This window comes from Pirellulales bacterium (assembly GCA_036490175.1).
Classification (GTDB): domain Bacteria; phylum Planctomycetota; class Planctomycetia; order Pirellulales; family JACPPG01; genus JACPPG01.
The window spans coordinates 1-57,671 of sequence record DASXEJ010000127.1 but is presented as its reverse complement, the minus strand read 5'-3'; the positions used below and the strand labels follow the sequence as shown (position 1 = coordinate 57,671).

Annotated in this window: 43 protein-coding genes and 1 tRNA gene (1 of these 44 running past the window's edge); 18 read left to right on the top strand and 26 right to left on the bottom strand. The window is 60.5% G+C overall.

All coding sequences use genetic code 11. The features are described 5' to 3' along the window. Positions 1-189, bottom strand: part of the annotated coding region (locus VGG64_09710; GenBank protein ID HEY1599866.1) for a hypothetical protein (this coding region is incomplete at its 3' end). Its footprint begins 521 nt before the window's first position; 189 of its 710 annotated nt are in view. 965 nt (positions 190-1,154) lie between these two features. On the opposite strand from VGG64_09710, the gene VGG64_09705 reads away from it, so the two are divergent. The 3 genes from VGG64_09705 to VGG64_09695 all read left to right on the top strand — a co-directional run bounded on the left by VGG64_09705 (position 1,155) and on the right by VGG64_09695 (position 5,048). Next, positions 1,155-2,291, top strand: a complete 1,137-nt coding sequence (locus tag VGG64_09705; protein HEY1599865.1) for a dockerin type I domain-containing protein — start codon at positions 1,155-1,157, stop codon at positions 2,289-2,291. A gap of 122 nt (positions 2,292-2,413) precedes the next feature. Next, on the top strand, positions 2,414-2,602 hold the full coding sequence (locus VGG64_09700; protein HEY1599864.1) for a hypothetical protein: 189 nt from the start codon (positions 2,414-2,416) through the stop codon (positions 2,600-2,602). After that, entirely contained in the window at positions 2,592-5,048 is a 2,457-nt protein-coding gene (locus VGG64_09695; protein HEY1599863.1) for a VCBS repeat-containing protein, read from the top strand. The genes VGG64_09700 and VGG64_09695 overlap by 11 nt, the downstream gene beginning before the upstream one ends. A gap of 255 nt (positions 5,049-5,303) precedes the next feature. Here the strand turns inward: VGG64_09695 and VGG64_09690 are convergent, their stop codons facing one another. From VGG64_09690 to VGG64_09675, 4 genes are all read right to left on the bottom strand, one after another. Further along, positions 5,304-5,720, bottom strand: coding sequence for a hypothetical protein (locus VGG64_09690; GenBank protein ID HEY1599862.1), 417 nt, complete (start codon positions 5,718-5,720; stop codon positions 5,304-5,306). Between the two features lie 501 nt (positions 5,721-6,221). Then, complete coding sequence (locus tag VGG64_09685) at positions 6,222-7,133, bottom strand: PEP-CTERM sorting domain-containing protein (GenBank protein ID HEY1599861.1); 912 nt, start codon at positions 7,131-7,133, stop codon at positions 6,222-6,224. 452 nt (positions 7,134-7,585) lie between these two features. After that, a complete protein-coding gene (locus tag VGG64_09680) occupies positions 7,586-9,967 on the bottom strand; it encodes a carboxypeptidase-like regulatory domain-containing protein (GenBank protein HEY1599860.1) in 2,382 nt (793 codons plus the stop codon). Between the two features lie 50 nt (positions 9,968-10,017). Further along, positions 10,018-11,316: a carboxypeptidase-like regulatory domain-containing protein gene (locus tag VGG64_09675; protein ID HEY1599859.1), complete on the bottom strand. Its 1,299-nt coding sequence runs from the start codon at positions 11,314-11,316 to the stop codon at positions 10,018-10,020. A gap of 561 nt (positions 11,317-11,877) precedes the next feature. Between VGG64_09675 and VGG64_09670 the strand changes: the two genes are divergently transcribed. The 4 genes from VGG64_09670 to VGG64_09655 all read left to right on the top strand — a co-directional run bounded on the left by VGG64_09670 (position 11,878) and on the right by VGG64_09655 (position 14,170). Then, the gene (locus VGG64_09670) at positions 11,878-12,015 is read left to right on the top strand and encodes a hypothetical protein (GenBank protein HEY1599858.1); all 138 of its coding nucleotides are present in this window, start codon (positions 11,878-11,880) and stop codon (positions 12,013-12,015) included. Between the two features lie 771 nt (positions 12,016-12,786). Continuing rightward, a complete protein-coding gene (locus VGG64_09665; GenBank protein ID HEY1599857.1) occupies positions 12,787-13,074 on the top strand; it encodes a Flp family type IVb pilin in 288 nt (95 codons plus the stop codon). Between the two features lie 223 nt (positions 13,075-13,297). Continuing rightward, positions 13,298-13,361: transfer RNA gene (locus tag VGG64_09660), tRNA-OTHER, on the top strand. Between the two features lie 422 nt (positions 13,362-13,783). Continuing rightward, entirely contained in the window at positions 13,784-14,170 is a 387-nt protein-coding gene (locus VGG64_09655; GenBank protein ID HEY1599856.1) for a response regulator, read from the top strand. A 303-nt stretch (positions 14,171-14,473) separates the two neighbouring features. Here the strand turns inward: VGG64_09655 and VGG64_09650 are convergent, their stop codons facing one another. Together VGG64_09650 and rho are read right to left on the bottom strand one after the other, a co-directional pair. After that, on the bottom strand, positions 14,474-15,718 hold the full coding sequence (locus VGG64_09650; GenBank protein ID HEY1599855.1) for a hypothetical protein: 1,245 nt from the start codon (positions 15,716-15,718) through the stop codon (positions 14,474-14,476). A 318-nt stretch (positions 15,719-16,036) separates the two neighbouring features. After that, entirely contained in the window at positions 16,037-17,350 is a 1,314-nt protein-coding gene (gene rho, locus VGG64_09645) for a transcription termination factor Rho (protein ID HEY1599854.1), read from the bottom strand. 745 nt (positions 17,351-18,095) lie between these two features. Here rho and VGG64_09640 point away from each other — a divergent pair. Further along, positions 18,096-19,133: a thioredoxin family protein gene (locus VGG64_09640; protein HEY1599853.1), complete on the top strand. Its 1,038-nt coding sequence runs from the start codon at positions 18,096-18,098 to the stop codon at positions 19,131-19,133. A 47-nt stretch (positions 19,134-19,180) separates the two neighbouring features. On the opposite strand, the gene glpK is transcribed toward VGG64_09640, so the two are convergent. From glpK to VGG64_09620, 4 genes are all read right to left on the bottom strand, one after another. Next, positions 19,181-20,674 (bottom strand): glycerol kinase GlpK, encoded by a 1,494-nt coding sequence (glpK, locus tag VGG64_09635; protein ID HEY1599852.1) that lies wholly within the window; start codon positions 20,672-20,674, stop codon positions 19,181-19,183. A 67-nt stretch (positions 20,675-20,741) separates the two neighbouring features. Next, positions 20,742-21,512 (bottom strand): MIP family channel protein, encoded by a 771-nt coding sequence (locus VGG64_09630; protein ID HEY1599851.1) that lies wholly within the window; start codon positions 21,510-21,512, stop codon positions 20,742-20,744. Between the two features lie 24 nt (positions 21,513-21,536). Next, positions 21,537-23,351, bottom strand: coding sequence for a glycerol-3-phosphate dehydrogenase/oxidase (locus VGG64_09625; protein ID HEY1599850.1), 1,815 nt, complete (start codon positions 23,349-23,351; stop codon positions 21,537-21,539). A gap of 25 nt (positions 23,352-23,376) precedes the next feature. Next, positions 23,377-24,039 carry a tetratricopeptide repeat protein gene (locus VGG64_09620; protein ID HEY1599849.1) on the bottom strand — a complete coding sequence of 221 codons (663 nt, stop codon included), beginning with the start codon at positions 24,037-24,039 and terminating at the stop codon, positions 23,377-23,379. Positions 24,040-24,300: 261 nt separating this feature from the next. On the opposite strand from VGG64_09620, the gene VGG64_09615 reads away from it, so the two are divergent. Next, positions 24,301-25,779, top strand: coding sequence for a hypothetical protein (locus tag VGG64_09615; protein ID HEY1599848.1), 1,479 nt, complete (start codon positions 24,301-24,303; stop codon positions 25,777-25,779). Between the two features lie 100 nt (positions 25,780-25,879). Here the strand turns inward: VGG64_09615 and VGG64_09610 are convergent, their stop codons facing one another. The 4 genes from VGG64_09610 to VGG64_09595 form a co-directional block, all read right to left on the bottom strand. Beyond that, entirely contained in the window at positions 25,880-26,182 is a 303-nt protein-coding gene (locus VGG64_09610) for a polyhydroxyalkanoic acid system family protein (protein HEY1599847.1), read from the bottom strand. A gap of 101 nt (positions 26,183-26,283) precedes the next feature. Beyond that, the gene (locus VGG64_09605; GenBank protein HEY1599846.1) at positions 26,284-27,132 is read right to left on the bottom strand and encodes a sugar phosphate isomerase/epimerase family protein; all 849 of its coding nucleotides are present in this window, start codon (positions 27,130-27,132) and stop codon (positions 26,284-26,286) included. A gap of 73 nt (positions 27,133-27,205) precedes the next feature. Next, positions 27,206-28,873, bottom strand: coding sequence for a Gfo/Idh/MocA family oxidoreductase (locus VGG64_09600; GenBank protein ID HEY1599845.1), 1,668 nt, complete (start codon positions 28,871-28,873; stop codon positions 27,206-27,208). After that, positions 28,870-29,949, bottom strand: coding sequence for a hypothetical protein (locus tag VGG64_09595; GenBank protein ID HEY1599844.1), 1,080 nt, complete (start codon positions 29,947-29,949; stop codon positions 28,870-28,872). The genes VGG64_09600 and VGG64_09595 overlap by 4 nt, the downstream gene beginning before the upstream one ends. A gap of 279 nt (positions 29,950-30,228) precedes the next feature. On the opposite strand from VGG64_09595, the gene VGG64_09590 reads away from it, so the two are divergent. Beyond that, entirely contained in the window at positions 30,229-30,624 is a 396-nt protein-coding gene (locus VGG64_09590) for a c-type cytochrome (protein HEY1599843.1), read from the top strand. Between the two features lie 77 nt (positions 30,625-30,701). Here VGG64_09590 and VGG64_09585 read toward each other — a convergent pair whose 3' ends face one another. Next, positions 30,702-32,144 carry an MATE family efflux transporter gene (locus VGG64_09585; protein ID HEY1599842.1) on the bottom strand — a complete coding sequence of 481 codons (1,443 nt, stop codon included), beginning with the start codon at positions 32,142-32,144 and terminating at the stop codon, positions 30,702-30,704. Between the two features lie 349 nt (positions 32,145-32,493). Here VGG64_09585 and VGG64_09580 point away from each other — a divergent pair, with 349 nt between their 5' ends. Then, positions 32,494-33,459, top strand: a complete 966-nt coding sequence (locus VGG64_09580) for a D-2-hydroxyacid dehydrogenase (GenBank protein HEY1599841.1) — start codon at positions 32,494-32,496, stop codon at positions 33,457-33,459. Between the two features lie 168 nt (positions 33,460-33,627). Then, positions 33,628-34,731 carry a serine/threonine-protein kinase gene (locus tag VGG64_09575; protein HEY1599840.1) on the top strand — a complete coding sequence of 368 codons (1,104 nt, stop codon included), beginning with the start codon at positions 33,628-33,630 and terminating at the stop codon, positions 34,729-34,731. 18 nt (positions 34,732-34,749) lie between these two features. On the opposite strand, the gene VGG64_09570 is transcribed toward VGG64_09575, so the two are convergent. Beyond that, positions 34,750-35,259 carry a MogA/MoaB family molybdenum cofactor biosynthesis protein gene (locus VGG64_09570; GenBank protein HEY1599839.1) on the bottom strand — a complete coding sequence of 170 codons (510 nt, stop codon included), beginning with the start codon at positions 35,257-35,259 and terminating at the stop codon, positions 34,750-34,752. Between the two features lie 165 nt (positions 35,260-35,424). On the opposite strand from VGG64_09570, the gene VGG64_09565 reads away from it, so the two are divergent. Together VGG64_09565 and VGG64_09560 are read left to right on the top strand one after the other, a co-directional pair. After that, positions 35,425-36,627: a HEAT repeat domain-containing protein gene (locus VGG64_09565; protein ID HEY1599838.1), complete on the top strand. Its 1,203-nt coding sequence runs from the start codon at positions 35,425-35,427 to the stop codon at positions 36,625-36,627. A 149-nt stretch (positions 36,628-36,776) separates the two neighbouring features. Further along, a complete protein-coding gene (locus tag VGG64_09560; protein ID HEY1599837.1) occupies positions 36,777-37,160 on the top strand; it encodes a CoA-binding protein in 384 nt (127 codons plus the stop codon). A 32-nt stretch (positions 37,161-37,192) separates the two neighbouring features. On the opposite strand, the gene VGG64_09555 is transcribed toward VGG64_09560, so the two are convergent. Together VGG64_09555 and VGG64_09550 are read right to left on the bottom strand one after the other, a co-directional pair. Then, a complete protein-coding gene (locus VGG64_09555; protein ID HEY1599836.1) occupies positions 37,193-38,533 on the bottom strand; it encodes a hypothetical protein in 1,341 nt (446 codons plus the stop codon). 288 nt (positions 38,534-38,821) lie between these two features. Continuing rightward, a complete protein-coding gene (locus tag VGG64_09550; protein ID HEY1599835.1) occupies positions 38,822-40,009 on the bottom strand; it encodes a tetratricopeptide repeat protein in 1,188 nt (395 codons plus the stop codon). Between the two features lie 281 nt (positions 40,010-40,290). On the opposite strand from VGG64_09550, the gene VGG64_09545 reads away from it, so the two are divergent. From VGG64_09545 to VGG64_09535, 3 genes are all read left to right on the top strand, one after another. Beyond that, positions 40,291-40,689: a BlaI/MecI/CopY family transcriptional regulator gene (locus VGG64_09545; GenBank protein ID HEY1599834.1), complete on the top strand. Its 399-nt coding sequence runs from the start codon at positions 40,291-40,293 to the stop codon at positions 40,687-40,689. Continuing rightward, positions 40,686-44,279, top strand: a complete 3,594-nt coding sequence (locus VGG64_09540; protein HEY1599833.1) for a carboxypeptidase regulatory-like domain-containing protein — start codon at positions 40,686-40,688, stop codon at positions 44,277-44,279. The genes VGG64_09545 and VGG64_09540 overlap by 4 nt, the downstream gene beginning before the upstream one ends. Positions 44,280-44,444: 165 nt before the next feature. Then, positions 44,445-46,211 carry a redoxin domain-containing protein gene (locus VGG64_09535; protein ID HEY1599832.1) on the top strand — a complete coding sequence of 589 codons (1,767 nt, stop codon included), beginning with the start codon at positions 44,445-44,447 and terminating at the stop codon, positions 46,209-46,211. Positions 46,212-46,300: 89 nt separating this feature from the next. Here the strand turns inward: VGG64_09535 and VGG64_09530 are convergent, their stop codons facing one another. The 7 genes from VGG64_09530 to VGG64_09500 all read right to left on the bottom strand — a co-directional run bounded on the left by VGG64_09530 (position 46,301) and on the right by VGG64_09500 (position 57,151). After that, entirely contained in the window at positions 46,301-46,939 is a 639-nt protein-coding gene (locus VGG64_09530) for a hypothetical protein (GenBank protein HEY1599831.1), read from the bottom strand. Positions 46,940-47,066: 127 nt separating this feature from the next. Beyond that, a complete protein-coding gene (locus VGG64_09525; GenBank protein HEY1599830.1) occupies positions 47,067-48,146 on the bottom strand; it encodes a nitronate monooxygenase in 1,080 nt (359 codons plus the stop codon). A 63-nt stretch (positions 48,147-48,209) separates the two neighbouring features. Next, complete coding sequence (locus VGG64_09520; protein HEY1599829.1) at positions 48,210-51,341, bottom strand: PVC-type heme-binding CxxCH protein; 3,132 nt, start codon at positions 51,339-51,341, stop codon at positions 48,210-48,212. Positions 51,342-51,472: 131 nt separating this feature from the next. Next, positions 51,473-53,281: a DNA helicase RecQ gene (recQ, locus tag VGG64_09515; protein ID HEY1599828.1), complete on the bottom strand. Its 1,809-nt coding sequence runs from the start codon at positions 53,279-53,281 to the stop codon at positions 51,473-51,475. Positions 53,282-53,518: 237 nt separating this feature from the next. After that, on the bottom strand, positions 53,519-55,003 hold the full coding sequence (locus VGG64_09510) for a hypothetical protein (protein ID HEY1599827.1): 1,485 nt from the start codon (positions 55,001-55,003) through the stop codon (positions 53,519-53,521). Positions 55,004-55,634: 631 nt separating this feature from the next. Next, on the bottom strand, positions 55,635-56,087 hold the full coding sequence (locus VGG64_09505) for a ferritin-like domain-containing protein (protein HEY1599826.1): 453 nt from the start codon (positions 56,085-56,087) through the stop codon (positions 55,635-55,637). A 50-nt stretch (positions 56,088-56,137) separates the two neighbouring features. After that, positions 56,138-57,151, bottom strand: a complete 1,014-nt coding sequence (locus VGG64_09500; protein HEY1599825.1) for a HEAT repeat domain-containing protein — start codon at positions 57,149-57,151, stop codon at positions 56,138-56,140. Positions 57,152-57,355: 204 nt separating this feature from the next. Between VGG64_09500 and VGG64_09495 the strand changes: the two genes are divergently transcribed. After that, the coding region (locus VGG64_09495) for a hypothetical protein (GenBank protein ID HEY1599824.1) at positions 57,356-57,671 on the top strand (316 nt) is incomplete at its 3' end.

The window sequence follows — 57,671 nt, the reverse complement described above, 5'->3', positions numbered from 1 at the left end:
GGAGGATTTGAGTGCCTCGTGCTCAATTGTGCTCAAGCGTTCGTATTCGGCGGCAAGTCTGCTCAGTTCCAATGCGTCGGAGCCGGCAGGCACCTTGAAGGGTTCCGGCTCATCGGCAAGGAGCGGCCGTTGCATGTTGACGACAAATAGACCGGTGAGGCTGATAAAGATAACAATTGTGCGGTGCATGAATACATTCTCCAAGACGCCGCGACCTAGCCGGCATTATAACACCAGCCATGCTAGCAGGATCCAGGTCGGTCACATCGAAAGGTTGCACGAACAACGCAGTTACAGTAGCCGCTTCGGCGCGCGTGGACGATGCCTTGATACTGGTCGCGAATAGCTACGCGGTCGTATCAATTCATAATGCCACGTGTTTCGCGAACATCTAGCAAGTCGTCGACCAAGGGCAGCTCGGCCTATACGGTGCGGCGGGCGTCGTGCTAATTCTGGTCGATGTTGCGGGATTCGGGAGACCAGGCGATGAAATGCCTCTGGCAAGACGATCGTGATCAACTGATTGATGGCCGCGCCGACGGGCCGGCCATACTCCAGTAGCCTGGGTCGTTCGGCCGGCGTAGTGTCGATCTTGTTCGGCAGTCCGCTAGCGTTGCACGTCGCCCATTACGGCAACCACCGCCGAAAACTGCTGAGTGAGCGATCGGAGAAGCAATTTGGGTTCGTCGGACTCATGACAGGTCCTAAAATCCGTTTTTTGGGCCGAACACTTCCCCTATAGGATGCGTTCCTATATGAAGGAATTAGAGTAGATATGGCGTTTGATGTTCGCACGCCGTTCTTAGCAAGCGCCTGGCTACATAGAGTCCACATCGAGCCGTCGCTCGATCTATGGCCAGGTCTTGAGCGCGTTGCGGCTGCGGCGGGGTAGTAAAACGTCCGAATCGCGTGAGCTGACAGGAATTCGTCAGCCGTTTTGCGCGTGACGCCTACCGGCGCCTTGAATGGCAATCTGTCGCGGCCCATTGGCCGGGCGGCCTGCCGCGACCGGGTGGTCGGCTGTCGTTGCCGAGAATCGTGGTTCCTTGTTTCCTCCTAATCGATGTCCTGCCTGCCTGCCTATAGCGATTTCGCAGCGGATGCCTAATCGCTCTCGTGGTATGTACCCCCTTCTCTCAGGGAAGTCACTGCGCATGCGATATCTAGCCGCCTGTTGTGGATTGCTGCTCGCGATGACCGACATTGCCAGTGCAGTGATTATTTCTACAGGGGACGGTACCGGGAACACGACCGCGCCGGTGAATGACCCGGGCTTCGCTAATGTTGGAATCCGTGGCAGCGGTACTGCCGTTTACCTGGGCGACGGCTGGGTGTTGACCGCAGCGCACGTTGGCGATGGATCGACGATGTTCAACAACGTCTGGTACAACGAGGTCGCCGGTTCGGCGGTGCAACTCGCAAATCCGCCCGGCGCCGGTTTCACCACTGATAGCGACCTGCTGCTCTACCAGATCGCGAACCCCCCGGACCTGCCGTCCGTGAATATTTCCTCGTCAGCGGCGACTGTAGGGTGGCAGGTGACAATGATCGGGGCTGGTCGGGACCGCAGCAACTCCCAGTTAGCCTACTGGGACTCAAGCTGGGAACCCTCGTCGACGCCATCGACGTACGCCGGCGAGATCTGGGCTGCCACGAGCGAAATCCGTTGGGGTACCAATATCATTAGCTCGGCGGGTTTTTTAGAGGGAGTCAACGCCAATTCCGAGAAGTCGTTTGCTACGACCTTCGCCCAGAATGGCACGGCCTTCGAGGCGCAGGGGGCCCCGGGAGATTCCGGCGGTGCCGTATTTCACCAAGAGGCATCCGGCGTTTGGGATCTGGCAGGCGTCATGTTCTCCATCAGCACGGCGACGGGCCAGCCGTGGGGTACGTCAGTGTTTGGCAACGTCACGTATTCCGCCGATCTGTCTGCCTATCGCAACGAGATCTACCAATTGATTGGTATTCCCGGGGATGTGAATCATGATGGCATCGTCAATGGCCTTGATCTGTCAATCGTAGCAAGCAATTGGTTGAAAATGGGCTCGGACTCGGTCGGCTTACCCGGCGACGCAAATCACGACGGTGTCGTCAATGGACTGGACCTCTCACTAATAGCGAGCAATTGGGATACCTCGTTATCGTCCGGATTGTCCGGTTCCAATGTAAACGCCATGCAAGTGCCGGAGCCATCGACCGTTGGCCTCGCGATCACCAGTGCAGCCCTCATCGTGTGCGTTTTAAGCTTCAAGCGCGCAAAACGTGCTTGGTGCAAGGCCGCGGGAATTTAGCCGGGCAGTTTTAACCTAGGGCCTGCGGGAGTTGAGAACGCCGCCTGACCTGCCCCCTTTGAACGAGCCGCGTCAGGAGCGACAATCCCTGGTGCCAGGACGCAACCGAAGGAGGTCTGGCAATGCCACGAGGGAAGAAGGTTTCTGCGGAGCAGATTATCGGCAAGCTGCGTGAAGCCCAGGTGGAGATTGCCAAGGGGCAATCGATTGGCCAGGTGGCCAAGAAGCTGGGGGTCACGGAACAGACGTATTCTCACGGCATTCTTCACAATGGCTACGCATTTAAATGGTGCATCTTCAGTGTTGATTGATCTTTCGCCGATCTTCCGGGTCGCCACCGTGCGTGCGATCGCGTTCGCAGCGATCCTCGCCGTCACTGCGAGATTGCCTGCTAATGAACTGGCGACACCCGCGTTCAAGTGGGCGGGCAGCGGCGCACTGCGTGTAATTCTTCGCGTCGATCCTACGGCCGATAGTTCCGGCGGCGCGGACGAACGGCCGGCAGACGTGGCTTTGGACTTTGACGACTTGTTGCGCACGATCGCGCCGGGACGTCAGCCCGATCTGGCCGGGCTGCAAGTCATCCGGCACGATCCGCAAACCGGCGAACCGATGGCACAGTCGCGCAATGCGTTTGGCCGCGGTCCGACGGATTTGCCCTTCCGTTGGTACGATGCCGCCATCCCGTACGAGTTTCCCGAAGTCGAAGCGAACGTGAGCCACACCGACGGCAAGCTGCCGTATGTCACGCGAACGCGGTTCGGTTATTTTTACGATTGCGTGGGCGATTGGCGTCAAGGCCGTCTGGCATTTACCTATCGCGCCGGCCAGGGACCCGCCTGGTATGCCGTGTACTTCGATCTGTTGGCCTCTGGCACGCCGCCGCGGGAAACCCCGCCGTGCGGGTTTCTTGGCGATGGCCTGCAGCGCTGCGAGCCGCGCGGCAGTTCAACCACCGGGTTAATACATTCGCGCGTGGCTATTGGAGATCTCGACGGTGACGGTCTATTCGACCTAATCGTCGGCTGCGCAAGAGGCGGCGCCGTTTGGTATCCGAATCGCGGGCGACGCGGCGAGCCCAGCTTTGCCTCGGCGCGATTGTTGTTCAGCGATGGAAAGCCGCTCGACGTCGGCTGGAGTTCCGCGCCGCAGGCCGTCGACTGGGACGGCGACGGCCGGTTGGACCTCGTCGTCGGGGCTGAATGGAATCGCATGTTATTGTATCGCAACCGGGGGACCAAACGCGAGCCGCGCTTCGAATACGCCGGTCCGCTCACAACCGACGACGGCCAGCCCTTGGCCTTGCCGGTGGAACCAGTCCCGGAAGGCCCCGATATCTATAAGCGGGATTATTATCCCGTGGTCGAAACGGTCGATTGGGACCAGGATGGAGATCTCGACTTGCTGGCTGGCGGCTATGTGACAGGGCGCATCTATTTCTACCGCAACATCGCCGAGCGCGGGCAAGAACCCCGGCTTCGACTTGTTGGCCCGCTGGAGGCCGATGAAAAGCCGATCGACGTGCAATGGGCCGCCGCACCGGCCGTGGCCGATCTCGACGCTGATGGAGATTTGGACCTGATTACTGGTTGCATGCCGATGACCCCCGGCAGCGGCGATTTCGCCTCAAGCGAGGATTTCCTGCATTACTTCCGTAATGATGGCACGCCACAAGCGCCGCGCCTCCACAAGATTCCTCTGCCGCGTCGCGGCACGTTCCCCGTGGCGGCCTTGGCCAGTCCCCGAATCATAGATTTCAATGAAGACGGGCTGTTGGACCTTGTGGTCGGCGCAGGCGAGCAAATCTATTTGTATCGCAACATTGGCACCAAGGCGGATCCTCGATTCGAGGCCCACGCGGACCCGCTGTCGGGTCGATGGACTAGCGCGCTGTTGCCCCTGGTGCAAATGCTCGACTGGAACGGCGACGGACTGCTCGACGGCTCGAATGGACCGAATGTATACCTGAATTCCGGCCGCGGGAGCCCCGGGGTTTTCGAGTCGCCGATTTCGTTGCTCAAGCCGGGGCAAAAGATTTCGCATCTTTCCGGTATGGGCGATGACTGGCAGTTTCAGCGCCTGTTCGATTTGGATGCCGATGGGCGCATCGATCTGCTCGACGCCGACATCAACGGCATGATTTGGTGGCATCGAAACCAAGGTACGGCGCGTGCGCCGGAATTCGACACGCCGGGGCTGCGGCTTTCGCAAACCGACGGAAAGTCGGTCCAAGTGGGTCAAGGACGCAAAGGGTTCGACGAATTGCAGGGCGCGCGCGCAACCTACACCGTCGGCGATTTCGACACCGATGGTCGGCCTGACCTGGTCGTTGTCGACACGTTTGGCAGCGTCCGCTTGTTTCGGCAGGCGGATTCCGATCCACATCCCGTCTTTGATCCGCCGCACGAGCTGGGCCGGCTCCCGACACGAGGCGTGCCCTATGCGGCCGATTGGGATGGTGATGGCCGGCTGGACATCGTGGCCGGATCCGATCCCGCGCACGTCTACGTTTTCACCAACCGAGGCGCTGCCGAAGGCGCTATTCCCTTTGGCGTGCCCGAGTTTATTCCACTCCCGCAGGCACCCTACGGGGCCGGAGCGCCGATTGTCGTGGCAGACTACAACGGCGATGGCGACACGGATCTCATCGCGCACACCGCCTATGGATACACCTGTTTTTATGAACGGTCGTTCATTCGCGCCGGCTATGCGCCGGCAACAGTCGTGGGCATTGTCCAATCGCGGCCGTCTCAATGAATTCTGCTGCCTGCGCGATCAATTCCCTGATCGTCCAAGCCTTATCGGCCAGACCGCCGGCCATCGCCGGAGTCGCCCCACTTCAACGACTCGACTTGCTAAGGCTTCGTGAGCCGCAAGCCTTGCGACCTTGGCGGCTCCGTTGGGCGGATCGTTCACTTTAGCGGTTTGCGCAATAGCAAGTCCAAGAAGGCTACTAGCGGGGAGTGCCCTAGCGGTGTGTTGCTAGACGGTAATGGGTAGATGGTAGGTGGGCTATTTGTTCGGTGTATATGTGGCTGGGACTATGCCCGGAGGCATAAATAGAATGCGCGCGGCCTCTGGAAACACCGCCGCTGCGTATTCCATCTTCGATTCTGGGGAGCCCGCAGGCCACAGGATTTCTGCGACCGGTTCGTCGCCCATCCAATGCCGCCAAAACGGAAGACTAATCTTGGGCGGAATCGCGCCCTGCCGTGGCCCTACATATCCAGGCGGATATCGCATTGGTCGCCAGTCCTGGAGTGACCTCGCAATACCGCCCTGCTCTTCAATGAAAACCCTGACTGCTTGCCGTTCGCGGACGACATTTATCTGCCAACCCAGCCAAACGGCGAACAACGTCACCAGCACGAACATCGTCCCCAGCCCGAACTGATACCAACGGCGGCGGATGGACGGTACTTCGGGCATGGTATTGGGAGATCAGTGCATGCAGGCGGGTACGGACGGGTAGCGGCCGGTTAGTGTGTTGATGTTGCCGGCGCTCCTGCTAGCGCGGTGGAAGCAAAATTGCGAAAAAGTTCGAGCTTGCGATGATCGCGATTAGGCAGGTTGCAGTATTGGGCTTCTGGAAATAAGCCAGACGCACTTGCGACATTCTGATCGCTGGCCCCGGACGCCAGTACTATGACCGCAATAGCTTCGTCTCCAAGCCACTGTCGCAAAATCGGAATGTGGGAAGGCATTTCCTCACCGTTTATATAAACGCTCCAGCCGATGCTCAACCAGACTGAGCCACCTTCGTCGCTTAACTGCTTAATCGCTTCCTTTCGCTGGGTGACGTATGCTCGCTCCCACACCAGTCATCCCAGGAATGCGCAGAATGCAGTGATTCCGACGAGCAAGCCTCGTATACCAAATTGGAAACAACGTCGGCGGCCGGGCTGCTCTTCGCTCATGCCGCGATTGTACTCAGCGGCGACGGCGATAGGCCAGCAAGGCGATGGCGCCGAGCGCGCCGAGGATGAGGGATGAGGGCTCAGGCGCGTTGTAAAGCGCAAAGGCCATGTTCATGCCGAAGGCATCGATGCCTGCGGGACCATCAGTGCCTGCCGAATAGCTTAACGGCGTAGGAGAACCTTGGAGCACGGGAAAACCGTTGGAGTTACCAATGTATCCCTGCGAAACTGCGCCGGAACCGGACTGGTTCACTGGCAGACCGCCGACCATGCCGACAAGACTGTCGACCGGCGACAGTGGATCAGGAATGGTGTAATCGCGTGTATGCCAGCCCCATGTCAGGCCCGGCTGCGTAAAATCAGGAGATGTGTAAATGGTTAACCAGTAGGGTGTGTTTGCCTGAAATTGGAAGGAGGGCGACAGCGCCCCGCTATATTCCATGAGTAGGCCCGCTGGGCTGCCGGGATCGCTAACTTGGGTCGAAGTGTAGAGCGGCTCTCCGGGATCGCCAAATCCTGGCGCCGCTATGGAAGCGAAGGCGACAGTATTGCCCGGGTGACTGGGAACGTTGCCGTTCGCCGGCACATTGTCGTAGACCTGCACAAAGAATTCATGTGGCTCCGCCGCCTGTGGTTGCAGCGGTGCTCCCCACCATGTGATCGAGGTCAACTTTCTCGACACTGAGACCTCAAAATTATCCAGTACCTCTGCTCCCGTCGCTCCAACAGCTGGAACTACGGTACTGAACTGGTCGTGCCCCGAAAATGGTGCACCCGCCGGAGGATCATTCTGCAGCGGCAGCTGCTGCAGCACGGGAACGTCACCAAAAGCACACGGTAATGACGCTTCATGTAATGCAATAAGCGATGTAACAACAATGAGGCCAACGAGCGTCACGGAGAAACCGGTGTGAGTAGCGCGCATGACACTGCCCTCGTTTGTTGAGGCTCCAATAACGAGCCGAGTAGAGCCACCCCCCCCCGTTGCGAGCATAGAACTGCACGTGCGGAAAGGCAAGAAAAAATCATGAGGATTGCGAGGACGCGGACAACATCTCGGTCATACCACCCCCTCGCCGCAATTCCTGGGGAATCCTGATGGCCGGTTTGCGAGACATCGCAACAAAAAACCGCCAGGGGCGGTAGTTTCCCCGGCGGCCAATCCACTCGCCGTTTCCAGCAATAGCGGTAGCCGTGAGATTACTTCGGGAAAACCGGATTGCAAGCAAAACGTCGCACCGTGCCACATAGGCCGGCAGATCTGACGACTGTGAGGATGAACTCTCCCGTGCTGGACTCCTGCGAACATGGACTAGGACACGGACGCGCTCCTCGTCTAACCTTTGCCAGCATCCCCAAAAACCCCGACGTCGCCTTTTACTGGTGCGCCTTAATCGCCGGTTTGTCCAGGTCCTCGACATCTTGATCCAAAGTCGGGTCGAACCGAATGCGAATATCTTCCTGATTGCGAGTTGGGCAATACATGCTAGGAAATCGAATGATGCCACCTTTGGGGTTTGCGCGACAAGCCATCAGCTCGATTGCCAAATCCGGAAGAGGGCTCAACTCGAACTCGCCGCGTTCGTTCGTTGTAACCCATGGCGGTGGCGCATTACCGACGCGCGATAATGACCGCTTCGAATCGGCAAGCCTAGCTGACACCGTTATCCCGGGCACCGGGTTGCCTTGCGGATCGAGGACGCGCCCGCGCAGCGACTGGCCGTTAGTAACAAGATTCGCGTCGGGTAGCTCAAGTACATTCTTGCCGGCTGCGACGGTCTGCACGTATGGCATCTGATGCACAAAGCCTGGCGCTGTCGAGCCGTCGCCGGCGTCGATTTCGATCGAGTACTGATCCCCCGGTTCAAGGCCGCCCACGACATACCGGCCTTCGGAGTCGGTCTGCGTCTCCATGTACAGGCTTCGCATATTCTGCTGGCCCGGTAGGCTGCCACTGAGGCGAATGAGAACGCCTGACTGTGGTTGACTGTCGCGCAGGATGCGGCCGGTGATTACGGGCAGCTTGCCGACGTCAAGCGAGATGTCAACAAAGCGAGATTCGTCTTCAGGGTGCTTCAGATCAGCATCAATGATGGCTCTCGCTCCCCCCTGTGCCGTGCCGGCGGTAATGATCGATTTGGCGAGCGGCGACAATCCCGACAGCACAAATCGGCCTGCGGCATCGGACGTCGACTCGGCTGCCAAAAAAGGTCGTCCAACGTTGCGCCCGCGCACGGCCGCATCTGGAACGGGATTGCCCGACGCATCACGCACGACACCGCGCACGACCAATCCGCGTGTCAGGCTCAACGTCACCGGCTCGATGGGCCCTGACTCTGGTATGTCAATGGTCGCCACCTCCAGGCGGCCGTTCGCGACGATTCGCGCCGTTGGGACCAGGTAACCATAAACTTCGTGGGCAAACATCAGCTTCCCCATCCCCGGCAGGACCGGTAAGCGAAAAGTCCCGTCGTCGACGGTCACCGCCTGCGAGCCTCGAACCTGATCGCTCTCGTCCACTCGGTAAGCGACGTACGCCCCAGCAATGCCCGCACCAGTGTCGGCATCGACGACGCGTCCCGGCAGCCAGCGGGGCGCGGGCAGCGCGATTTCGATCGCGGTGTCGGCCGGCTCGATTTGCCTAGTGACTATTGCATTCAAGCCAGGGTCAAAGGGATCGGCCACGTACATGAAAATGCACTCCGCGGGAGGAGAAAGCCAAGTCCGGGCGACGCCCTGCCCGTCGACGTTATTGCGGCCACTAACCTTCCGGTCGGATAGGACCGTCTGCAATCCGCCGCCGCGCACGGGGACGCCTCCGCTTGTCACGCGCACTGTGACAGGCTTTCGTGCATCGACCGTGATGTCAACGGGCGAGCGCATCACGCGCGTCATCTGTTGCCGTCCGTTCGAGGATCGCAGCTCGTCGACGTGCCCATCTGCCGAGGTATCGAGGAAGAAAAAGTCCTTCGCAAATCCACCGTCCGCGATTGTGATGGCCAGCCGGTAATCCGACGGAAGATTTGACAACTCGAAGTGACCGTGAAGGTCGGTTTCGACGTCAAAGGATATTTCCGAGCCCGTCAGGCAGATGTCGCCAGGTTGCCTGAAGAATGCGTCGTACTGGCGTTTGGCACGCGTGGCATTTGTGGCTCGAATCCTCACCCCAGCGACGCCGCTACCGGCTTGATCGCGAACCGTTCCTGTGACCTTTGCCTCGGGCGCAAGCACGAGACGCACTCCATCGAGTGGATGATCAAGCGAAACGTCGCTCCAAGTGAATGCGCGGCCGTTGGCCCAGGCGATCAATTCGACACGTTTGCCACTTGGGGAGATGGGATTGAAAACCTCGGCCGCCAGCCGTGGTGGTATCGGCACGCTATCGAAGCGAAAACGGCCGGCCACGTCGCTACGCGTCCGCGCAATGACGTCGCGATTGTGGGGAACGCCTATGTTGTACAACTGTCCGCCAATCTTCGCTCGAAGCGCCACAATAGCCAACGCCACAGGCTTGCCATCCGTATCGAGCACTGTTCCCGCAACGCTGATTGTAGGTGCGTCGGCGGCCACCGGCTCGGAGGAACGTTCGACAGGCGGAGCAAGTGGCGATGCATCGTCGGACTGCTGCGTTGTTGGTTCTGCGTACGCGATTCCGACAAGACAGCTAAACGCCACGGTGGCCAGGTAGGCCCAACTATGCGCCTGGCCGGCGATCTCGCTACGCGTGATTCCTCTAGGCGTGGAAGACGCAACGCACATAACCACCTCAATCGAGTTTTGCTAAGAGATCCTTGGGCGGCTAGCCCTCTCTATTTGGCCGGTGTCGGTTGCAGCGGAATCAGAAGTTCATCAATCGGCGCGGTGATCCGGATTCCAAACTCCTGGTTGCCATTAGTCATTTGGTAAGTGAGCCGCTCGGTGTCGAGCACGAACTCCTTGAACGGCAATCGCACGATGTACGTTTCAGGCGCCAGGCCGTTCGTCTCGAATCGGCCATCGGGACCTACGTCGAGCGATATCAAATCCCAGGCTGGATCACGATGGAGGCTGAGTTTCGCATGCGGAGGCAGGGATAAACCCTCTGGCGCATCGATGCGGCCGGCCAGCCGCAGGCCAGGTATGGCGGTCAGCGTGCCCAGATCGCGCATCTGGCCATCAGCCGGAACCATGAACTTCTTAGTGCCAAGTACAAGGTCAGTCGGATTCCCCATCACCGGCGTGAAGATCACATAGGGCTGCGCGGCGGGCAGATGGTCGAACTCGAATCGTCCTCGCTCATCGGTTATTGCTTCGACGGCCTTTATGAAATGCTTGCCGGCATTGCGGTTGACCTGCACGACGGCAATCCGCGACGCTGCAACAGGTTTCCCTTCGTATTCCAAGACGCCGACAACGCGCGCGCCAGCAGGAACTACAATGCGATGTTCCTGCTCTCCGGGCGCGACAAGTGCGACCGCCACGCCTGCGTAGCCGTCGGCCGCGACCTCAAGATCGACTCCTTGAAAACTTGCCGGGAGCGCCATCACAAAGCGTCCGTCACGATCGCTAACGGTGGCCACCACCCCGTCGACCCTTCCCCACCAGCGCCTGTCAGCGGTCTTTGCGCCTTCGGGATCGACAAGTGCACCGCGAATTGGAACTCCCTGCTCGTTGACAAGCAGCCCACGAACTGTGTGCTCGGGTGGCAGGTTAGTGGGGGCGTCATTGAGTTTGATCGTTAGAGAGCCGAGCAGCGGATCGATATGATTGGTGACGTGAGCCGCTTTGCCAACGGCGGTGAAAAGAACCTGAAATCTTAGCGTGGGATCGAGATCGGTAATCTCGAACTTGCCATCTTGATCAGTCTCGGTCCATTTGGCGCAATCGCGATAGCAGCTTGGGCAAAACATGCCGCGACCGACGCGTGGTGTTGCCGTGGCAATGTCAACGCGTGCCTCGGCGATCCCGCGACCAGCGGAATCGATCACGACTCCTTTGATCGCAGGCCGCACGCCGGACGGCACGAGTGCGGTATCCTCATTAGCCAGGGCGACGCTGCCCATGACGACCACCGAAGCGATGATGGTCAGATGCGCGGCCCGTCGTTCAGCTCGCGTTCGCAAATGCATTGATCCATCCCTTCAGATCAACCCACTCTTTGAGCTATACGCACCTCAGCATTTTGGTGCGGCACAGCGGCCGGACCCGCCTGCTAAACCGTGGTCCACGGGCCACAACAATCGTATATCATCTCGCTTCGCGAGACTATATTCGATCAGTTCGGCGTGGGCAGTTCCGAACTCGGCGCGCCGGTCACATCTCGCATTGGACTGCGACGTCGCGTTTACAGACCTGTCGGAGCGAATGCATGGCAGGTCGAAGAATGAAGAAGCACAGAGCGGGCAAACGCCGTAGCTTGGCTGCCCCAGAGCGTTGGTGTCGGGGGCGGACGACGTAGACGGAACCGACCCATCCGTGGACCGCCAGGTCGAGTTGCCCGTGTCGCTTGCGGCTTATCTTGGCAACGCAGCAAGGCGCTCGCAATCCGCGAGATCCGCGGAATGGAGAGCGATTTCTCGGCTGCGCCGGGCGTCACGAACTTTGAGTGGCCCCCTTCGAGCGGTCGCGCCCGCGACTTAATTGGCACGCTTTTCGCTCCTTGCCCTGACCATTGGGGAAAGGCCAAGCATATGCCAGCGAATTTTCTTGATCGATTCTGGTACCTGATTTTCGCCGCGTTTATTCTCGCCATCGGGGCTGGAATTGCAGTGGGGCACTTCACGCAAGAACAATCTGTTCAGGCAACGGTCGTCAGTCCGACCGGTTGACGCCAGGCGTACGGGCGTTTTTCAGTTGCTCGTTCCCTGACCCGGGCAAGTTGCTGGTCAGGCGCCCTGGGGACAAGCTTGCCCGGTTTGGGGTCGGAGTATTCATTTCTTTTTGAAGATTTGGCGGCGCGCCTTTCTGTTCATGCGCCGCGCTGGTCCTCTTTGATGCATTCCCGGCCATGTACGTGCTGAGACGCGACGACTTGCACAGTTCCTTTGGCAATGGCTTTTAGCAAGGCGGACTTTGGGCCATATAGGACATAACGTGGGGCGACCATCGTCGACCCGTTCCTGGTTCAAGGCGCTTCATGTCGCAGGTCGATATTCATAATGCAATAGGTCGCGCCAGGATGCGTGATCCAAGGCCGAGAGGCCGCAGCGATCCCCAAGGCGCTTGCGGCCTTTTTTATTGCGCGTGCCGCTGGCCCGCCTTTTTTGCTTTGGCCCGGATGTATCAAGTTCGCCGGCCGCGCGGACCGATACTAGCAATGCTAGGGATGGATCCCACGCCTTCACACAAGAGCCGCAGCGCAAATTCGTTTGCGCTTGCGGTTTTTTCATGCGCCTTGCGGCCGAACGCCGGCCGACCAACGTGCGCAATCTCCGACCGCGATTTGACAAAGGCCGCCTGTCAAATAGGTTTTAGCCGTGCGGTCACTATACGAGGCGCGAACGTCCGAGGCCACGGCGCGAAACAACGTGCAGATTCCGTTTACGATGGTGGCATTTGGAGCGTCCAACGCTTGACCCCGGTGAACCAAGAGTCGAGCCATGTCTGCGGCAAGAAACTCGCGATTTCTCAAGGCTGCCGGGCGATTTCTGGCTTCAGAAGACGGCCCTGCGGCCGTTGAATACGCCCTCATGTTGGCGCTGATCGTATTGATCTGCATCACGGCAATTCAATCCATTGGCACGAATGCCAATACGCAATTCGGTAAAGTGGCTACCAAGCTTGGCTCGTTGCGGATTTCAAAACTATCAACATGGCGGCGGCACTGGCTCTTTCTAGCGGCTTTATCGCCGGCGTGTTGTCGCCGCGCGATCGTCCGTACCAATTGAAACGTTCTCCATGAGGCACAAGCATGACGTTGCGAGATCACTTGACGCGGTTTCAATACCCGAGAGACGCAAAGTCGACGTGATCGGTTATGTCCCAACGCTGTACGTGTCGGGGCACGCACAGTGGCGGGGAGGTCGAACCTCACTCGACCCTGCACGGCCGAGAAAAGCCCGTTTGACTCGGGCCGCCGCTTTCAGACTATATGATTGTACTTTTCCCATGGGGGGCGTAGCTCAAGGAGAGCATCGGTTCACCGATGATGCAGGTGCAATTCCTGCCGCCTCCATTTTTCAAGGTCCGGCTAAAAGAATTCCGCCGGTCGAATTTCTCTTACGGTTGCGGAAAACTGCCTGCCAACCTGGCTCGTTCCCTATCACCAGGACGTACCGGTGGCAAGGTCGCGATCCCTTGAGTTAGTGACCCGGCATTTTCCTGTCCGATGGTTTTCCGACCACCTGGCCGCGTTCGATCTTCGAACGGATCCCGGGCAACTCGTGCCCTCGGGGCGGTTAAACCTGGGCAATCGGCATAAATGCCACGGTTGAACGTGGCGAAATCGACGCGAGGCAGTCCTTAGGATCGGGCAGCGCGTGCGGTGCTATTTTTGGCGCATCGTTTGCTCCTAAGCTGCTCTGACCTGTTCGCGAGCCCCCTTGGAATGAGGCGGGGCATGACGCACAGGAGACCGCAACAAGGAAGAGAAAGCCGATGGTCACCTCATCTCCACAACAGCGATTGCGAATTCTTATCGTCGACGACAACCGCGATCTGACGACCGTTCTGCAAAAGGCCTTTACGGTCTGCGGGCAGAGTGCGGTGGTCGCGAATGATGGCGAACGCGCGATGGAACTGGCGCGAAAACTGCCCTTGGACGTGATCGTGTGCGACCTCGACATGCCTGGCATGGATGGCTTCACGCTGGTGCGACGTATGCGCGATGATCCGGCGATGCCCTACCATCCGGTCTGCGCGTTTACTGGCCGCGGCGACGAGGCATGCCGGCGGCAAGCTATTGCCAGCGGCTTTGAAGGGTTCATCGTCAAGACGGCGCGGTTCCCCGAAGTGCTCGATTTTCTCAAACGATACAAACGCTAGCTGTCGAACGCGGACTGACCAAGGCGCACAACTTTCGCCCACAACTTGAACCTGGCCGTGCAGCACCCCTATAGTTTTTTCGTCAGCACCGACACTGCTGACAGCCGCTGGTGGCCGTCAGGACCCTAGTCCGTTCCTGGCGGCCTTTTTTCTACTTGCATTGGGAGCCAGCGATCCCACGTCTGGCCCCATCGCCGTCGCGCAGACCAGCCCCTGCGCGGCGGCTCTTTGTGCGTCGACAACAGCGCGCGAAAGATAGCGCCTGGGATTCGTCCCTAAAACGGAGAAGGTCTTGCCTGAGCATTACCTAGCGGGGACACTCGCTGTTTTAGTGACACGCTCGCCTCGGCCTGCGATGGCCTGATAGATGGCGGCGGCGGCGACATCGTTGCCGCGATCGTTGAAATGCCCTAGACCATCGTAATGCAGCAGTTCGTCCTCGTAATCGATCGCGTGGTGAGGCGCGGCCGCGCGGAACATGTCGGTCATGAGCACGACCTCGGCCTGGGCTCGCGTGCCGATTTCGCTCAGCTTTTCATCGGGGTAGGCGATGCTCATCGGCGCTCCGCCGGCATTCTCTATGGTGCGTGTCCAGATGTCGTCGCAGACCTGCCAGCCGGCCGGCAGCACAGCCAAATAAAACTCGGCCCCATCGTCATGCACTTCGTGTGACATCCTCTCAACCAACTTGTCGGTGATCAGCCAGGCGTGGTTCAGCGTGTCGCCTGGTGCGGTGCAAAAAATGCCCAGGCCGCCCGATTCCAAAGGCGCTACGTCGTGCCCCACCTTGGCGGCCATTGCCAAGGCGCCGGTACGAACCGCGTTAATCGCGAGTTGCGTGGCGCTTTTTTGCCACACATAGAATCGGCTATAGCGATTGAGCCACGATGTCAGCCGAGCCCGACCTGGCGAAAATGGCAGCGGTTCCAACCGGCCCTCGTCGTCGACGTCGAAATAGATGCGACCACGGTTGCTGGTCAGGCCCGTGCAGTTGTCCCCCAGATCGTTCGCAACACAAAAAGCGCACACGACGATATCCGGGCGATATTTGCGGACGATTTCGTGATACAGAACCAACTCTTGGCCCGTGCTCGACCCAGAGATACCGAAGTTCATAACCTCGTAGCGAGTCCCCGCGGGATTTGCATTGAGGCGTTTTTCCAATTGTCGCACGAGTGTTTTGTCTTCATCGGTAGCGACGGCCGCGATCATCGAGTCCCCGACGACGGCCACGCGGTATACGCCGGGCGATTTTTCCACAGCAAAGTCGGGGCCGCGCAGTCCGTCATGATTGAAGCTCAACAAAACGTCGCGATCGCACTCCGGCACGTAAACCCATCCGCTGAAATCGGGCAGGTAGCGCGTGCCTACCACGGGATCGTTGCAGATCAGCGGCGGCACTACGTGCGAGAAAAGGCGTGTGGCGCCTTCCAAAACGGCCAACACCACCGCGAACGACAAGACAGTCAGACCGAGCCGGGGGAGCAAATGCGCGGGACGTAATCGTCGGGCAGTTTCCAGGCCAGCTCCTGCACCCTGACGAACCACGGGGGGCTCGTGGTTAGCAGCAGGAGAAATTGCGGACCCTTTTACCCTGTGAACATTGCCCGGCGTAGCAGCTTGCAAACCGTCAGCCATCAGACCCTTCCGGCCATTAGATCGACACCTCGAAAGGCGTCATGCCATGAGCGACGCAAGTGTCGCTTTTAGCAATACGGTCCGGGCACGGCAACCGCACTTGAAGGGTAGTCGATGCGCAGGGCACCGCGCGTGCAACCCGCGCGAGACAGCGCAGTTTACGCAACTCACTCAGGCCCAAGGCGACGCTGACGGCAACGCATGCTATCGGCCGGTGCAGGCGCCGCGTTAGTCAGCAACCCGCGAGCCAGCGATCAAGGCGATAAAGTCCTTGTTCGACTTGAACTTGCCGAGTTGCTTGGTGAGCTGCTCCATGGCGTCGACATGATGCATGCTCGATAAAGTACGGCGGAGCATCGTGACGGCGTGCAGCGTATCGGCGTCGAGCAATTTCTCCTCGCGTCGGGTACCCGATTGCGAGATGTCGATCGATGGCCAGACGCGGCGATCCGCCAACTTACGATCGAGCACCAGCTCCATGTTGCCGGTCCCCTTGAACTCCTGGAAAATCAGCTCGTCCATCCGGCTGCCTGTATCGACCAGGGCTGTGGCGACGATCGTCAATGACCCTCCTTCTTCGAACAGCCGCGCTGTGGCGAACAGCTTCTTGGGGATATCGAGCGCCTTGATGTCAACGCCACCCGACATGGTACGGCCCGTGTTGCCGACCCATTTGTTGAAAGCCCGAGCCATGCGGGTGATGGAATCCATCAGCAAGAACACGTCCTGCCCCATTTCCACCAACCGCTTGCAGCGCTCGACAACGAGCTGCGACAGGCGAACATGGCTTTCTACGTCGCGATCAAGGCTGCTGGCAATGACCTCGCCCTTGACGCTGCGGCGCATGTCGGTGACTTCTTCCGGGCGCTCGTCGACCAGCAGGACGAATAGCTTGACCTCGGGATAATTCGCCGAGATGGCCTGGCTGATCTGCTGCAGGAGAATCGTCTTGCCAGTGCGGGGCGGGGCGACAATCAGGGCCCGTTGCCCCTTTCCCAGCGGTGTCAAAAGATCCATCACACGCGGGCTCAGCGGCTGTGGCCCTGTCTCGAGCCGAAGCCACGATTCCGGATTGATCGGCGTCAAGGAATCGAAGCTCTTCACCAGAGGATAGTCCTCTGGTTTGCAACCATCGATGTCGATGATTTCCTTCAGCCGCGGCCCTTCTTGCTTGCGGCTGTGCTGCACCATGCCGTTGACCAACACCCCCTCGCGAAGGCGATATTTGTCGATCATCGTGCCCGGCACGAAAGGATCGGTGCGCTCGCGTGAGTAGTTGTTGTTGGGATCGCGCAGGAAACCGTACCCATTAGGATGCAGTTCCAGCACCCCGCTGGCAGGCTCCAAGGGAATGGGCTCGCCATTGTCCGGCTGTTCCGGCTGCGGGTAATACGGGCGATCCCCGCCGACAGGCCGGGGGCGATGCCCTCCGCGACCGCGCTGCCCGTTACCGTGGAAGTGTCCACCCCCTCCGCCGCCGCCTCCTCCGCCACCACCACCACCGGGTCGACCTCGACCACGGCCGCGCTTCTTTTTTGTCATGTCTCACCCAAGAAAGGGACTCACAAACGCGCGCAGAAATTCGTTCGATCTATTCGATAAGGCGCGTACGTTGAGCAGCATGTTTGGTTCCGACACCAAACTCACAGAATGGACCGGCGGGGCTTTCGTCCGTCGACCCTTACCCAGAAGTCAATTTCCGTCTCCAGGACGAAAATCGTGTAACCAACGCGGCAAGTCGCTCTGCGGCCATGCACGAAGTAACACCGGGTGCACTTAGGCCAAGCGCGTGCAAAGCGAGCGCCAGAAACTCATCAACCGATGGCCTGTCGAAGAAGCGCCCAACTCACCAGACGGAAACCCCGGACTGGGAAACTGGACGGCCTCGATTCAAAAGGCCCAATTCGCACTTCCCGTGACCAAAAAACGTTTTGCACGGGGAGGGCGATCCGCGACACAAACGGCTCGCGGGGCCAAAAGCGCCTGCATGTCAGGCGGCTTCCTAAACTAACGCAATCTTAGCCAAGCCCGCCGTTATGTCAAGCGATCTCGTCCGAAATCTGCACGCCGCAGACATCCTGGCGGCCTGGCCTGGACGGCCTCCGAAGAGCAACCGGCCACCGCCAGGATGGCTCCATCACGTTCGGTCCTGGATTATTCCTGATAATCGGCCAAACCCATGCATCCACTTTATTTTGTACAGTTCAAAAGCCCCCTCTTGCCGATAACAACTGGCAAGCCGCACATTGGGTTGGCGGACGGCAATTTGCCTGAGAGGATTTGGGCCATGCAAGCGGTTCGTTGGTGCTGGCAGCCAGTCATGTTGGCTCTGGTCATCTGTTCGCCCTGCTATGCGGCAGAAGGCTTTTCGTGGGAAACCGATCTGGAAGCGGCCAAGCAGCTGGCAGCGAGAACAAATAGACTCGTGCTTGTCCATTTCGGGGCCTCTTGGTGCCAACCATGCCAGCAACTGGAACGCGAGGTATTCAGTAAGCCGGGCTTCGGCACCGAGCTGAAGCCGAATTTTGTGGGCGTAAAACTCGACTACGACTCGTTTCCAGCCACGGCCCGGCAATACGCAGTCCAGTCGATTCCCACCGACGTTATTTTGACACCCCAAGGCAAGGTCATTGAACGAGTACAAAGCCCACTTTCGGGCCCCGAGTATGTGGGCTCGCTGCTCCGTGTCGCGAATCTAGCGCGACGTACCGGACCACCAGCGGCTACGCTGACGGCCGGACAACCCATCGCAGCAGCGGCGCAGTTGGCCGGAGGTTCCGTCGCGCCGCCAGGGGACGGCCGTTACGCAAATTACTACAACCAGCAGGCGGCGAACGCAGCAACGCCCGTAGCACCCAATGCTGTCGTACCATCCGCGCCCGTTACGAATGGCGGTCCTGTCTTGCCACCGCAAGGCGGCGCGCCAGGCGGAGGTCTTTCCGGGCCGCAATTGGCGTTGCCACAAATTCCCCCCGGCAACGCGCCGCTAGGGCTAGAAGGTTACTGCCCGGTTTCGTTGTGCGAAAAGCAGGTCTGGGCACCCGGTGACGCGCGCTGGGGAATGCAACATCGTGGGCGAACGTATCTATTCGCCGGGCCTGCCGAGCAGCAAAAGTTCGCTGCCAATCCTGATCGCTACAGCCCCGTAATGTCGGGCGACGATCCGGTCCTGGCGCTCGATAACGGTCAATCAATTCCCGGCACCCGCATGTTCGGCGTGTCGTACGGGGAACGCGTGTACCTCTTTACCAGCGAGCAATCGCTGCAGACCTTCATGCAAAACCCGAAGCGCTACACGACCGAAGCCTTGCAAGCGCGAAAATAAAGTACCCGGTCGAATCAGCACGCAACCGTTTGTCGCGGCACGATCAATCAGTGTTCGTGCCAGTCTCGCGACCGATCAACGGCCTTACGCCAACGGGCGTAGCGATGGTCGCGCTCTGTCACTGCCAACTGCGGCGCGAATTCTCTTGCTAACGCCCAGTTGCCGGCAATATCGGCCGTATCGTGCCAGAAGCCGACAGCCAGGCCTGCCAAATACGCGGCGCCCAGCGCCGTCGTTTCCGAGACGACCGGCCGCCGTACGCGGACTCCCAGGATGTCGGCCTGAAATTGCATCAGGCCGTCGTTCATGCTGGCCCCGCCATCAACCTTGAGTTCGGCGAGTTCGATGCCGGCATCTTTTTGCATCGCTTCGAGCAGATCACGCGATTGAAAGGCCATTGATTCGATCGCGGCGCGGGCAATGTGTGCCGCCTTGGTGCCGCGTGATAACCCGATGATCATTCCGCGTGCATAGGGGTCCCAATACGGCGCGCCCAAGCCGACGAACGCCGGCACGAAATAAACGCCGTCCGAATCCGGCACCGACTGTGCCAACAATTCGACGTCGCTCGAAGCGTCGATCACTCCCAGTCCATCCCGCAGCCATTGCACCACCGCCCCGGCGATGAACACCGAGCCCTCCAGGCAATACGTAATCTTGCCGCCGACGCTCCAGCCGATCGTGGTCAGCAGGTTTTGTTTTGACGTCACGGCCTGCTCGCCGGTGTTGAGCAGCATGAAGCAACCTGTGCCATAGGTGTTCTTGGCGGTGCCTGGATCGAAGCATGCCTGCCCAAAGGTGGCCGCCTGCTGATCGCCAGCAACACCAGCGATTGTGATCGGTGCGCCGAATAATTCGGCGCTCGTTTCGCCATAGACCTCGCTCGAAGCGCGCACTTCGGGCAACATGGCGCGGGGAATGTCGAGAATCTTCAGTAGTTCGTCGTCCCATTGCAGGGTGTGAATATTAAAGATCAAGGTGCGGCTGGCATTGCTCACATCCGTGGCGTGTACGCGCCCGCCGGTCAGTCGCCAAATCAAAAACGAATCGACGGTGCCGAACAGGATTTCGCCGGCCTCGGCGCGACGGCGCAAGCCGTGGATCGTATCCAGCAAATACTTGATCTTCGTGCCGGAAAAGTACGCGTCGACGACAAGTCCCGTTTTCTCGCGAAACAGGTCCGCCAGGCCCTCGGCCTTCAGCCGATCGCAAATGCTGGCCGATATCCGGCTTTGCCAGACGATGGCATTGGTGACGGGCTTGCCCGTGGCGCGCTCCCAAAGGATCGTCGTTTCGCGCTGATTGGTGATGCCGAGCGCCGCGATATCGGACGGGCCCAATCCGGCGGCCGCTAAAGCCCCGCGGGCGACATCGAGTTGCGATTGCCAGATCGCCTCGGGATCGTGCTCGACATGGCCAGGGCTAGGCAAGATCTGCTCAAACTCCTCTTGCGAGGTGGCCACGACGCGACCGACTCGCGAGAAGACAATGGCGCGGCTGGAGGTTGTGCCCTGATCGAGGGCCAGTACGTATTTTTCCATGTCAGGTTTCGTTGCAGTTCCGCGAGTGGTCAGCAAAGGTCGACGTTGGCACACCGTGGCGCGCGCTTCAAGTCACACTCGATAAGGGCGGATGACGGCGACCTATGAAGACGTTGTAGATCCAACCTCCTAGAACTCCGCCGACGAGAGGGCCCACGATCGGCACCCACCACCAGCCGTTGCCCCAGCGAAAGACGTCGCCGCCCCAACCTGCCACGAAAGTGAACAAGCGTGGCCCGAAATCGCGTGCCGGGTTAATGGCGTAACCGGCGTTAAAGCCAAACGTCATGCCGATCAACAGGACCAGCAGCCCCACGGCGATTGCGCCCTGGGCGGCCGTGGGGTTCAAATTCCGTTTGTCGCTAATGGCGAAGATCACTGCGACCAACAGCGCGGTGCCGACGACCTGGTCAATGAGTCCGCCGCCAAGAGTGAGAAAGCTCTGCGGATAGGTGGCCCAGATCCCGGCCGTCGCCTGGTCGCGCGTCGTGCCGGCAAAGGCCACCAGTGCTTCGTGATACGCGGCGAAGACAATCGCCGACGCAACAAATGCCCCCGCGACCTGGGCGGCACAGAACGGCAAAACTTTCCGCCACGGAAAATCCTGGCACATGGCCGCGGCCAGCGTCACGGCCGGATTCAAATGAGCGCCGGAAATTCCTCCGGCGATAAACACGCCCATGGTCACGGCCAGGCCCCAACCAAGATTGATCGACAGGTACTGGCCGTGCGACTTTTCGCTGAGAACCACTTGCGCTACGACAGCCACACCGAAGGTAACTAATACCAGCGTGCCGAGGAACTCGGCCGCGCATTCACGAGCCGTGCCGCGTAGCATGCATCCCCCTCTCGATGGACGTGATCACGGCGAGCCGGGAAAAACCTGCTTGCCGAAGTGGACCCGCAATCGCTCGCGACACTGCTCGATCTGACTGGCTACGTCCTGCTTGGCGATAATGGCCTCTTCCGCCAGAATTTCCGCCGTGCGCCGCAGAGCTCCCTCATACAGGCGACGATGGTACAGCAACATCAGGCGCCGCTCAACGAGATCGTCCAAAGTGTGTACCCACTCGTGCCGCACCGCGTAGCGCACCGCCGCCGTCGGCAGATCCGTGCCGGGAAGACTTTCCTTGTCGTCGGCACATGCGCCGAGCACCGTTTCGCAACGCGTTCCATACAACTGCCAGGTGGTATGTACCTGCGCCGGTGCCAATCCCAGCCGCGTGGCAATTTCCTGGCAGCAGGCTTCCTGCTCGCGTGGGTCGGTCGAGTAGCCCGTCGCACCAGGAATGGGACGTGCTTCGCTGGTTGCGACCACGCTCTGCCCGAGCCGCCCCAGAACCAGCGCCACGGTCTCTTCGGCGAGCGAGCGGCAAGTGGTCAGCTTGCCGCCGATGATCGAGAAAAACGGCATGGGCGCCGCGTGATTCTCTATCAGAGAGTGCCGGCGGGTGACGCCTGCGGGCGTGGCCCCGCCCACGTACGGCAACGGGCGGACGCCGCTGTAGTGCAGATCAACGTCCTTGTCGGTCAAACGGATCTGCGGCAATAGCTCGTTAGCCGTGGCCAGCAGGTAATCGATCTCTTCGCCGGTCGCTACTGCGTCACTCGGGTTCCCTTCATACGCGTCGTCCGTTGTACCGATCAGCGAGGCATCGCCGAATGGCAGTACAAATACCGGACGGCCATCGGCAGCTTCGGCATAAAGGCCAGCATAAGATTGCCCATGGTGGGTCAAGGCATCGTGCAAACGCTCATTCCACGTCACGATGTGCGTACCTTTGGTGCCCCCCATCAACCGTTGCGACTGAAGGCCGAGTCGAGCAAGCGTCAGATCCACCCAGGCTCCGGTGGCATTGATTACCGCGACGGGTTCGAAGCTGCGCACGGGCTGATCGCTATCGCGGGGATAAATCCTGGCCATACGCCCATCGAGAGCCGCGCGGTGGCGCGTGAAGACCTGGCACGTGCTCCCGGCAGCGGTCGCGGCTTGCTGCGCATCGGCGAGCATCGCCAGGACGAATCGCTCGGGAAACCGAATCTGCGCGTCGTAGTACGAGCACAGCCAGCGATACCGAGGATCGACCTTGATCGCGTCTTCGGCGGCCGCGCGATGAGTGGCATGGCGAGGCAGCTGCGGATCACGCGCATAGGCGTCGTAGAGACGCAGCCCCATTTGTACCAACCACAGTCCGCGCGAGACCGTAGGTTTGCCGCGCTGGGGGGGGCGCTTGCCACGTTGCCCTTTGAAGAGAAATCGCTGGGCCGATCTCCACAGGCCGCCAAAGCGATTTTCGATCGGGATAAATAACCGCAAAGGTCTGACGAACTGAGGGGCCAACCGCAACAGGCGAGAGCGCTCGGCCAACGACTCGCGCACCAGATCAAACTCGCCGTATTCGAGATAGCGGAGCCCGCCGTGGATCAATCGCGATGCGTACGCCGTCGCGCCGAACGCCACGTCCGCGGTGTCCACCAGGCAAACAGAAACGCCATTGATCGCCAATTCTCGGGCGATTGCGGCGCCGTTGATTCCCGCGCCGAGAATCAGCACCGGGGCTTGCTCGAGAGGAACCGAGGTGGGCGATGTGGTCGGTGATGCGCTCGTGCGGGCGGACACATCTCCGCGGACCGTGCCCTCATGGCTGTCGGTCCCCTGTGCCGGCCCGTTGATCATTCAGCACTCACCGTTCGGCGCGAATTCAGAGATTGTTCCGCAACGTGCGTTCCAAATGTTGCACGCTGGCACGGACCCCTTCCATGCCGGGATTCAGTCGCAGGGCGCGGCGGAAACACTCCAACGCCGAAGCCGCGTTTCCCAACTGCAGGTAGCACTGTCCCATGCCCGCCGCAGCGGCAAAATGGTAGGGATTAATCTCCAGGGCCTCGCGGCAATCGCCGATCGATTCGACGAACCGGCGGAGTCCAAAATGTGCTACCGCCCTCTGGTTCCAAACCTCGGCGAATCGGCGCGCCTCGCGTAGTAATTCTGTGGCGCGGGCGATGGCTGGCTGGTATTGTTTTTTGGTGTTGGCGCGGACGATGGCCCGCAGCTTCTGCTGCTGCGACTCGCTGCCAGCGCGGCACCAGACGAGGCGAATGCCGTCTTCGGCCAGCGTGCGAACGCCGCGGTCGGGGTCGGTCAGTGCGCGTCCCAAGGCCGCGTTCGCCTCGTAGCCCCCCAACAATCCTAGCGCCAGCGCCGAAGCCCGGCGGACGGTCCGTGGACCGTTTGCCAAGAGACGCTCTAAGGTGCCTGGGGTGTAGCGTCGCGTGGTGCGCCGAACGAACGTCTCGGTATCCTTACGGTCGAGATACTCGCCGTAAAATGCTAGCAATACCGCGGCGCGCTGAGAGGAACTCATGCTGCAAATCCCCAGGTGCCTATCAATGAGAGTCGTGAGCGCAAGTGACACGAATGTGCCAACCTGAATCCCGCCATCGTCAGACCGGTCGACCGTGAGCACTTGCAAGCCCGGCCGACCGAGAGCACTACTAGAACCAGCACACTGAACCAGAAAACGTGCCTCGCCGCGGCGGCATTCACCATGTCTCGGCCATTGGCGAACATCGCTGGGAAGCGGGCAACGTTCTTTGAGTGTAGCCAGAGACTACAAGAAGCTAAAGTGGATTTATCGCGAATGCGCGGAATTCTCAACTTCCGCGAGCCGGTTGGGCTGGGCAAAATAGATGCTGAAGCCGGTCGACTAGCCGGTGAGCATTCCATCCCCTGCCCTACCATGCGGGCGGCGCTGTTTCGTCCGAGCGTGCGCAGCAAAATGGGCCCATTTCGGCAGCAGCGCGACGGGGTCCTGGCTATGAATAGAACGTGGCCGAACGGTGCTCGACTGCCAAATAAAATCTGGGACTTTCGCGGCACTTATCAGACGACGGTCGTTATTGGTCTGGCCTTGTGGGCAGCGACAAATGCCTTCGGCCAGGAGCGAACCAGCACACCGGCCGCCGGCAAGAGTCCTGGCGGCCGCAAGTCTCTGGCCGGCCTGGTCGAGCCTTCTGGCAAAGGCGAACGGCCGCGCGGCCGTGTCGGCAAATTGCCGGAAGAGCCGGCCTTGCCCATCGACTTCCTCACCGCCGAAGAAGTACAGCGTTTGGGACCGATTTCATTCGCCAGTCTCGGCGTGCCGCTCCGCCAAACATTGCGGAACTTGTCGCAGACGCTTCGGCTGGCGATCGTGATCGACCGCCGGCTGGATCCCGACCAGGTGCTCGATCTGGATCTGATGAACGTCCCGATTGCCGATGCCCTGCAGCGGATCGCCTCGCTCGCGGGGGGCGGCGCCAGCTTGCTGGGACCCGTGGCGTACATTGGACCCGAGAAAACGGCCAAACAATTGCGTACTGTGAGCGCCCTGCGCACACAGGAGGCGCGTCGACTGCCAAAGGCGCGGCAGACGGCCGCCCTTTTACCGCGACCATTGGCATGGCATGCTTTGGCAACGCCGGAGGAAATCGTACAGCGCCTCGGCGACGAGGCCGACGTCGAGATCCTCGGCATCGAGCGATTGCCGCACGACCTGTTAGCCGCCACCGATTTGCCGGCAATGCCCTGGGTCGACCGCATGACGCTGGTCGCGGCAGAGTGCGGACTAGCCTTCCAATTCACACGTGGGGGGCGTGCCGTCGAACTCGTTCCGCTTGGCGATGACGCGCGGCTAGAGCGCACGTATCCGGCGGGGCGCGAGGCGGCGGCGACCATTGCCCAGTGGAAGGCCATGGCGCCGCAGGCAGAAATCAGCACTTCGGCCGGCCGGATCGTGGTCCGCGCCACAGTGGAAGATCACGAACGATTATCTCCCCCTAAAACTGCACAGGGCGGTTCCGGCACGGGACAGCAGGTCTATACACTCGCGCTGGAAGGGATGCCGCTTGAACAATTTTTGGCGCAACTCGAACAGAAGCTGGCGCTCAAGATCGAATTCGACGAAGGCGCGCTGGCCGCTGCCGGTGTGAAAATGAATACGCCGGTCAATGTCGACGTGAAAAATGCCTCGCTCGATGATTTACTGCGCGGCGCGCTCGCGCCCCTGGGGCTAGGGTTTGAGCGACAGGACAAATCCGTCAAGCTCACGACCAAACGCCCGTGACTTTGGCACGAAGCCATGCTCACACTTGGCGTGAGCATGGCACCCTCCGGATGAGCGCGACGCCGCGTAACGCGTTCACGCGTGACCGACCAGCAGGCCGTCAGGAGAGAAGCTTGTTGAGGGCTTCCTTAAATTCCTGCTCGATCTTGCCTTTGAACATCATGGCGGCGAAAGGAATGTCGCCATCGAGCTTGACCGTGGCCGGCTCGACGGTGATGGCACCTTTGATCGGGAATCCAAACGTCGAGAAACCGAAGTTCAGCGTATTCTCGGTCCAGCTCTCTTCCAGATTGCTTACCTGGCTTTGGTAGCGTTCCTTGATCGCCGGCACAAATTTCTTGAGCTTCTCGATCGCTACTTCTTGTCCCAGCGGATTAGGGACGGAGAAAGTCATTTTCGGCATGATGCAACCTTCCTTCTTTGGCGCCCGGGGCGCAATCTGAAATAGAGGACTAGCGATTAACACGGCCGCCACGCCGATGCTTTTCGAAAGACCTTGATGTATTATTCGGAAAGGATCTTGGCCTTCAACTCCTCGAGCAGATGAACAGCACGGCCAATTTCGGTTTTTTGCCGCGCTGGATCCTGGGGAATCTCGCGCTCGATCGTTAACGGCCCAAGATAGCCGATTTTCTTGAGAGTGCGCAGGTATTTTTCCATCCCGACGGCCCCTTCTCCCAGCGGCACCTCGGCACCCCATTCCTGCCCTGGCCGGGCCGCCCAAGTGCCGTCCTTGCAATGGACGCTACGGACGAACCGACTTAACTGCTCGAGCGCCCCGATTGGCTCGCCCGAGCCGTAAAGAATCATGTTGGCCGGGTCGAAGTTGATAAACAGGTTCGCCCGATCGACATCGCTGATGAATTTCAGCAGCGTGTCGGCCGGCTCCTGGCCTGTCTCCAGGTGCAACGCTTGCTTGTTCCCGGCACAGTGATCGCACAACTGCCGAGTCACGGTGATCACCTCGTGGTAGAGTGGATCGGCCGCATCGTGCGGCACAAACCCCAGGTGCAACGCCACCACGTCGCAGCCCAACAGACGGGCAAAGTCGGCAATCTCGCGCATCTCCTTGGTCCGCGTCGCCCGCGTTTCGCGCGGCACCAGGCCCACCGTACGAACGACCGTGGGAATGTCGGCGTAGCTCTCGCCCTCGAAGCCGCCGAAGACCGCCGTCAGGCGAATGTTGGCCTTCTGCAACCGATCGAGAAATTCGCGCGCCCGCTCGGGCGTGCGCGACGCGACGACCGGCGCGTGCAGTTGGATCGTAGGGACATGCAGCTCTTGAGCCACCTCGAGCTTGACGCCCAGTCCGGCGTCAATGCTGGCGAACACGCCAATCGGCCACGATTCCACAATTGCTCCTTCCGCGGTGCTCGAATGTGACGCCTACGATACTGTCCGCGGGCGTATCCACCAGCGACGCTCACTATACCGAAATGCTCGGCTTGATCCCTTCGGGCGTTTCGTCGCTGTTGATGTCAAACCACTCGGGCTTGAACTCGATGCGGCGCCCTTCGCGGATCGCGATATTCGTGGTCAGGGCGATGATAGCATCGGCCATGGCGACCTTTGGGTAGCACTTCGGCTTATTTTGCTCGAAGTCGAAGTTGCGGATGCACCAGGCAAAATGTTCCATCTCCTCGGTGTAACCGCGGCTGGGCGGTGCCGAGTCGGCAGCCTTCTTGGCGGCCGATGCCGCTGGTCCGCCACTGGCAGTGGTGTCGAGCGTGGGGGCGCCGCCCTTGCCCTTGCTGACCGTGACCAAGGTCTTGGTATCTGAGTCCTTGAAGAGCATGGCTTCCTGCTCGCGGTCGAGGATCAAGGTTCCCTTGGTCCCCATCACGGTTTCGCCATAGCCACCAAAGCCGTTTCCGTTGATCGAAGAATAGGTGACAACGATCTTTTTGTTGGGATCCTCGGCGTATCCAGGTGCCGGATACTCGTAGGTGCAACAGACGTGATCGTCGCAGTCCCGGTCCAGCGGGAAGATGTACCGCCCGCCCACGGCCGAGACCGAAATCGGCAGCGCCTTTTCGCCGTCGTCGCGCATGGCCGTGCAGAAGATACCAGCGGCATCGAGCTGATGGCTTCCCAGTTCCGCCATCAGGCCGCCGCCCGTGCGATTCCACAGCCGCCAGCGGATCAATTCTTCCAGCGGCGAGCAATGGTATTGCTGGCTGCCGCTGCTGAGCGTTTTTTCCTCGTAGCCGTACTTCGCGGCGTCGACGTCTTTGTCGAGCATGAGCAGTTGTAGATCGTGCTGCCGCTTCATCAGCGCCTCGGCACGGTCCCCTTTCGCCTTTTCCAATTCGGTGGAAACTTTGGCGATTTCCTTGGCCAATCGCTCGTCGGGAATCTGGGGCGCCCAACTGTCCTTACCCGGCATGTTGCCACGATGCCATTGGGCTCGGATAAAATGCAGATCGCCGATCAGCTTGCGCTTGATCGTGTCGACGGCGTTGGCGTACAGAATGCTGTAATGACGCTGATGGCCCGTGGCCAAGTGCAAACGCTTTTGATGGGCGACGCGCCCCATTTCCTTGCACTGATGGACGCTGTGCGCCATCAACTTTTCGGTGAGCACGTGCTTGCCCTGGTTCATCGCTTCAATCGCGACCTTGTCATGCAGGAACAAGGGAAGAGCGATGATCACGGCCTCGATCTGATCGTCCTTGAGCAGGTCTTGATAGTCGGTGTAGACCTTGACGTGCTTCTTGGCCTCGTCTTCGGACGTCCAGCCGTATTTGGCCATCAGGCCCGGCCGCACGACGCGAATCGACTCGCTGCTCTGATCGCCATGAAACGCGCGGTGGACGTTGTAGGGGCGAATATCCGAGATCGCGACGACGTTGAGGTACTCGGGCGTATGGGCCCCGATCAGTACACTCCCCTCGTCGCCGGTGCCGATTACGCCGACGCGTACCGGATCGCCGTGCAGCTTCTCGTAGCCGAAATAAAAGCCGCCCAGGCCCACGCCCGACACGGCGGCCGCGGCCAGCGAGCGTTCGAGAAACTCACGGCGCGTCAGCTCGCTGCCGACGACGTTGTCGAAGTTCTCTTTGCCCAGGGCGCGTTCTTCGGGGCTCAGATTCATACGGATCCCTTCTTTCCCAGCAGCGGACGCACAACGAGATTATGCACAAAATGGTCCAGCCCCGCCCAGCGTCCCGTCGGCAGGAAAGCCAGCGCCACCAGGGCCATCATTTCCACGAATTCCTTATTCACCAGCAACGACCGGCCGGCCGAGGGATGCGGATGAGGATACATGCCTGGCCAGTCGGGCTGAGCGGCCACGATCTGTGCCAGAAATAACGCCCCCGCCAAGGCCGAAAATCGCGTGAACAACCCCGCGATCAGGCAGACCCCGATGGCCATGTTACTGTACGTGACCAGCCGGTCGACCTGTTCAAGGTTCGAAGGGGGCAGCGGGGCCGCCCGCAGCGGCTCTCGCTCGTTGGGAGCCGACGCCTCGGGGAGTTTGGCCAGGGTTTCGGGGCGCAAATCCAACGGCCGATCTGGCTTGCCGCCGAGCACATCGTCGAGGTCGGCCTTCAACTGGTCCCAAATCTTGTCGATCTCTTTCGTCCACCCGGCTGCTTGTCCACGCAAACGCTGCTGGTCGTCCCATATGCGTTTGCGGGCGTAGGGCATGTCACGCGCGGCGGCCTCTTTGTCAGTGGCCAATAGATCGAGCTTGTGCAGGTACTCGCTGTACTGTTCCTTCAATTGGCGCTTCTTTTGACCGTCGGCAGTACGGCCGTCTTCGGAAAGCAAATCAGAGAGGGCCGCTTGCCGGATCTCGAGGGCCCGTTTGGCGGCAACCTGCTGGGCCTCGTCGAGCTTGTACTGGTCGGCGAAGGCCGCGGCATACAACTTCATGGCCGCAAGTTGCGTTTCGAAATCGAGATGCTGCGTACCATCGATATCGGGGACCAGGGCATAAAAATGATCCGCCAGCGGACCCTTGGCCTGGCTGAGAAAGCCGGACGCCGAGAAGCTCGGCGTTTGCACTTTCCAGACGCCTTGATAGAGGAAATGCCAGCCAACCGTGACGCGCAGCAAGACCAGCGCGATCACGCCTGCCAAGCCAATTTGGAAACCGTGGCGTTGCAGAGGAATCCTCCCGCTTTCGTCGGTGACGAAAGCAATACGCAGGGGCGCCGTGAGCAAGGTGGGAATGGGCGTAGCAGCGAAACCTCGCGGGACTCGGCCCTCATAACCGCCTCTCGCGAGACCTGCAGTTTACCTAGCGGGTCAAACGGTCACAACACCCGCGTCACCACGGTTTGGCGAGCGATTAGGGCTGCCGGCGACAAGACTTTGGTTCGGTCCTCGTTTCGTTCCGCCCCCCTGCCCTGCCCGACAGTCGACGCGGACCGGTAGAATCCGACCATTGAACCAGGCTCGTCCTGGGCAAGAATGAAAATCACCAAGCCTGGAGACGCTCGCATGAAGAAAGCTATTGCTTCCTCAATCGCTGTCGTGGTGGTGTTGGGAGTATCGCTGAGCGCGGTGCTCGCTCGTCCCCAATACAAACAAGAGTTCGATGCGAAGTACGTCAAGAAGGACTCCGCCAATCCGGCCGAAAAAACGCTGGCCGAGGCTGTCGCCACGGCCAAATGCCAGGTCTGTCACGGCAAGAACGACAAGGGGATCGAGGACAAGAAGGTGCGCAATCACTACGGCGCCGCTCTCGGCAAGCTGGTGGGCAAGAACCAAAAAGACAAGGAAAAGATCGCCGCGGCACTAGACGAGGTGGCCAAGGAAAAGTCGCACCCCGACAAGCCCAATGCACCAGCATTCGGTGAATTGATCAAAGAAGGCAAATTGCCCGGTGGCAACTAGCCGACAGTTATGCGTATACGTCTATGTGTATACGTCGTGCTGATCCGGCCTGAAGTCTCTGGCCGCGCTTGGTCACCTTAGCCCCCCACGGCCGCCGGCTCGATCGCATCGGCTTGGGCATCGTCGATGTCCACAGGACTTGTGCGCTCGATGACGCGCATCGTGCGCCAGTGCCCCTGGCGAAAGCGGTGCATGTAGATCAGCCCCAGCACGCACAGCCAGGTGGTGATGGCCGTCCAACACCAGTACAGTCCCAGGCCCATGAACTCCACGCCGAAGAAAGTCGCCAACACTGGCAAGGGGGACATGCACAGCGTCGTCAGCAGGACAAATCGCGTGTCGCCGGCCCCTTTGAGCGCGCTCGAAAATATGATCACCATGGCGTCGAACAGACAGTAGAACGCCACGAACCGCAGCAAGATCACGGTCAGGCCGCGCAGACGGGCGAATTCTTCCGGATCGACCTTCGCTCCGTGCGCTACCAGGAGCAATTCGGGTACGAGCGCATATATGGCCGAAACTACCGCCATGTAGCTGGCCGCCAGCGAAAACGCCGTCCAGGTGCCGCGTGCGGCCAGCCGTGGCCGATTCTGTCCAAGGCGCTGACCCACCAGCGTTGTCGTGGCGATACCGATTCCATAAACCGGCATGAACGCCAGCATGTTGACGTTGAAGGCCAGGCTCGTCGCCGCCAATTCGTGCGCGCCAATCCGTCCGATTACCAGCAGGAACAGCGTGAAGGCCCCCACTTCGCACACCAGTTGCACGCCGCTGGGAGAACCAAAGCGAAGCAATCGACGAAATAATGCCGGATCGAAACGGCAGCCTACGATCGTACCGAACTCGCGCCGGTATCTTTTGCGCAGAAACAGCATCAGGTACACCGCGCACTTGAACCACATGGCAACAGCCGTGGCCGAGGCCGCGCCGCTGACACCCCACGCCGGAAAGCCAAATTTGCCGAAGATCCACAGATAGTCCAGGACAACATTCAGTAGCGCCGCGGAGCTATCGACGACCATCACGGTGCGCACGCCCCCGCGCCCGGTAAAAAATGTCGACAAGGCCTCGGCAGCGACCATCGCCCCAGATCCCCAGGTGATACAGCGATAGAAATCTGCCTCGTAGACAGCGATCTGCGCCGGGTGCCCCACGGCGTTAAACATCTTCGACATCAGAGGAATCGTGGCGGCAGTCAAGGGAATCGTCGCCAGGCCGATCCCGATTCCCTGCCAGACCACCAGCCCGATCCGCTCGTGCCGCTGTGCCCCGTAATATTGCGACACAAAGGCGTTGACGTAGGAGGCCAGGCCCAGCGGAAAGCACATCATGGCGAACGACAAGGCCCCGGCCGGCAAAGCGGCGGCAACCGCGTCGGGCGAGTACCAAAGCAAGAAAATCCGATCGGTGAACTGCATCACCGTCCAGGAGAGCGTGGAAACCATCAGCGGCAATGCGAGCACCAAAACCTCGCGCATGCCGCTGGGCCCGCGCCAGAAACGTGAAATTCGTGCTAGCATCCGCCACCGCCTGTTCCTGACGAAGTCGGCCCTGGCCGACCGGTTTCATCCATGCCACCGCTCAATCGAGGTTCGCCCGCCGCGCGACGCCGCAAGAATTGAACCCAGATCGATGGTCGCGCAGAAATACTCGCGAGAGGGACAGGCTGTTCCGGTCAGTGGTTCGCATTGTTTTTTGGGACGCATGCTTTTCTACGTTTCGGTCCACTGGCAAAACCGTCGCGCAAATCCAGCGGGATCCTGATAAACGATGTCGGGCCGGCCCTTGCTCGCAAATCAGGATCGATCACAATCACGATGCATTTCGCGCGGGACGCCCAATTGCTGATGACATGTCGAGCCTTCATCCGTGACACGCATTGTACTCTGTTATCCCGTTGAGCCCCGCCACGTGGCGCAGATCATGGCCGCGGCGCCGCAGGCCGAAGTCGTGGACGCAGGACAGCAACGCGTCGCTCAGGAATTGCTCACGGCCGATATCTTTTGCGGCCATGCCAAGGTGCCAGTGCCGTGGAACGAAGTGGTTCGGGGGGGTCGATTGCGCTGGATTCAATCCTCGGCCGCCGGCCTGGATCACTGTCTGGTCCCGTCGGTCGTGGCATCCGACATCGTAGTGACGAGCGCCTCGGGCGTATTGGCCGACCAGGTTGCCGAGCACGCGATCTCGCTGACCACGGCGCTTACGCGTAGCCTGCCCACGTTTTTTCGTGCCCAAGAGCAGCACGAATTCATCCGCAGGCCGACACGCGATCTGACGCATTGCACGGTGGGCATCGTCGGTTTTGGCGGCAATGGGCGGCGATTGGCCGAAGTCTTGCGAGTTTTCAAAACGCGCATTCTGGCGACGGACACTTTTCCCGTCGATAAACCCGACTTCGTCGAAGCACTATGGCCCGCCGAGCGACTGGACGATCTGTTGGCCGAAGTCGATGTGTTGTTTTTGGCAGCGCCGCTGACGGATATTACGCGCCACATGATCGATCGTCGCGCACTGGCGCGGCTGCGGCCCGGCGCCTTGTTGATCAACGTGGCGCGAGGCCCGCTCGTTGTCGAAGCAGATTTAGTGGCTGCGATCGAATCCGGACATCTGGCCGGCGCGGGACTCGACGTCACGGCGGAAGAGCCGCTAGCAGTCGATAGCCCCCTGTGGTCGTTGCCGAACGTCGTCATCACGCCCCATGTCGGCGGCCAGAGCGCGCGGCGGATCGACGACATGACCGATTTCTTTTCCGCAAATCTGAGACGCTGGCAGGCCGGCGAACCTCTGGCAAATCTCGTCGACAAGCGATTGGGCTATCCCGTACCGCACTCCTAGAGCGCAAGTCGCCAAATAAATTCTGCCGTGCCGCCTGATGAATTGGGGATGGCGAAGAAGACGGCGGTCAATTCTTCCTCAATTTGGCTGGACCTGGCGGGGGACGTCTCCCTAAGATGGCGCCTACCCGCCGGCAATCAAAACACGCACACCCAGGCGAAGCACGCGATGTCCTCGACTACTTTCTTACAACCGCAAGCCACGCTGAGCATTGACGGTCAGAAGCCCAAGCGTTGTCCCGACGTCTTGTTGGAAAAGTACCGGCAATTGGTCGAAGAGCAGCGGATGAGTTGGACCGAGCATCATCGCCTGTTGCGGCTGCTCGGCGCCGGCGGCCAAGGAGTGGTGTACCTGTCGGAGCGGCGCGGCACAGACCATTTCACCCTGCCGGTGGCCCTGAAAATCTTTTCTCCGTTGCACTACGAAGACGATCGAGGATACGACGAGGCGATGGGCCGCATCGCCGCCGTGGCGGCGCGGGTCGCACAAATCCAGCAAGACAATCTGCTGGACGTACACAATTTTGTCGAACGGAATCGCATTCGGCTGATGGAGATGGAATGGGTCGACGGTTATGACCTGGACCGTTTGCTATCGCACGAAATGCTCGAGCGAACGCGGCAACGGGTCAGCAATCGCCGCTGGGACTATCTAAACAACGTCATCGTCACTTCGGGCCCGCTACAACCGCGCTTGAAACCTGGCATCGCGATCGCGGTGTTGCGCGAGTGCCTGGCCGCTTTGGCTGCCTTGCATCGCGAGGGGATCGTTCACGGCGACATCAAGCCGTCGAACATCATGCTCAAGCGCACGGGCAACGCCAAAATCATCGACATCGGCTCGGCCTTTGACATGGAGAAGCCCCCCTCGCGCCGTAGTTGCACCCCCACTTACGCGGCGCCGGAAGTCTTGGAAGGGGGCGAATCCTCGCCGCGATCGGATTTGTGCAGTCTTGGGTATGTGTTGATCGAAATGCTGTCGGGGGCTCCGCCGTTCGTCGGCCAAACCACTTATGCCGAGTTGCTCGAGGCGAAGCGGATGTTGATGCAACGGCTGCACGAACGGCTGCCGCGCGAAGTCGTGTGCAACGAACTCTTGATGACGCTGATCCGCAGCCTGGTCGCACCGGATCCCTCGCTGCGTTTTCCAAGTGCCGAAGCTGCGGACCTGGTGAAAGAAGGAGCGGCCAACTTCCATCGACAACTGGTCAAGGGGGACTTGGCCAGCGAGTACGAAAACGAGATGCGCCTGTGGCTCGAAGAATTGGACTAAGCGCCGCACTTCAGATCGCTACCGCCGCGCTTCGCGTACCAGGTGTCCCAACTCAGGCACGATGAGCTTATCCATCGCCAGGCGCACGCCTGCCGGCGAGCCGGGCATGGTGAGCACGATCGTCCGCCACGCTAACCCGCCCACGGCGCGGCTTAGCATTCCGGCAGCCCCGATCTCCTGATAACTCAACATGCGAAACAGCTCGCCATATCCCGGCAGCGGCTTGGTCAGAAGGCCGGAAATTGTTTCGAACGTTTGATCGCGGCTGCTGATTCCGGTCCCCCCGGTAAGCAGGATGGCATCGACGTCGTCGCGCTTGCACAGGTCAGAAACTAGCGCCTGCATGCGCAGCGGATCATCGGGGATAATCTCGCGAACAATCACCTCGTGCCCCGCCTGAACGAGTTTCTCAAGAACCAGCTGTCCACCCGTGTCGGTTTCCGGAGTACGGGTGTCGCTGACGGTAATCACGGCGCAGCGCACCCGCTGCGGGGACTGGGCTCGATGTTCGACCACGCTGTCAGCCATCAAATAACCCGACTGAGGGAAGACGGAAGGCCCTAAATTCGCGGCGATCTGGCCTGAAAACGTTGCGATACGCCGCAACTCGTTCCTATACTTGGAAGTAGGCGTTGCCGGGCGATTTTACCTCGCCCGGGCCGTCACCGGAACTCGGACGAGCCTGAGGTCCCCATGAAACGGCTGATCGGTGGACAACTCTTCTTCGTCCTGGCATTTGCAGGATCGGCTTGGCTGCGCGCCGACACGTTCCTCCTTACCAATGGCGGCCAGGTTGAGGGCGCCACACAGAACACCACCGAGACTCCGCGCACGCGCTACGTGATCAAAACCAGCACCGGCGAGGTTACGCTGCGGCGCGACCAGGTTAAGGAAGTACACCGCACCAAGCCCTCTGAGCTGCACTATATCAAGCTGCGGCCCCAGTATCCCGACACCGTCGAGGGGCAATTGGATCTGGCGACGTTTTGCCGCAACCAACAACTCACCGAGCAAGCGACACGCCATCTCGAACGCGTCATCGAGCTCGATCCCGAAAATGCCAAAGCTCGGCAGGCACTGGGCTACGCCAAAATCGACGGCGAGTGGAAGACGCGCGAAGAAAGGTTCCAGGATAAGGGTTACATCAAGGACAAGTCCGGCAAGTACCGCATGCCGCAACAGGTCGAAGAGATCGAACGCAAGAGGGCCTTCGACAAGGCGGTCAAGACTTGGACCAAGGACATCAAGCGCTGGCGCGAATGGCTGGGAACGAACCGGACCGAGGAGGCCATGCTCCAGTTGCAAAAGATCGCCGCGCCTGAAGCCGTCGAACCACTGGGAAAGCTCATGCAAAAAGAGCAGGACGTGGCGGTGCGGAGGATCTATATCGACGCGCTCGCGCGGATTGGCACGCCCGAAGCCTGGCGGGCCCTGACAATTTTTGCCTTGGACGATTCTGACGACGACCTGCGTCAGACCTGCCTCGATTATCTGGAGAAGCAGACGAATACCGGGGCCGTGGCGTTTTTCATCAAGCGCATGAAATCGAAAAATGCCGACAATCAGATGGTCAATCGTGCGGGCTTCGCGCTAGGACGGATGAGGGACGCCAGTTCGATAAGGCCCTTGATCGATTCGGTCGTCACGACGCACGTTATTGATCTCCCCACGAGCGGAAACAATATGAATCCCAGCTTTGGGAACGGTCCCGGCGGCGGATCGTTTTCATTTGGCGGCGGGGGACCGAAGCAAGTCGAACGGCAGTTCCAGAACCTGGCAGTCCACGACGCCCTGTCATCACTGACGGGCCAGGACTTCGGCTACGATCAACAATCCTGGCTGCGGTGGTTGGCGACGCAACGAAGGACTCCCACGGTGGACGCCCGCCGCGATTGACGCGTTGCCCCGCCGTGGGACCAGTGGCACTTTGACGATTGTCGTTCCCACGGTCGTCTGTCATCATCGGCGTTGAACGCCGCACGAGCGCGTTCCCTGACGGACTGGCGCCGCAGGATTCTAGTCCTCACGAACCGCGAAAAAATTCCATGCCTGAACCCACGATTGCCATTCTGGGCGCGAGCCCCGACCGTTTGAAATTCGGTAACAAGGCGGTACGTGCCTATCGGCAAAAAGGCTACGACGTGTACCCCGTGAACCCCAAGGGGGGTGAAATCGAGGGGCTCGTCGCGTCGCGCAGCCTGGCCGAGGTGCCAGCGGCACACTTGAATCGTATCAGTGTCTATCTTCCCCCGGCGGTCCTGCTGAACGTGCTGGACGACATCGCGGCCAAAGGTTGCGACGAACTATGGCTCAACCCCGGCTGCGACACGCCCGAGGTCATCGCCAAGGCGCAGCAGCTGGGCCTGAACGTCGTTGCGGCCTGTTCGATCGTGGCCATCGGCATCAGCCCGAGCGAATTGCCCGGTTAAAGAACACCGCGACGATACCAATGGGCTTTTCCTTAAGCCGCGCGAATGGCGGGCGGGCGTCGGCGGTTGGTCAGCCAACCATCGCCGAGCACGGTCAGAGCCACGCGATCTTCCAGGTTCGGGCGGAAAATCGTGAGCAGCAATAACGGTAGGTACCAGCCCATGTACAGGCCACCGTCCTGCGGCTGCCAAAACTGCGTGCCCAGCATGACCGCCGCCGAGCAACTCAACAGCGTGCCGAGATTCTTGGGCGCCGGCCACAGTGCAAAGCTCGCGCACATGGCGCCATAAGCAGCCAACACCGACAACCGGTATGGGTTGGCCGACTCGTAAAAGCTCCAGAAGCCGCTGATATTGTCGGGCGATAGGCTGGTCCAGCCAAACACCTGGCGAACTTGCGCCAACAGGGGTTCGATCCCTCCCACGGCGAAGAAGCGGGTTCCCATCACCAGCGCCAGTGTCGCCAAAAAGCCCACCGAAAACCGCAACATGCCGCGATGCCAGTAAAACCCGACCCACAGTGGCAACAAGAAGAAGGGATAGTAGATCACCCCCGTCGCCAAACCCAACAACATCCCCGCGACTAAAGGCCGGCGATAGGCGAAGACGGCCCACACGACCAGCGCCGCGGGCAAAACATGATCGACCCGGCCCGTCATTTGTGCCGTGTAGGGTAGCAATAGATATAAGTTGGCCGCCGCAACGCCCGTCCGTGCGCTGCCAAAATGCCGTGCTCCGATCAACACCATGCCGGCGACCACCGCCAGATGCGATAAGATCGCCATCATGCGTGCGGTCGCGACGTACTCTTGTTCTCGCACACGCGCCGGCTCAGCAGCGCCCTCATCGCCAACTTCCTTGGCCACGAGAGTCTTGGTCGGCAGTCGGGCGAGTAAGTGCATCCACGGATAGGCAGGACCATGCGTCGCCAGACTGGCATCGGCTTCGGGAGTCTCCTCGCGCGAGAGAAGTTCGTCTAAACGGCGCGGGCCATCAAGATCGCTATCCGTGGTTTCCTTCGTCAAAGCATTGACCATGAGGAAGACCAACAGCGAAACCGTGGCGAACGTCAGACCGCCCGGAGACAAATTGGGTTCCAGCAGCGGCCGGCGGACCATCATCGGGTCGACCAGCAAACGAACGAGGAAAAAGCCGCTGGTGGCAAACAGCCACACGTAGCCAACCTGGGCCGCAGTACCCTCTTGCTGAACCATCAGCAGCCCGGGCGCCAGCGCCACGAGGCCCAGCAGGTCGAGATTGCGAACGCTCCAGACGCGACTGAACTTGAAATAGATGGCGATGATCAACAGCGACGACAGGTAAACCCAGGTCGTCGGGTCGACGGGCTTGTAATGGTAGAGAATCTGATCCATGGAACCCGCGCTCACCGCGCCATTAGACGGTGCGACATCTGCCTATGTCGCACTCGGTTTTTCACGTCCCCGTGCCGTCTTTTGGCGACCGTAACTCCCTTGCAAGATACGCTTTGAGCCTCGATTTGCAACCCTCAATGGGCACGAGCCCGGCGATCGACTGGCAGTAACCGCAAGCGCGATAATGGCTTCCGGCTAATGCGCGTTCGTCCCGCAGGGATGCAAGTGGGCCGTTAGTTGCCGGCGGGGGCCGTTGCGTCACAATCGCGTTCCGGCGCTATGCGCTACCTATTTGGCCAGATGCTCACGGGCGGTAACCGCCCAGGGGCTGTCAGGAGCGAGTTCGAGAAAGGCCCGCCAGTGCTCGGCGGCCTGCTCTGCGCGACCCAGGTCGTCTAGGACGCGTGCCAAGTGGTAGTGCGCGTCGGGAAAGTCCTGGTGGAAGGCCAATGCCCCCTCGAACGCCGACACGGCGAGGTCACATTGTCCCATCTCGGCCAGGACGCAACCGAGGTTGGCCCGGGCTTCGACGTAATTCTCGTCCAACTCGATGGCCACATAATACCGCTCACGGGCGCTGCCAAGGTCGCCTAGTCGGTACAGCACGTCGGCCAAAGCAAAGCAAGTTTCGGGGACTGGTCCGCCAGCCGCCATGGCGGCGCGGTACATCTCGGCGGCCAAATCCAACTGGCCCCCCTCTTCCAACGCGTGCGCCGTCTCAACCAGATCGGCCGGACCGGGTAGCGATGGCGCGGCCCCCAATGAAACAACCTCGCTAGTGGCCTCGTTTCCGGCACGATCACCCGTGGCTGATCCACGGCCGGTAAAGTCGAAGCGTTGCTGGCCGCCAGCTTCGAGCAGCCCGTCGTTTGAGCGGACGAGAAGTTTTTTTCCCACAGCGACCAGCGCCGCTGGCAGTGCCGAACCATCCGGCTCGGGAAACCACCGCGCGAGCGCTGCAAACTGCTTTTCGATCTGACGCGCCGATACTCCGGCAGTAACCAAAGTGGCCAACTGTCGGGCTGTGGCGACCTGCGCGAAGTCGAAATAAGGAAGCTTCCCGACCTGTCGTCCTGCGACCAGCAAACCACGACGGTGCCAACGACGGACCGTGGCGACGGGCACACCCAACAAATCGGCCAGCATGGCCGGCGTGTACATGCGGCTCACGTGCGGATCCTGATCCACCAGTCCGAGCCGATGCCAGAACTGCGTCTCGTTCAGGGCCACCAGCGTTCCCTCTTCGAGCGCGCGGCGCCCGGCGACTGCGAGCACATCCACGAGCACAAGCGCGGGAGACTGATCGGCCAACACGATCAGGTCGGCACCGGACTCGACGTCTTCGATCGGCACACCTCCGTGGACGCGGACCAGTTGCTGGGCGTCACGACGCGACATGCCGGCCAACTTGCCGGCGAAGGCCACGCGTAGCCCGGCGAGATTCTGCTGCGGCGTACTGGAGGAAGTGCTTGGCATGCGCCCCTGATTATCGCCATCGCAGGGCGGTTGCCAAGCCACGACATCGGCTTGCTGTCACCGCGTCGTCGGCCCGAGAGCTCTCGCGGCCCCAGACCAGCACATCTAATTTTATTAGATGATTTTATTGACGCGAGGAAAGGTCACCGTTAATATCATCGAAAGAATTAGATGATTTGGCGCAGCCCTCCAAAAGGTGAGATTGAACTTTCGTTTCAGGTCTGCCGTGGGGCGCCCGCGGAATGGCCTGCGTGGCGACAATATTTCTGACAGGAAGAGTCATGGCTCGCCCGGCGTCCGAACATCCGACAGAACTCGAACTTGAAATTCTCAAGGTGCTCTGGGGTAGGTCCCCCTTGCCGGTACGCGATGTACGCCTTGACCTCGAAAAACAAGCCGGACGCGCGCTTTCCCATAGCAGCGTCATCACGATGCTCAACATCATGGTGCGCAAGGGGTACCTGGGCCGAAAGAAGCTGGCGAACGCGTTCCTCTTCGCGCCCAAGGTCAAAAAGGAAGATATCGCGGGGGGCATCGTGGGGGACCTGCTGTCCAGGGTGTTCGGCGGATCGTCGTCGGCCATGGTTCTGAACTTGATCGAGACCGCCGACCTGGGCGCTGACGAACTCGCCGACCTGCGTCGACTGATTAGCCGTAAGGCTGCGGAGCAAAAAAAATGAGCTGGGCAGCACTCATCGATTCAATCAGCGATCCCATCATCAGCAGACGCCTGTGCCTGGCACTGTTGCACTCACTCTGGCAAGGCCTGGCCTTGGCACTCGTCGCGTGGGCCATCACCCGATTGCCAAAACGCATGTCGACGCGATTTGTCTTGGAACGATCGTACGCCATCTGCGTGGCGCTACTCGTTGCCAGCCTGGCATTGGTTCCCGTCACGTTTTGGTTCATCGATGTCGACAGACCTGATCCACTTATTGCCGACGTGAACACAATCCTCAACACGTTGCCGGCACGCGCGACGGCTGAACATGGGTTGTCGGAGAAACGTTCCACCGCTGCCAAGGCGTCAGGCCCGTCGACGACGAATGATGGTTTCAAGGAACTGGCGGTCAGCCATCCGACCTCGGCAAGAGATTTCCTAGCGGAGCCCGCCACGATGTGGGATCGCACGGCGCCATGGGTTGTCACCGCCTACGCGCTCGGCGTCCTGGTCATGTTGGGAAGATTGTTGCTGGGCATCTGGCACGCGCAGCGCTTGGCACGCTCAGCCGTGCGCATCACGGACGGCGTGCTGTTTGACCAGGTCGCGGCTCTTGCGCGCACATGGTCGATGCGCGTGGTTCCTGCAATCGCGCACGCCGAGAAGATCCTGGTGCCCAAGGTTGTCGGTCTGGTTCGACCGGTGATCTTGTTTCCTGCGGCGACAATAACCGGACTTTCGGCCGACGAACTCGGCCTGATCATTGCGCATGAACTGGCCCACATAACGCGTTACGACATGTGGGTCTTTCTATTGCAGCGCGTGGCCGAGTCGGTGCTGTTCTTCAATCCGGCGGTTTGGTTGCTCAGCCGGCAGATCAGCACGTTGCGAGAGTATTGCTGCGACGAGATGGCGTGCCAGTCAGTAGCTTCGACGGGCGCGGAACCGCGCCTGCGATATGCGACGGCATTACTGCACGTCGTCGAACTCAACATGCAGGCGCCGTCGCGGCGTGGTGGCAAACAGGCTTTCCCTACCGACGAGATTACGGCGCTTGCCGTCAGTGGCCGGAGCCCCTCCGAATTGCGGCGTCGCATCGCGCGGCTAGTCGGCGAGCCGCTGCCCGAACCCGTGAGACTTTCGCGTGGCGGCATTGTGGCGCTCGCATTGGTAGCGGCCCTGGTAATGGTCGCACCCCCGGCGTGGATCTCGGCGTCGGCGCCTGAGGACGACAAAGCGAAGGACACTGCAGCCACCGATGGTGCTGCCGCGCCCAAGGTTCCTACGTTCGATCTTTTGGTTGTGGGACCGGACGGAAAGCCTCTACCGAATATCGAGGTCGAATTCCGTACCGACCAATCGCCGACGGCCGAGCAAATCACCCACGGCGCGTTTGTCCGAAAAGCTGCATACGGCAGTTTTGCCCGGACAGACGACGACGGCCGTGTGACCTTGGCACTGCGGAAGGTGCCGGTCAATTTCAGCGCCATGATCCAAACGCCAGGCTTCGGCCCCTATTGTGCAAAATGGGAAGCGAACGACCATCCCGAAGCGATTCCCGAGAAATTCACGGCCGAGCTCGACAAGGCCTGGTCTGTCGGCGGCGTGATCGTCGACGAGCAGGGGTCACCCCTGGCGGGCGTCAAGGTTACGCCGCGCCTAGAGTTTAAGAAGCGGCCTGGCGATACGCGCCAGTTCGGCGCGGGTGCCAGGACCAAGACCGACGCGTTCGGAAAATGGCGTTTCGATAGCGTGCCCAATGGACTTAACGAGATCCACGTCGAGATTACCAGTCCCAACTTCATGGCACTGCGCCGTTCACTGACGCGGAGCGAGTTTGGCATAAAGGAGGGGGACGTTCCGACAACAAAGATCGCACTCGATCCGGGACTGACCGTAACGGGTCTTGTGACCGATGAATTGGGAAGACCAATCGAAGGGGCTGTCGTTCGCACAAAGTTCTTGAACGATACCCGCAAGGCCACGACAGATGCCAGCGGACGTTATCAGCTCGTAGGGTGCGAGCCACGCGTGTCGCGCGTTGTCGCATCGGCCAAGGGGCGCGCGATGGAATTGAAAGAGGTGCGGATCGATTCCGAAATGGACCCGGTCGATTTCGAGCTGAAAACCGGCGGCAAGCTCCGCGTCCGCGTTCTGGATGCAGCGGGAAATCCGGCGCCCAAGGCGCGGATATTCTTTCAGCAATGGCGCGGGCGTATAGAATACTTTGAATTCGATAGTGTCAACCAATACGCAAACCAGCTTGGGGTGTGGGAGTGGAACGAAGCCCCCTTGGACGAAATCCTGGTCGACGTTTGTCCGGTCGGGGGGATGCAAATGTTGCTGCAGCCACTCAAGGCACGCGACGAAGAGTACGTCTTCCACACGAACCCCTTGCTGGTGATCACTGGCAAAGTGACGGACGTTGATACCGGCAAACCCATTGGCGACTTGCGCGCTTTTCCCGCCTCTGTGGCCGTCGATGGACACATAAGCTGGAATAGGCACGACGGGTACGAGACCAACGAAGGACATTACGTATTGCGTCGCAACCGCGGTGAACATTCCCACCTGGTACGCATCGAAGCCAAGGGGTACGAAATCGCGACCTCGCGCGAGATCCATAGCGACGAGGGGAATATCGAGATCGATTTCGCCTTGAAGAAAGCCAAAGACGTTGCCGCCGTGGTCACGACGCCCAAGGGTGAGCCCGCTCGTCGGGCCAAAATAGCCGTGGGAATCGTCGGATCGCAAATCAACATCCATGACGGCGTGATCGACGACGGTGGCACGTATGCCGCTCGCCAGGATACCGACGACTCGGGGCGATTCAGCTTTCCGGGGCAGGACGGCCCCTATCAATTAGTGATTACTCATCCCACGGGATACGCCTATCTGCAGCCGGGCGACGACCCCCTTCCGCCGGCCATCAAATTGACCGCGTGGGCACGTGTTGAGGGAACCTTTCACGTCGGCAAAGACCTGGTCCCGAACGCCGCGCTGACACTGAATACAAACACGGTTTACTCTACTGGGCAGGACGAACCCCATATTTATACGCATTATGACGTCACGACCGGCGACAAGGGACAATTCGTGTTCGAGCGCGTGTTCCCAGGAGATTGCCACCTGGGCCGGCGCATTATGCTAATGGTCAAGGAAGGCGCGACGGAGGTTACTTCGTCGCAAATGGTCGCAGCACAGCTCACGGCCGGCGAGACCACGCATCTCGATCTGGGGGGCACGGGCCGACCAGTCATCGGCCGGCTCATTCCGCCCGCCGGCTACGATAAAAAGGTGCTGTGGAGCTTCGCGTTCATCACCGTGGAGAGCCAATTGCCGCCGCTGCCGCCGAACCCCAGTCCCGCCGATAAGGCATTTTATCACAGCCTGGAAGCATCGCGTCCGTACTACCAGGCCAGCGTCGATCCGGACGGCAACTTTCGGATCGACGACATGGTTGCCGCGAACTACGAGCTCGACGTGCGATTTGACTGGGGGCACAAGGTCGGACGCATCGTGGATTTTCGCTTCGCGGTGCCCGAGTTGAAGGACGATGAAGACCCGCAGAAGCCGATCGACCTGGGCAACCTGCGACTGGACGAATAACGGCGACCCCTAAGGTACGTTTTCGGTTGGCGCAGTGTCGGGCCGTAGTTTCGGCTCTCGATTCCAGTTGCATTAGACTCTCCTCCTCTCTACGCTTTTAGTGCTCGTCACAAGCGTGTCGGCGGCCTGGCGGTTTGCTGAAATTCACTTGCGGGGAGAAATCTCATGGCTGTTCGGTTTCGCCGGTCACTGGTCCTGCTTGCAGGTCTGTTGTCGCTGGTTGGGTTGTTGGCCACCACTCACGCGCGCGCCGCTGCGGTCAATAACGAACGCATCGGCCGCGCTGTCGAGGACTTTTCGCTGCACGATTGCCGTGGGCCGGTCAGGTCGCTCAAGGATTGGCAAGATAAGAAGCTGGTAGTGCTGGCTTTTCTAGGAACGGAATGCCCGCTCGCTAATGTGTACCTGCCGCGCCTGGCTGAGCTGTCGGCGAAGTGGGAGCCGCAGGGTGTGGCCTTCGTCGGCATCAATGCGAATCAACAAGATTCGATCACCGAGGTGGCTGCTCACGCGCGGAAGATGGAAATCCCCTTCCCGGTATTGAAAGACCCGGCCAACGAAATCGCCGATCGCTTGAACGCGGTGCGAACGCCGGAAGTCTTTCTGCTCGACGGCGACCGCGTCGTGCGGTACTGGGGGCGCATCGACGACCAGTACGGTGTCGGCTATCAGCGCAAGAAGGCAGGGCGCAACGACCTCGAAGCAGCAATCGAAGAGCTGCTGTCTGGTAAATCCGTGAGCGAACCTACGGCTGAGGCGGTCGGCTGTCTGATCGGCCGAGTTAAGCGTGCCGACCCTTCGGGAGACGTTACCTATTCGAACCAGATCGCGCGGCTGTTGAAGAATCGTTGCGTGGAATGCCATCATGATGGACAGATCGCGCCGTTCTCGCTGACCAGTTACGACGAAGCGGTCGGCTGGGCCGAGATGATGAAGGAAGTCGTGCATGAGCGGCGGATGCCTCCCTGGTTTGCCGCGCCCGAGCATGGCCAGTTCAAGAACAATCCCTCGCTGGCCAAGGAAGAGATCGACCTGATCGACCGCTGGGTGGCCAACGGCTGCCCCAAGGGGAATGATGCTGACCTGCCCCCCGCGGCGGAATTTGCCGAAGGTTGGGGCATCTCGCAGCCGGACCAGATTTTTTATATGCGCGACGAGCCGTACACCGTGCCGGCCGAGGGCGTGGTGAGCTATAAGCACTTCGTCGTCGATCCCGGTTTTACCGAGGACCACTGGATCAAACAGGCCGAGGTGAAGGCAGGCAACCCGGCCGTTGTGCACCATGTAATCGTCTTTGTTCAGCAGCGGGGTTCGATGGACTTTGGCGATCCGCAAATGGCATACGCCCCCGGCATGACCCCGCGCCGCTTAGGGAACGGTGCCGCGATTCGCGTGCCGGCCGGTTCGAAGCTGGTTTTCCAATGTCATTACACTCCTAACGGCAAAGCGCAGGACGACCGCAGCTACGTCGGATTCGTCTATGCGAAGCCGGCGGAAGTGACACACGAAGTGCTTGGCGCCAGTTGCGGCACGATGTCTTTGCGGATACCGCCGAACGACGGCAATCACCTGGTCAAGGCCGAGCACAAGTTTCGCCGCGATACGGTGCTGCTGGGCATGAATCCTCATATGCACCTGCGCGGCAAGTCATTCAAATACGAGTTGATCTTGCCCGATGGCACGCAGGAAACGCTGCTTGACGTGCCGAAGTACGATTTCAACTGGCAGCTGTGGTACATGCTGAAAGAACCACGGCAGATTCCCAAGGGAAGCCGGATGGTTTGCACAGCCTATTTCGACAATTCGGCAGACAATCCTGCCAACCCCAATCCTGCGCATACGGTCAACTGGGGCGAGCAGACCTGGGACGAGATGATGTTCGGGTTTTATTCCGTCATCAACCCGATTAAGACGTCGAAAGCAACTAACTGATTCGGCGCCTCGCGAAGCAATTGGCGCGCTAACTCCATGCAGTTGACTTCGTCGCGCAACCGCCCGAACGGATGTCGTTGCGCGGCTGATCAATAGCCGTAGTGGGCCGCCGCGTGCAGTAGCGCCTGCTCGTCGCTGGTGAGGTCGATAACGTTGGCCTCGCGAAACGAATGGTCGCGCGTCAGATGCGTGAGAAAGCTCATGCCGCTGACACCCGCCTCGGGCACATCGATCGTTCTGAGCCAGATGCGCAGCTCGTCCGCGTGCAAGCTTCGCAGCCACTTGCTGGGCGGGCGCCCGTGCCGCGCGCGGCGCGCCGGATCCGGCTTGCCTGGAGCGGTCTCCGGGCCTGAGTCCTCGACGACGACATCGCGATCCTCTTCGTAACCACCGCGAACTTCCGCGGGGACCAGGCTCTCGTCCAGGTAGCCATTGCGGCCGGCATACCGCTCGCCGGTAAAGTTGTTGATCGGGGTCGTGATGCCGGTCAGCTTCCAGCGCCCCTCGATAAATTTCTCGCGCTCGTACCAATGCCACGTGTTATTGGTAGCCGAGGTCCAATGCTCGGGGGCCGCTGCCTCCGAGGTCGATTCCGCAGGCGCGATCCTTTTGGACCCGGTCGAGCGCAGGATGCTGGCCGCCAATTCGTCGAGGGCGCCCGCGCGCAGTTTCTCGGCGAGTCCAAAGATCCCCAGGCTGATCCAGAAGACAAAGCGGCGGCGATTCATTTGCAACCGGCAACAAGGGCAACTGTTACCGCTCCGTTCAGATCGCGGCTTCAGATCGACTCCGTAGCAACGCACCGCCTATAGTGCTTAACCATCACAACTATAGGTTGCTCTCCAGAGGCAAATTTCAGGCCAATAGAGGCTGGGCGTCCTGCCATAATCGGGTCGTCAAGGTTGCGGCCGGCTCTGCTCGGGCCAGTGCAGCGCTTTGCCCGGCCCAGGCCTGCATCCGCTCGATATCTCCGTCGCGATTCGCCTTTTCTCGCATCGCTTTGGTCAACGCTCGCTGGATCGGGTAAGGGGCCGGTGCGGGTGCAGCGTGGCCCGCTGCGGCTCGGGCATAGGCCGTGGCGATACTGCGACCAGCCCGGCCGCTAAATGCGCGGGTGAGCATGGTCCCTTCCGGAGACGTTTGGGCGAGCGTATCGGCCCAGGCCGACGGGATGCCAGCTTCGGGGCAACGTAAAAAGCCCGTGCCTATCTGCACGGCCGACGCACCGAGCACGAGTGCCGCTGCGATGCCCCGGGCGTCGGCAATGCCCCCGGTCGCCACCACGGGAATGCGTACTGCATCGACGATTGCCGGCACGAGCGCGAACAGGCCCACTAACTCGCGCTCGGCGCTAGCAGCGTCAAAGCTGCCGCGATGTCCGCCCGCCTCCATTCCCTGCGCCACGATCACGTCGGCGCCGGCCGCCTCGGCCGTGCGGGCCTCGGCAACGGTCGAGACATTGGCAAACCAGCGGATCCCGCGGTCCTTGAGTTGCGCGACGAACCGATCGGGGTAGACCCCCATGACCGACGACACAAACGACGGCGCGGCTTCGAGCACAGCGGCACATTGTGCGTCGAAACTCGGTAGCGTGGCCACCTCCATCTCGGCGGAAACCGGCGGACCCCATTGGGCGAGAAACTCACGCACCAAGGCCTCGTGCGTTTGGTCACGATGTGGCACCGGATCCGGTATCCACAGATTGAATTGAAAAGGGCCGTCACTGCCCGCGCGAAACGTCCGAGCCCATTGCAAGATCGCGTCGGGTTGCATCAGCACAGCGCCGCAGGCAGCCAGGCCCCCGGCGTTGGCAACGGCGATCGAGAGTGCCGGCGCCGGAACTCCGGCCATGGGCGCGAGAAGGATCGGCAACCGCAAGCCAAATCGCTCGCAAAACGCCTGGACACGAATCCGCGGAGTCTGAAAGTTAGCCATGGCGCGAATATACGCCTGAGCTTCTGGCACAACAAGCAACCGTGTGGCGCAAAGGCAGCCGGCCTATTTCGACGCTCTGAGGAACGTCACCAAATCCACCAATTCCTGAGCCGAGAGTTGCTGATCGAGGCCGGCCGGCATGATGGACACAGTGCCGGGTATCATCTCGTCGATTTCGTCCCGGCTGATCCGCGCGGTGTCTTTGGCATTCAGAACGAGGATAACTTCATCAGGCGCATCCTTGCGGACGATGCCGTTATAGACCTGGCCCCCGGTGGTCGAAATTGTCATTGGCTCGTAGCTACGCACGAAGCTAGCGCTGGGGAATACGATCGCCTCGAGCATGTCGCGCGGGCTGCGAATTTGTCCTATCCGCGTCAGATCCGGACCGATCGACCCGCCTAGATATCCGATCGCATGACAACTAAAGCAGGCGGCCTTTTGACCGTTGAAAACGAGCTGGCCCCGCGTGATGTCGCCTTGCGGCAAGAGCGTCAACAGTTCCTCGATCTTGGCCTTGCGCTTTTCTGCGCTGGCTTCCAGGAGCTGATACAGGGCTTGCGTCTGGTCCTGCACTGCCGGTTTATAGCCCTTGAACACTTCTTGTAGCGTTTCGGGGCGCACGTTGGGTAACGCGGCCGAGCTAGCAAGCGCCGCAATCACGGTCTCGCCCACCCTGTCGCTTGCGCTTTTGCTGAAGGGGGTCATCAATCGTTCGATCTCGAGTGGTCCAGCCGCGCGGACTGCGTCGGCCAGGGTGACGAGCTGTCCCTCGTCGAGTTGGGCCTTGGACAGCACGTCGGCCGCGGCAAGCCGCACGGAGACCTGCCGATCGCTGGCAAGATTCTGATGCACAAAATCGAAAACTGTCGGCCCAACTTTTTCCAGGCCGCCTGGTACGGCCGCAAGGGCGTCGAGCCGGACACCAACAGTCAATCGATCATTGGCGGCAACGGTTAGCAATGCGTCGCGCAACTCGGCTCCCGCACCGGGTGCCACCGGAACGGCGCGCACCACGGCAACCACGAGTGGAAGCAAACTGTCGTCCCCGACGGAATCCGCCAATGGCTTAACCCACGCCGCGGGCAGGGCCTTCAGACCGCTGCGGGCCATTGCCTGCAATACGTTGCGGCGTTCGGCCGCGGTAGTGCCCTGGTCGGCGAGCTGCGCCGCGAGCAACGCTTGTACCTTTTCGTTCGCCGCAAATTGGGCCAGCAAATTGGTAATGATCTCGGCGTTGTCACCCCGTAGGGCGCCGCCTGCCAATTGACGATCGAGCCACGGCACCAGCGCCTCGGCCCAATCGGAATGCCGGGCGAGTATCCACTGCGCGGTTTCACGTGCGCCGGGCTCTGGCGACGTTAGTAAGGCGGCGACCATCGCCGGCTGCAACCCGCCACCTGTCATTTGGTCCATGGCCAACAACGCGGCGTGGCGCGTGCGTGGATTTGCATTCGTCAAACCTGCGGCCGTTTCCTTTGGCGCCGCCAATTCGATGAGCGCGAATGTTACGGAATGCTCCAGCGTGCGGTCGAGTTCTTCGCCTGCCACGGCCAATAGAGCCGGCACAGCGGCAGAGTTCTCCAACCGGCCGAGGGCCTCGGCTGCTGCACGGCGATTGTGTACTGCGCCATGACGCAGAATCTCGATCAGTTGCGGTACGGCGTCTTTGTCGCGCGCCACGCTCACGGCGTGAATGGCCGATTGACGGACAATCTCATCGGCGTCGGCGAGCGCGCCGCGTATGGCGGCGCGTGCCTGCGGTCCTTCGATGCGCGCCAGCGTCCAGACGGCGCGGGAACGGGCGGCAGCGTCCTCGGATTTGCTTCGTGTCGCAGCCAGTGCCGGCACCGATTTTTCCGACTGCCGGGCCAACACGTGCATTGCCCGTCTGCGGACCGCTGGGCGTGCATCGGACAACAGTCGTGCCAGTTCTGTGGACGAAGCTTTTTCCCAGTCGAACGCCAAGCCGCGCGGATCATCGATTTTTTTAGCGGCCGTGCGGCGCACGCGATAAATACCGCCGGCGATCTCGGGCTTCCAAAGCTGTGAGCTCGGGCAGCAGAGCTTGTACCAACCGCCCGTGTTGATAACGATCAGGCTGCCGTCGGCGTCTTCCAACACATCGGTCGGATGGAAGTCGAGGTTGTCCGACACCAAAAAATCTTCGTCGCGCGAGGCGAACGTCGCGCCTTGCGGCGACAGCACGTGCCGAGTCACCCTGTGAAGATTGAACAGTGCGGCAAAGAGGTTCCCCTCGAAATCATCGCCAAAAGTGCGGGACTCGTAGCGCATCAGCCCCGAAGGAGCCGCAGCGCCCAAATGTGCGAGCGGTTCCAACAATTCGCCCGTACGTGGATGCCCGTCGATCACACCGTGAACCTTGCCGTAGACGCCGCCATAGATCGCGTGAACCAGCCCGTCGCGCTTGCCGCCGCCTGGGTGTTGAAAGAAGGTAGTGGTGAAGATGCGCTCACCGCCAGAAGTGAAGGCCACCTCAACAGGGTTATCCATGCCGCCGGTCATGACAGGCTCGATACCGCTGCCATCGCGACGCGAGCGAAAGATGTGCGCCGCGCGCGTTTTGAAGGGGGTCTTGCCCGGCCGATCGTAGGTCTGCGCGCCAAAGCCCCCTTTGCACCAATAGATCCAGCCGTCTGGCCCTTCGTAGGGACCGTGTAGATCATTGGCGCAACCGCCCAAGGTCTTTCCCTGGAACCATTCCTCGCGTTGGTCGGCGACACCATCATCGTCAGTGTCAGTGAGCTTCCAAATGCTGGGAGGAGCGGCGACATAGATCGAACCGTCGAGCCACATCATCCCTTCCGGGAACATCATCCTGTCGGCAAATTTTGTGCTCCGGTCGAAGCGGCCGTCGCCATCTGTGTCTTCGAGCCGCAAAATCCAGTGCGGGCGCTCGGCAAGTTGCTTTTCAACTTTATCGTTCGTGCCCGACGACTCGCAAACGTACAGCCGACCACGCTCGTCGAAGTCGGCATGGATGGGGCGCTCGATAAGCGGCTGACCGGCCACTAGCTCGACCTCGAAACCTTCCGGAAGCGTGAACGTGTGGTTCGGCAGCGAGACGGCATGCATTCCCGGTTTGAGAGCCGGCGCCGCGTCCGTGGTTGTTGTGGTCACCGTGGGGTCGGCGGATAGGGCGCAAACCAAGAAGATCGGCAGCATGTTGGTCATGTTTTTTCTCGCAATGAGGGCAAAGGCCGATTCATTCTAAACGCATCAAGGACGCAGACCAACTCGCCCAAACGGCGGTGGCAAGATTGACGCGAGGGTTAGAAGACCGGGCGTCCGCCGGCAGCCAGCAGTCACGCGTCCAGACGCACGCGTGACTGCTGGCAATAGGCGGCCACCTCGTCCAGCAACTCGGCGCCATACTCGGCACTCTTTTTTTCGCCTATCCCGTGTATTCCCAACAATCTATCGAGAGACGACGGCCGACGACGAGCCAGGTCGCGCAAGGTGGCGTCGCCGAAGACAATGAATGGCGGGATGCCTCGTTCCTCTGCCTTGCGCCGTCTCCACGCGCGGAGCGTGTCAAAAAGGCCACGGTCGACTCCGTCCCAAGAATCGACCGAGGCCTTTGATTCTCGCCGACGCCGGCCAGCGGGCTTTAGCAACTGCGGCGTGACCTCGCCGCGCAACAATCGACGCCCTTCGGCCGAAACGTGCAAGACCGAAAATTCGCCTTCCTTGATCAGAAATTGCTGATCGACCAACTGCTCGATCCAGGCGCGTACGTCTCTTCGATCATGCTCGGACAGCAGACCATAGGTGCTCAGTTGGTCATGCTGTTGTTCCAGCACGCGTTGCTCGCGGGAGCCCATCAGCACCAGGGCCGTATAGCCGGCGCCATAGCTCTCGCGGAGGCGAAGAACGCAGGAGAGAATTTTTTGGCCGATGACGAGCGCGTCGGCGACGAAATCGAGCTCTTCCAAACAGACGTCGCAGGCGCTGCAACTGGCCGCCAAATCCTGACCAAAGTAGCGGACGATGGTCCGGTGCCGGCAGCTGGTGCCCACGCACAGCCGCTCGATGCCTGCCAGCAGTTCGGTGGCCGCCTGTGCCGCGGGAGGAGGGAGATCCTGCTGGAGCTTTCGCCAAGTGAGAAAATCGCCGGCCGAGTAGAACAGGCAACACTCCGCCTCGAGACCATCGCGGCCGGCGCGGCCACTCTCTTGCTGATAGCTTTCCAGCGATTTTGGCGCGCCGGCGTGAATCACGTAGCGCACGTTCGACTTGTCGATGCCCATCCCAAAGGCCACGGTGGCCACGATAATTTGGGCCCGATCGTTGATGAATGCCTCTTGGTTGTGGCGACGGTCTTCGTCGGGCATGCCAGCGTGATAGGGGAGCGCCCGATGGCCCAACGACTGCAGGCTGGCAGACAATTCCTCGACGTCGGCGCGACGAATACAGTAGACGATGCCGGACTCGCCGGCGTGGCGGTCGATCACCTCGCAGATCTGCTTCATGCGATCGGTGCGACGCATGACGCGATACACCAGGTTCGGGCGGTCGAATGAACCGACGAGGATTTCGGGGGTTGTCAGCTGCAATTGCCTGGCAATGTCATCGCGCACGCGTTCGGTCGCCGTCGCCGTGTACGCGTGCAGGGCGATTCCGGGAAACGTTTCCTTAAGCAGTCGCAACTCGCGGTATTCGGGCCGAAAATCGTGCCCCCAGTCGCTGATGCAATGCGCCTCGTCGATGGCAATGAACGATAGGTTCGCGCGGCGCAAGAACTCGAGAGTGCCGGGCGTCATCAAACGCTCGGGCGAGAGGTACAGCAGCTTCAGCCGTCCGCCGCGGATTTCCTCGGCCACTCGCCGCCGCTCATTCGTCGAGAGCGTGCTGTTGATGCAGGCCGCCGGCACGCCGCAATCGATCAGCGCATCGACCTGGTCCTTCATCAGCGAGATGAGGGGCGAGACCACGACAGCCAGGCCGGGCAGGTACATCGCCGGGGCCTGAAAGCACAGCGACTTGCCCCCACCGGTCGGGAGCACCACGACCGAGTCGCGCGAGTCGACGACGGCGCGCATGGCCTCGGCCTGCAGTGGACGAAACTCGTCGAAGCCCCAAAAGGCGCGCAAAATGGCGCGAAGTTCTTCCAAGCGATCGACCTCGGATAGACCTGCGATTCAAGCGAGACAAGCCGTGGGGCTGTGTATAACCGCAGACAGGGGTCTTGCTCAACACCCACCTACAGGGCATTTACGCGGGAAGGCGAGGAGGAAGCGAGCAGCAGCGCCACAAAACGAACCAGGGCATGAGCCACGACTTGCAGCTCATGCCCTGCACGCTGGTTGGTGATCTGGCGATGACTGCCCGTACGCGGGCAGGCACGTTTGCTAGGTAGTCGAACCGGGCAGTGACTTGGCTCGTGCGCGAGCGGAATTGGTCGAATCGCCGCTCTTGAATTTCGGCGCGGCGCCGTCGATCTGAGGTTCACCCGGTTGCGAATTGCCCGGTGTCGTATCGAATTGCGACTTGTTCTGGGGGACCGACTCTTCGGGACCGATCGAAGGCGCCTTGTCGGCTCCGTTCGCGTCTGTGCCGGCAGGCGTCGGACGTTGATCACCATAAGTGTTCTTGGACTGGTTCGGCGCCGGGCTGGGCACCGGCGGAGTCGATTGCATGTACGGTTGCATTGGCGCGGGAGCCGGAGCGACTACCATCGCCGCACCAGCCGAGCAGGGATTGCAGGGGTCGACGATAGGCACCTTGTACATGACCGTACGCGGAATGCGATAGGTGTACGTAACCGGCGTGCGCGTCTCGATGCACCGCGGTACACGCACGGTTTGCTGCTCGGCGACTTGCCGGCAAACTCGTACTGGGAATTGTTCGACCCGCTCTTCATTGACGTAACGCGTGGTCTGCACGGGAATCTTACGAACGATTTCTTCCGGGACCATTTTGCAGGTTTGCACGGGCACCTGCCGATCTACGTGTTCAGTGACCTGACGACAGACGGTGACGGGCACCTTGCGAACTTGCTCTTCGTTAACCACCCGGCAGACCTGGAAGGGCACCTTGCGGACAACTTCCTCGTTGACAATCCGGCAGACCTGGAACGGCACTTTGCGGACCTGCTGTTGGGGCACTAAGGCGGTCTGCGGCACCTGCTGCGTGACGAGATTCTGCTGCCACACGCGGTTCACCGTCACCTGATCAGGCTGCTTTTGCGGAACCCACATCAGTCCGGGCCGCATATAGGTCTGCGCGCCATTGGCGGGGTCGGCAACGCACGCCCCGGGAACCCATTGCAAGCGATTCGTCACGCGTCCGGGGACGACGGTTTGCTGGTTGACGAAGCCGCCTTGGTCGACCTGCACTTGTCGATACGTCGTGACCGGCACATTGACCGTGTAAACCTCGTCGCGCTCCTGCATCTCGGTGACGGGGCGCTGGACGATGTAGCGCTCTTCACGCTCTTGCGTCTCCATGACCGGACGCTGCACGACAAAGCGTTCTTCACGCTCGCTGGTTTCGTAGACGTCACGCACCACGTCGTAGCTGGCGTCGCGCATCTGGCACTCCCAGACGGGCTTGAGCACCGTGTAGCGCTCTTCACGCTCGCTGGTCTCGATGACCGGCCGGGCGACCGTGTAACGACGCTCACGCAGTTCGGTTTCCCAGACCGGTCGCAAAGTCGTGATCTGACGTTTGTCATACACGGTTTCTACGCCCAGCCGATAGGCCGTGACCTGCCGCTCTTCAAACACCGTCTGGCACTGCAGCCGGTAGGTTTGGCAGCATTCCTGGGCCACGGCATTGGTCGCGGCGACAGTGAAAAGCGTAAGGCCGACGAAGACGATTCTGGCAGATGTCATGATCTGTCCCACTGCGAACAAAAGTTATTCCACATCGAACTCTAGGTCGCGCATAGCGCTCAATACGTGCCGACGCAGGCAACCCGCGGCGCGCGATATTTCGAGTGCTGCGTAGCAAAAAACTACCTCACCAGAATGTGGCTGAATAATAGCGCATCTGCAAACAGAAAAGTTTAACATCGCGGGCGACAGCACTCGGAACTGTCACGGCGACAGCGACTTATGCGCCGTAGAAATGACTAAAGATTCCCAGCGGACAGGACCGACGGCGCTAGCGCGCCCGTCGGCATATTTTGCGTAGACTGCGCCTGCGGAAGATCCGGTAAAGTCGCCGCACGCCGAATCGAGAACGACTGCTAGCGGGCAGCGCGCCGGCAATCATGTTCCCTATTCGTCCCTAGTGCAATCACCCCATGACCATCGGAGTTTGATTGTACGAGTCCCGAAATTCAATGAAGGGGAGGCCGGAAGGGCGCCCGCAACGAACCGAAGCCCGAACACATTCCAAGTCGGCCGCGGCGTCCTGGCGAGCGTCATACACGGGCGTTGCCCATGTCAGAAAGAACCATGACGGTGCCGGCCGGAGCAGGACTGATGAGATGGGCCCTGTCGTGATTGGCCCCACCACGCGCTAGTTCTGCGTGTACTCTTTCAAGAATCCTTTGAACAGCACCAGATGCTCTTCTTCGGCCTTGAGGAGTTGGACTGCCAGATCCTGTGTGACGTAGTCCTCTCCCTCGGTCGCGCGAATGATTTTCTTGTATTGTGCGCAGGCGGCTTCTTCGCCCGCGATCACGGCTTTGATCACGCCCACCACGTCGGTCGTATTCGGCGATGGCTGCGTCTGATTGCCAAGTTTGATCGACATCGAACCCGGCACCAGCCCGCCGATTTGCTTGATGCGCTGTCCCAATTGGGTGGCATGCCCGAGCTCTTCGGTAACGTCCAGAGCCAGCGACTTCTTGATCTCTTCGGCGCGGACACCATCAAGGTTGATGCTATTGGCCATGTAATTCATGACCGTCTCGAGTTCCATCGAGTAGGCCGTCCGCAGCAGATCGATGACTTCTTCGTTTGTCGCCATAAAGGTCGCTCCCATGTTGTGGCAGGAGGTTTGCGCTATATGTTCGATTCTCAGGCGGCGGGCGCCGCCGCGGAGTTGGCCTCGAATTGGCGTAATTCCTCGGTGGCCTTGAGACGGATATCGGCGGGCTGTTCTTTGTCGGTCAGTCGCTCGACGGCGCCGCGCAACGTCTGTTGATCCGTAGAGGGAAGAGCCCGATAGATCGTTTCAGCAGCTTGCAGTCCATTCACAGTGATCAGGTTGCGTTTGAACTCACGCGCTTGATCGTCTGTTTCCAGCTTTAGCGAGGCCTGCTCCGCCGGGTCGAGCATTTCCAGGATGACGGGCAATGCGCCGGCATGGCCGTGACGCGCGAGCCCGGTCGCAGCGTTGTAGCGGACGTCTGGATACACGTCGCTAAGCATCTTCTGCAACTGATTTGTGGACGATGAATCCCCCAGCACTCCCAGTGCAAATGCCGCGGCCGACCGAATTTGAGCGTCTCCGTCGCCGGCGGCCGTAATGAGCGCTAGCGACATGTCGCTGGCATAAGGATTGTCCGCAGCCGGCAAGTTCGAGGCGACCACGGCCAGCCCTTCCAGCGCGGCTTGGCGAACACCGATATCCTCAGGGCGCGTGCGACCGGCCGCTTCGACCAACGGCGGCACCACTTCCGGTACTGAAAACTCGCCCAGTGCCCTGCACAGGTAGACGTCGAGCATGACCTGCTCGTCGGCATCGGTGGGCCGCTGTAACTCGTCGCTCAGCAAGGTGGCCAATTCCTGGGCCAGCCGATGGTCACGCTTCAGGTCAGCATTACGGACATCATTGAGCACGTCGGCCAGACTGGCGGCTGCCTGCCAACGGGCCTTGCTGTTCGAGCGTAAAGCCGCCACGTACTTCGTAGGATCCGAGCCCATCTGTGCCAGCCAGTTGAACAACAGCCACACCAGGACGATGATGGTGACGATCACCGCCGGCACGACGAACAACTGCAGTATAAACCGCGCGCTGGGGGGCTCGACCGGCGGAAGGCCGTGACCCGACGGCGAAGGCGACGAATGCGTGTCCGAAGGTAATGCCATACTAAAAGCGGTCGTCCCAGTCGGCGGAGCAGCCTCAAAAAAAGATGAAGGTGGCGATGGCCGCGCGCTCGCGCGCCGTCGCAGGAATGCAGCCTGTATCCAGGCTAGTGATTGATACTGAAAGTGTAGTGGGCGTTGGAGTTCCGTCAAGCGGCGGCGTTACGTGCAAGGGGCGGCCCATCGCAACTCGCCCGAAGGACTCGCATGTTGTTACTTGATCTGACGTTACCAGGGGCAGCCGAAAATATCGCGCTCGATGAGGCTTTGCTCGACGAGGCCGAGGCGAGCCCCGACCCGCTCGAGGTGTTGCGATTTTGGGAGCCGGCGAGCCCGCTGGTGGTCCTCGGCCGCTCGTCGCGTCCAGAGGTGGAAGTGCAACTCGACGCCTGCGCCCGGGCGAGCGTCCCGGTGATCCGCCGGACCAGCGGCGGTGCTACGATCATTACGGGGCCTGGCTGCCTGATGTACGCACTGGTGCTTTCGTACGACCTGAGACCTGGATTAAGGTCAATCGATGCGG

What these genes read in the sequence shown, in the direction of transcription:
- VGG64_09705 (HEY1599865.1), top strand. Translation starts at nt 1,155, where the DNA reads ATGCGATATCTAGCCGCCTGTTGTGGATTGCTGCTCGCGATGACCGAC.
- VGG64_09700 (HEY1599864.1), top strand. Translation starts at nt 2,414, where the DNA reads ATGCCACGAGGGAAGAAGGTTTCTGCGGAGCAGATTATCGGCAAGCTG.
- VGG64_09690 (HEY1599862.1), bottom strand. Translation starts at nt 5,720, where the DNA reads ATGCCCGAAGTACCGTCCATCCGCCGCCGTTGGTATCAGTTCGGGCTG.
- VGG64_09685 (HEY1599861.1), bottom strand. Translation starts at nt 7,133, where the DNA reads ATGCGCGCTACTCACACCGGTTTCTCCGTGACGCTCGTTGGCCTCATT.
- VGG64_09680 (HEY1599860.1), bottom strand. Translation starts at nt 9,967, where the DNA reads ATGTGCGTTGCGTCTTCCACGCCTAGAGGAATCACGCGTAGCGAGATC.
- VGG64_09675 (HEY1599859.1), bottom strand. Translation starts at nt 11,316, where the DNA reads ATGCATTTGCGAACGCGAGCTGAACGACGGGCCGCGCATCTGACCATC.
- VGG64_09670 (HEY1599858.1), top strand. Translation starts at nt 11,878, where the DNA reads ATGCCAGCGAATTTTCTTGATCGATTCTGGTACCTGATTTTCGCCGCG.
- VGG64_09665 (HEY1599857.1), top strand. Translation starts at nt 12,787, where the DNA reads ATGTCTGCGGCAAGAAACTCGCGATTTCTCAAGGCTGCCGGGCGATTT.
- VGG64_09655 (HEY1599856.1), top strand. Translation starts at nt 13,784, where the DNA reads ATGGTCACCTCATCTCCACAACAGCGATTGCGAATTCTTATCGTCGAC.
- rho (HEY1599854.1), bottom strand. Translation starts at nt 17,350, where the DNA reads ATGACAAAAAAGAAGCGCGGCCGTGGTCGAGGTCGACCCGGTGGTGGT.
- VGG64_09640 (HEY1599853.1), top strand. Translation starts at nt 18,096, where the DNA reads ATGCAAGCGGTTCGTTGGTGCTGGCAGCCAGTCATGTTGGCTCTGGTC.
- glpK (HEY1599852.1), bottom strand. Translation starts at nt 20,674, where the DNA reads ATGGAAAAATACGTACTGGCCCTCGATCAGGGCACAACCTCCAGCCGC.
- VGG64_09630 (HEY1599851.1), bottom strand. Translation starts at nt 21,512, where the DNA reads ATGCTACGCGGCACGGCTCGTGAATGCGCGGCCGAGTTCCTCGGCACG.
- VGG64_09625 (HEY1599850.1), bottom strand. Translation starts at nt 23,351, where the DNA reads ATGATCAACGGGCCGGCACAGGGGACCGACAGCCATGAGGGCACGGTC.
- VGG64_09620 (HEY1599849.1), bottom strand. Translation starts at nt 24,039, where the DNA reads ATGAGTTCCTCTCAGCGCGCCGCGGTATTGCTAGCATTTTACGGCGAG.
- VGG64_09610 (HEY1599847.1), bottom strand. Translation starts at nt 26,182, where the DNA reads ATGCCGAAAATGACTTTCTCCGTCCCTAATCCGCTGGGACAAGAAGTA.
- VGG64_09600 (HEY1599845.1), bottom strand. Translation starts at nt 28,873, where the DNA reads ATGAATCTGAGCCCCGAAGAACGCGCCCTGGGCAAAGAGAACTTCGAC.
- VGG64_09590 (HEY1599843.1), top strand. Translation starts at nt 30,229, where the DNA reads ATGAAGAAAGCTATTGCTTCCTCAATCGCTGTCGTGGTGGTGTTGGGA.
- VGG64_09585 (HEY1599842.1), bottom strand. Translation starts at nt 32,144, where the DNA reads ATGCTAGCACGAATTTCACGTTTCTGGCGCGGGCCCAGCGGCATGCGC.
- VGG64_09575 (HEY1599840.1), top strand. Translation starts at nt 33,628, where the DNA reads ATGTCCTCGACTACTTTCTTACAACCGCAAGCCACGCTGAGCATTGAC.
- VGG64_09570 (HEY1599839.1), bottom strand. Translation starts at nt 35,259, where the DNA reads ATGGCTGACAGCGTGGTCGAACATCGAGCCCAGTCCCCGCAGCGGGTG.
- VGG64_09565 (HEY1599838.1), top strand. Translation starts at nt 35,425, where the DNA reads ATGAAACGGCTGATCGGTGGACAACTCTTCTTCGTCCTGGCATTTGCA.
- VGG64_09560 (HEY1599837.1), top strand. Translation starts at nt 36,777, where the DNA reads ATGCCTGAACCCACGATTGCCATTCTGGGCGCGAGCCCCGACCGTTTG.
- VGG64_09555 (HEY1599836.1), bottom strand. Translation starts at nt 38,533, where the DNA reads ATGGATCAGATTCTCTACCATTACAAGCCCGTCGACCCGACGACCTGG.
- VGG64_09550 (HEY1599835.1), bottom strand. Translation starts at nt 40,009, where the DNA reads ATGCCAAGCACTTCCTCCAGTACGCCGCAGCAGAATCTCGCCGGGCTA.
- VGG64_09545 (HEY1599834.1), top strand. Translation starts at nt 40,291, where the DNA reads ATGGCTCGCCCGGCGTCCGAACATCCGACAGAACTCGAACTTGAAATT.
- VGG64_09540 (HEY1599833.1), top strand. Translation starts at nt 40,686, where the DNA reads ATGAGCTGGGCAGCACTCATCGATTCAATCAGCGATCCCATCATCAGC.
- VGG64_09535 (HEY1599832.1), top strand. Translation starts at nt 44,445, where the DNA reads ATGGCTGTTCGGTTTCGCCGGTCACTGGTCCTGCTTGCAGGTCTGTTG.
- VGG64_09530 (HEY1599831.1), bottom strand. Translation starts at nt 46,939, where the DNA reads ATGAATCGCCGCCGCTTTGTCTTCTGGATCAGCCTGGGGATCTTTGGA.
- VGG64_09525 (HEY1599830.1), bottom strand. Translation starts at nt 48,146, where the DNA reads ATGGCTAACTTTCAGACTCCGCGGATTCGTGTCCAGGCGTTTTGCGAG.
- VGG64_09520 (HEY1599829.1), bottom strand. Translation starts at nt 51,341, where the DNA reads ATGACCAACATGCTGCCGATCTTCTTGGTTTGCGCCCTATCCGCCGAC.
- VGG64_09510 (HEY1599827.1), bottom strand. Translation starts at nt 55,003, where the DNA reads ATGACATCTGCCAGAATCGTCTTCGTCGGCCTTACGCTTTTCACTGTC.
- VGG64_09505 (HEY1599826.1), bottom strand. Translation starts at nt 56,087, where the DNA reads ATGGCGACAAACGAAGAAGTCATCGATCTGCTGCGGACGGCCTACTCG.
- VGG64_09500 (HEY1599825.1), bottom strand. Translation starts at nt 57,151, where the DNA reads ATGGCATTACCTTCGGACACGCATTCGTCGCCTTCGCCGTCGGGTCAC.